Source organism: Streptomyces sp. NPDC058045, assembly GCF_042885635.1.
Classification (GTDB): Bacteria; Actinomycetota; Actinomycetes; order Streptomycetales; family Streptomycetaceae; genus Streptomyces.
The window spans coordinates 1-55,735 of the sequence record NZ_JBHVRR010000032.1 but is presented as its reverse complement, the minus strand read 5'-3'; the positions used below and the strand labels follow the sequence as shown (position 1 = coordinate 55,735).

General features: G+C 69.4%; 53 protein-coding genes and 2 pseudogenes (1 of these 55 cut by a window edge). 29 read left to right on the top strand and 26 right to left on the bottom strand.

What is annotated here, in order from left to right; genetic code table 11:
- Together ACFVST_RS20035 and ACFVST_RS20030 are read right to left on the bottom strand one after the other, a co-directional pair.
- Positions 1 to 1,176, bottom strand: partial view of a M81 family metallopeptidase gene (locus ACFVST_RS20035; RefSeq protein WP_390153507.1) — the 5' portion only. Its footprint begins 324 nt before the window's first position; the window shows 1,176 of its 1,500 coding nt (coding positions 1–1,176); it begins with the start codon at positions 1,174 to 1,176; its stop codon lies beyond the left edge, outside the window.
- Complete coding sequence (locus ACFVST_RS20030) at positions 1,173 to 2,501, bottom strand: aspartate aminotransferase family protein (RefSeq protein ID WP_390153504.1); 1,329 nt, start codon at positions 2,499 to 2,501, stop codon at positions 1,173 to 1,175. Before ACFVST_RS20030 ends, ACFVST_RS20035 begins: the two co-directional genes overlap by 4 nt.
- A 233-nt stretch (positions 2,502 to 2,734) precedes the next feature.
- Between ACFVST_RS20030 and ACFVST_RS20025 the strand changes: the two genes are divergently transcribed.
- Together ACFVST_RS20025 and ACFVST_RS20020 are read left to right on the top strand one after the other, a co-directional pair.
- Positions 2,735 to 3,604 carry an SMP-30/gluconolactonase/LRE family protein gene (locus tag ACFVST_RS20025; protein ID WP_390153501.1) on the top strand — a complete coding sequence of 290 codons (870 nt, stop codon included), beginning with the start codon at positions 2,735 to 2,737 and terminating at the stop codon, positions 3,602 to 3,604.
- Between the two features lie 37 nt (positions 3,605 to 3,641).
- Complete coding sequence (locus ACFVST_RS20020) at positions 3,642 to 4,409, top strand: IclR family transcriptional regulator (RefSeq protein ID WP_390153498.1); 768 nt, start codon at positions 3,642 to 3,644, stop codon at positions 4,407 to 4,409.
- Positions 4,410 to 4,424: 15 nt separating this feature from the next.
- On the opposite strand, the gene ACFVST_RS20015 is transcribed toward ACFVST_RS20020, so the two are convergent.
- Positions 4,425 to 7,472, bottom strand: a complete 3,048-nt coding sequence (locus tag ACFVST_RS20015; RefSeq protein ID WP_390153495.1) for a sialidase family protein — start codon at positions 7,470 to 7,472, stop codon at positions 4,425 to 4,427.
- 228 nt (positions 7,473 to 7,700) lie between these two features.
- On the opposite strand from ACFVST_RS20015, the gene ACFVST_RS20010 reads away from it, so the two are divergent.
- From ACFVST_RS20010 to ACFVST_RS20000, 3 genes are all read left to right on the top strand, one after another.
- Positions 7,701 to 10,541 carry an FG-GAP repeat domain-containing protein gene (locus ACFVST_RS20010; protein WP_390153492.1) on the top strand — a complete coding sequence of 947 codons (2,841 nt, stop codon included), beginning with the start codon at positions 7,701 to 7,703 and terminating at the stop codon, positions 10,539 to 10,541.
- Positions 10,538 to 11,200 carry an SGNH/GDSL hydrolase family protein gene (locus ACFVST_RS20005; protein ID WP_390153489.1) on the top strand — a complete coding sequence of 221 codons (663 nt, stop codon included), beginning with the start codon at positions 10,538 to 10,540 and terminating at the stop codon, positions 11,198 to 11,200. The genes ACFVST_RS20010 and ACFVST_RS20005 overlap by 4 nt, the downstream gene beginning before the upstream one ends.
- 71 nt (positions 11,201 to 11,271) lie before the next feature.
- Entirely contained in the window at positions 11,272 to 12,132 is an 861-nt protein-coding gene (locus ACFVST_RS20000) for a fumarylacetoacetate hydrolase family protein (protein WP_390153486.1), read from the top strand.
- Positions 12,133 to 12,782: 650 nt separating this feature from the next.
- On the opposite strand, the gene ACFVST_RS19995 is transcribed toward ACFVST_RS20000, so the two are convergent.
- Together ACFVST_RS19995 and ACFVST_RS19990 are read right to left on the bottom strand one after the other, a co-directional pair.
- The gene (locus ACFVST_RS19995) at positions 12,783 to 13,235 is read right to left on the bottom strand and encodes a hypothetical protein (RefSeq protein ID WP_390153483.1); all 453 of its coding nucleotides are present in this window, start codon (positions 13,233 to 13,235) and stop codon (positions 12,783 to 12,785) included.
- Between the two features lie 627 nt (positions 13,236 to 13,862).
- Positions 13,863 to 14,351 carry a GNAT family N-acetyltransferase gene (locus ACFVST_RS19990; RefSeq protein ID WP_390153480.1) on the bottom strand — a complete coding sequence of 163 codons (489 nt, stop codon included), beginning with the start codon at positions 14,349 to 14,351 and terminating at the stop codon, positions 13,863 to 13,865.
- A gap of 185 nt (positions 14,352 to 14,536) precedes the next feature.
- Between ACFVST_RS19990 and ACFVST_RS19985 the strand changes: the two genes are divergently transcribed.
- Positions 14,537 to 15,304: a transposase gene (locus ACFVST_RS19985; RefSeq protein WP_390153477.1), complete on the top strand. Its 768-nt coding sequence runs from the start codon at positions 14,537 to 14,539 to the stop codon at positions 15,302 to 15,304.
- A gap of 67 nt (positions 15,305 to 15,371) precedes the next feature.
- Here the strand turns inward: ACFVST_RS19985 and ACFVST_RS19980 are convergent, their stop codons facing one another.
- Complete coding sequence (locus tag ACFVST_RS19980) at positions 15,372 to 15,905, bottom strand: hypothetical protein (protein WP_390153475.1); 534 nt, start codon at positions 15,903 to 15,905, stop codon at positions 15,372 to 15,374.
- A gap of 369 nt (positions 15,906 to 16,274) precedes the next feature.
- Here ACFVST_RS19980 and ACFVST_RS19975 point away from each other — a divergent pair, with 369 nt between their 5' ends.
- On the top strand, positions 16,275 to 16,472 hold the full coding sequence (locus ACFVST_RS19975; protein ID WP_390153471.1) for a hypothetical protein: 198 nt from the start codon (positions 16,275 to 16,277) through the stop codon (positions 16,470 to 16,472).
- A gap of 259 nt (positions 16,473 to 16,731) precedes the next feature.
- Positions 16,732 to 17,349 (top strand): putative immunity protein, encoded by a 618-nt coding sequence (locus ACFVST_RS19970; RefSeq protein WP_390153468.1) that lies wholly within the window; start codon positions 16,732 to 16,734, stop codon positions 17,347 to 17,349.
- A gap of 465 nt (positions 17,350 to 17,814) precedes the next feature.
- Here ACFVST_RS19970 and ACFVST_RS19965 read toward each other — a convergent pair whose 3' ends face one another.
- Complete coding sequence (locus tag ACFVST_RS19965) at positions 17,815 to 17,985, bottom strand: hypothetical protein (RefSeq protein WP_390153465.1); 171 nt, start codon at positions 17,983 to 17,985, stop codon at positions 17,815 to 17,817.
- A gap of 425 nt (positions 17,986 to 18,410) precedes the next feature.
- Here ACFVST_RS19965 and ACFVST_RS19960 point away from each other — a divergent pair, with 425 nt between their 5' ends.
- The 4 genes and pseudogenes from ACFVST_RS19960 (at position 18,411) to ACFVST_RS19945 (ending at position 19,948) form a co-directional block, all read left to right on the top strand.
- The gene (locus ACFVST_RS19960) at positions 18,411 to 18,602 is read left to right on the top strand and encodes a hypothetical protein (RefSeq protein ID WP_390153462.1); all 192 of its coding nucleotides are present in this window, start codon (positions 18,411 to 18,413) and stop codon (positions 18,600 to 18,602) included.
- Positions 18,603 to 18,855: 253 nt separating this feature from the next.
- Positions 18,856 to 19,017, top strand: a complete 162-nt coding sequence (locus ACFVST_RS19955) for a hypothetical protein (RefSeq protein ID WP_390153459.1) — start codon at positions 18,856 to 18,858, stop codon at positions 19,015 to 19,017.
- 36 nt (positions 19,018 to 19,053) lie between these two features.
- Positions 19,054 to 19,158, top strand: a pseudogene (locus ACFVST_RS19950) (hypothetical protein); the annotation flags it as partial.
- A gap of 85 nt (positions 19,159 to 19,243) precedes the next feature.
- Positions 19,244 to 19,948 (top strand): YoaK family protein, encoded by a 705-nt coding sequence (locus ACFVST_RS19945; RefSeq protein ID WP_390153456.1) that lies wholly within the window; start codon positions 19,244 to 19,246, stop codon positions 19,946 to 19,948.
- 63 nt (positions 19,949 to 20,011) lie between these two features.
- Here ACFVST_RS19945 and ACFVST_RS19940 read toward each other — a convergent pair whose 3' ends face one another.
- Complete coding sequence (locus ACFVST_RS19940) at positions 20,012 to 20,869, bottom strand: alpha/beta fold hydrolase (protein WP_390153453.1); 858 nt, start codon at positions 20,867 to 20,869, stop codon at positions 20,012 to 20,014.
- Between the two features lie 141 nt (positions 20,870 to 21,010).
- Here ACFVST_RS19940 and ACFVST_RS19935 point away from each other — a divergent pair, with 141 nt between their 5' ends.
- Positions 21,011 to 21,379 carry a LysR substrate-binding domain-containing protein gene (locus tag ACFVST_RS19935; protein WP_390153450.1) on the top strand — a complete coding sequence of 123 codons (369 nt, stop codon included), beginning with the start codon at positions 21,011 to 21,013 and terminating at the stop codon, positions 21,377 to 21,379.
- A 42-nt stretch (positions 21,380 to 21,421) separates the two neighbouring features.
- Here ACFVST_RS19935 and ACFVST_RS19930 read toward each other — a convergent pair whose 3' ends face one another.
- Positions 21,422 to 22,810, bottom strand: coding sequence for a protein kinase (locus tag ACFVST_RS19930; RefSeq protein WP_390153447.1), 1,389 nt, complete (start codon positions 22,808 to 22,810; stop codon positions 21,422 to 21,424).
- 459 nt (positions 22,811 to 23,269) lie between these two features.
- On the opposite strand from ACFVST_RS19930, the gene ACFVST_RS19925 reads away from it, so the two are divergent.
- Positions 23,270 to 24,169: a hypothetical protein gene (locus ACFVST_RS19925; RefSeq protein ID WP_390153444.1), complete on the top strand. Its 900-nt coding sequence runs from the start codon at positions 23,270 to 23,272 to the stop codon at positions 24,167 to 24,169.
- 342 nt (positions 24,170 to 24,511) lie between these two features.
- Here the strand turns inward: ACFVST_RS19925 and ACFVST_RS19920 are convergent, their stop codons facing one another.
- The 3 genes from ACFVST_RS19920 to ACFVST_RS19910 form a co-directional block, all read right to left on the bottom strand.
- Positions 24,512 to 24,811: an ATP-binding protein gene (locus ACFVST_RS19920; RefSeq protein WP_390153549.1), complete on the bottom strand. Its 300-nt coding sequence runs from the start codon at positions 24,809 to 24,811 to the stop codon at positions 24,512 to 24,514.
- 70 nt (positions 24,812 to 24,881) lie between these two features.
- Positions 24,882 to 26,693 carry a reverse transcriptase domain-containing protein gene (locus ACFVST_RS19915; RefSeq protein ID WP_390153441.1) on the bottom strand — a complete coding sequence of 604 codons (1,812 nt, stop codon included), beginning with the start codon at positions 26,691 to 26,693 and terminating at the stop codon, positions 24,882 to 24,884.
- A 520-nt stretch (positions 26,694 to 27,213) separates the two neighbouring features.
- The gene (locus ACFVST_RS19910; protein WP_390153438.1) at positions 27,214 to 27,420 is read right to left on the bottom strand and encodes an ATP-binding protein; all 207 of its coding nucleotides are present in this window, start codon (positions 27,418 to 27,420) and stop codon (positions 27,214 to 27,216) included.
- A gap of 310 nt (positions 27,421 to 27,730) precedes the next feature.
- Here ACFVST_RS19910 and ACFVST_RS19905 point away from each other — a divergent pair, with 310 nt between their 5' ends.
- From ACFVST_RS19905 to ACFVST_RS19875, 7 genes are all read left to right on the top strand, one after another.
- Positions 27,731 to 28,594, top strand: coding sequence for a helix-turn-helix domain-containing protein (locus ACFVST_RS19905; RefSeq protein ID WP_390153435.1), 864 nt, complete (start codon positions 27,731 to 27,733; stop codon positions 28,592 to 28,594).
- Positions 28,591 to 28,827 (top strand): DUF397 domain-containing protein, encoded by a 237-nt coding sequence (locus ACFVST_RS19900; RefSeq protein WP_390153432.1) that lies wholly within the window; start codon positions 28,591 to 28,593, stop codon positions 28,825 to 28,827. Before ACFVST_RS19905 ends, ACFVST_RS19900 begins: the two co-directional genes overlap by 4 nt.
- Before the next feature lie 55 nt (positions 28,828 to 28,882).
- Positions 28,883 to 29,134 (top strand): DUF397 domain-containing protein, encoded by a 252-nt coding sequence (locus ACFVST_RS19895; protein WP_390153429.1) that lies wholly within the window; start codon positions 28,883 to 28,885, stop codon positions 29,132 to 29,134.
- 123 nt (positions 29,135 to 29,257) lie between these two features.
- The gene (locus ACFVST_RS19890; RefSeq protein ID WP_390153426.1) at positions 29,258 to 29,548 is read left to right on the top strand and encodes a trypco2 family protein; all 291 of its coding nucleotides are present in this window, start codon (positions 29,258 to 29,260) and stop codon (positions 29,546 to 29,548) included.
- A gap of 673 nt (positions 29,549 to 30,221) precedes the next feature.
- Positions 30,222 to 31,607, top strand: a complete 1,386-nt coding sequence (ltrA, locus tag ACFVST_RS19885; protein WP_390153423.1) for a group II intron reverse transcriptase/maturase — start codon at positions 30,222 to 30,224, stop codon at positions 31,605 to 31,607.
- 218 nt (positions 31,608 to 31,825) lie between these two features.
- Complete coding sequence (locus tag ACFVST_RS19880) at positions 31,826 to 32,125, top strand: hypothetical protein (protein ID WP_390153421.1); 300 nt, start codon at positions 31,826 to 31,828, stop codon at positions 32,123 to 32,125.
- Positions 32,126 to 32,412: 287 nt separating this feature from the next.
- Positions 32,413 to 33,027, top strand: coding sequence for a DUF3995 domain-containing protein (locus ACFVST_RS19875; RefSeq protein ID WP_390153418.1), 615 nt, complete (start codon positions 32,413 to 32,415; stop codon positions 33,025 to 33,027).
- Positions 33,028 to 33,211: 184 nt separating this feature from the next.
- Here the strand turns inward: ACFVST_RS19875 and ACFVST_RS19870 are convergent, their stop codons facing one another.
- The gene (locus ACFVST_RS19870) at positions 33,212 to 33,859 is read right to left on the bottom strand and encodes a hypothetical protein (RefSeq protein WP_390153415.1); all 648 of its coding nucleotides are present in this window, start codon (positions 33,857 to 33,859) and stop codon (positions 33,212 to 33,214) included.
- A gap of 132 nt (positions 33,860 to 33,991) precedes the next feature.
- Here ACFVST_RS19870 and ACFVST_RS19865 point away from each other — a divergent pair, with 132 nt between their 5' ends.
- Positions 33,992 to 35,101, top strand: coding sequence for an FUSC family protein (locus ACFVST_RS19865; RefSeq protein WP_390153412.1), 1,110 nt, complete (start codon positions 33,992 to 33,994; stop codon positions 35,099 to 35,101).
- A gap of 45 nt (positions 35,102 to 35,146) precedes the next feature.
- On the opposite strand, the gene ACFVST_RS19860 is transcribed toward ACFVST_RS19865, so the two are convergent.
- From ACFVST_RS19860 to ACFVST_RS19850, 3 genes are all read right to left on the bottom strand, one after another.
- Entirely contained in the window at positions 35,147 to 36,034 is an 888-nt protein-coding gene (locus ACFVST_RS19860) for an ATP-grasp domain-containing protein (protein ID WP_390153409.1), read from the bottom strand.
- 3 nt (positions 36,035 to 36,037) lie between these two features.
- A complete protein-coding gene (locus ACFVST_RS19855) occupies positions 36,038 to 37,102 on the bottom strand; it encodes a hypothetical protein (RefSeq protein WP_390153407.1) in 1,065 nt (354 codons plus the stop codon).
- 62 nt (positions 37,103 to 37,164) lie between these two features.
- Positions 37,165 to 37,482, bottom strand: a complete 318-nt coding sequence (locus ACFVST_RS19850; RefSeq protein WP_390153404.1) for a hypothetical protein — start codon at positions 37,480 to 37,482, stop codon at positions 37,165 to 37,167.
- A gap of 204 nt (positions 37,483 to 37,686) precedes the next feature.
- Here ACFVST_RS19850 and ACFVST_RS19845 point away from each other — a divergent pair, with 204 nt between their 5' ends.
- The 3 genes from ACFVST_RS19845 (at position 37,687) to ACFVST_RS19835 (ending at position 39,144) form a co-directional block, all read left to right on the top strand.
- Positions 37,687 to 38,379 (top strand): DUF4232 domain-containing protein, encoded by a 693-nt coding sequence (locus ACFVST_RS19845; protein ID WP_390153401.1) that lies wholly within the window; start codon positions 37,687 to 37,689, stop codon positions 38,377 to 38,379.
- A 90-nt stretch (positions 38,380 to 38,469) separates the two neighbouring features.
- A complete protein-coding gene (locus tag ACFVST_RS19840) occupies positions 38,470 to 38,763 on the top strand; it encodes a hypothetical protein (RefSeq protein ID WP_390153398.1) in 294 nt (97 codons plus the stop codon).
- 18 nt (positions 38,764 to 38,781) lie between these two features.
- Positions 38,782 to 39,144: a DUF2867 domain-containing protein gene (locus ACFVST_RS19835; protein WP_390153395.1), complete on the top strand. Its 363-nt coding sequence runs from the start codon at positions 38,782 to 38,784 to the stop codon at positions 39,142 to 39,144.
- Between the two features lie 50 nt (positions 39,145 to 39,194).
- On the opposite strand, the gene ACFVST_RS19830 is transcribed toward ACFVST_RS19835, so the two are convergent.
- The 5 genes from ACFVST_RS19830 to ACFVST_RS19810 all read right to left on the bottom strand — a co-directional run bounded on the left by ACFVST_RS19830 (position 39,195) and on the right by ACFVST_RS19810 (position 46,004).
- A complete protein-coding gene (locus ACFVST_RS19830; RefSeq protein WP_390153392.1) occupies positions 39,195 to 40,229 on the bottom strand; it encodes a hypothetical protein in 1,035 nt (344 codons plus the stop codon).
- A gap of 93 nt (positions 40,230 to 40,322) precedes the next feature.
- On the bottom strand, positions 40,323 to 41,594 hold the full coding sequence (locus ACFVST_RS19825) for an NAD(P)/FAD-dependent oxidoreductase (protein ID WP_390153389.1): 1,272 nt from the start codon (positions 41,592 to 41,594) through the stop codon (positions 40,323 to 40,325).
- The gene (locus ACFVST_RS19820) at positions 41,591 to 43,054 is read right to left on the bottom strand and encodes an NAD(P)/FAD-dependent oxidoreductase (protein WP_390153386.1); all 1,464 of its coding nucleotides are present in this window, start codon (positions 43,052 to 43,054) and stop codon (positions 41,591 to 41,593) included. Before ACFVST_RS19820 ends, ACFVST_RS19825 begins: the two co-directional genes overlap by 4 nt.
- Positions 43,051 to 44,484, bottom strand: coding sequence for an FGGY family carbohydrate kinase (locus ACFVST_RS19815; RefSeq protein WP_390153383.1), 1,434 nt, complete (start codon positions 44,482 to 44,484; stop codon positions 43,051 to 43,053). Before ACFVST_RS19815 ends, ACFVST_RS19820 begins: the two co-directional genes overlap by 4 nt.
- The gene (locus ACFVST_RS19810; RefSeq protein ID WP_390153380.1) at positions 44,481 to 46,004 is read right to left on the bottom strand and encodes an APC family permease; all 1,524 of its coding nucleotides are present in this window, start codon (positions 46,002 to 46,004) and stop codon (positions 44,481 to 44,483) included. The genes ACFVST_RS19815 and ACFVST_RS19810 overlap by 4 nt, the downstream gene beginning before the upstream one ends.
- 338 nt (positions 46,005 to 46,342) lie before the next feature.
- Between ACFVST_RS19810 and ACFVST_RS19805 the strand changes: the two genes are divergently transcribed.
- A complete protein-coding gene (locus ACFVST_RS19805; protein WP_390153377.1) occupies positions 46,343 to 47,104 on the top strand; it encodes a DeoR/GlpR family DNA-binding transcription regulator in 762 nt (253 codons plus the stop codon).
- 25 nt (positions 47,105 to 47,129) lie between these two features.
- Here the strand turns inward: ACFVST_RS19805 and ACFVST_RS19800 are convergent, their stop codons facing one another.
- Both ACFVST_RS19800 and ACFVST_RS19795 read right to left on the bottom strand, forming a co-directional pair.
- Positions 47,130 to 47,402, bottom strand: coding sequence for a PstS family phosphate ABC transporter substrate-binding protein (locus ACFVST_RS19800; RefSeq protein WP_390153374.1), 273 nt, complete (start codon positions 47,400 to 47,402; stop codon positions 47,130 to 47,132).
- Positions 47,399 to 48,361, bottom strand: a complete 963-nt coding sequence (locus ACFVST_RS19795; RefSeq protein WP_390153371.1) for a PstS family phosphate ABC transporter substrate-binding protein — start codon at positions 48,359 to 48,361, stop codon at positions 47,399 to 47,401. The genes ACFVST_RS19800 and ACFVST_RS19795 overlap by 4 nt, the downstream gene beginning before the upstream one ends.
- Positions 48,362 to 48,645: 284 nt before the next feature.
- On the opposite strand from ACFVST_RS19795, the gene ACFVST_RS19790 reads away from it, so the two are divergent.
- Complete coding sequence (locus tag ACFVST_RS19790) at positions 48,646 to 49,821, top strand: glycosyltransferase (protein WP_390153368.1); 1,176 nt, start codon at positions 48,646 to 48,648, stop codon at positions 49,819 to 49,821.
- Positions 49,822 to 49,875: 54 nt separating this feature from the next.
- On the opposite strand, the gene ACFVST_RS19785 is transcribed toward ACFVST_RS19790, so the two are convergent.
- From ACFVST_RS19785 to rfbB, 3 genes and pseudogenes are all read right to left on the bottom strand, one after another.
- Positions 49,876 to 51,012, bottom strand: coding sequence for a DegT/DnrJ/EryC1/StrS family aminotransferase (locus ACFVST_RS19785; RefSeq protein WP_390153365.1), 1,137 nt, complete (start codon positions 51,010 to 51,012; stop codon positions 49,876 to 49,878).
- On the bottom strand, positions 51,009 to 51,980 hold the full coding sequence (locus tag ACFVST_RS19780) for an ATP-grasp domain-containing protein (RefSeq protein ID WP_390153362.1): 972 nt from the start codon (positions 51,978 to 51,980) through the stop codon (positions 51,009 to 51,011). The genes ACFVST_RS19785 and ACFVST_RS19780 overlap by 4 nt, the downstream gene beginning before the upstream one ends.
- 5 nt (positions 51,981 to 51,985) lie before the next feature.
- A pseudogene (gene rfbB, locus ACFVST_RS19775) lies at positions 51,986 to 53,022 on the bottom strand (dTDP-glucose 4,6-dehydratase).
- Between the two features lie 240 nt (positions 53,023 to 53,262).
- On the opposite strand from rfbB, the gene ACFVST_RS19770 reads away from it, so the two are divergent.
- Positions 53,263 to 54,630, top strand: a complete 1,368-nt coding sequence (locus tag ACFVST_RS19770; protein ID WP_390153359.1) for a helix-turn-helix domain-containing protein — start codon at positions 53,263 to 53,265, stop codon at positions 54,628 to 54,630.
- Positions 54,631 to 54,667: 37 nt separating this feature from the next.
- Positions 54,668 to 55,512 (top strand): IS5 family transposase gene (locus ACFVST_RS19765; protein WP_390153356.1). Its coding sequence is split into 2 segments (ribosomal slippage): positions 54,668 to 54,998 and positions 54,998 to 55,512, totalling 846 coding nucleotides; the frame shifts between segments, so codons are not numbered across the junction.
- The last annotated feature ends 223 nt before the right edge of the window (positions 55,513 to 55,735 follow it).

The following is a 55,735-nucleotide window of genomic DNA, read 5'->3' as shown; positions in this document are numbered from 1 at the left end:
GGCGACGTGCTCCTCCTCGTACAGCCCGCTGTGCCGTCCTACGAGCACCCCGGTCAGCCGTACCGGCGCACCGTCCTGTTCGACGGACCGCCCGCCGGCCTGCACGTCGACCCTCCCGCCGGCCTCGACACCGGCGAGCCGGGCCACGGCCTCGGGATCGTGGAGCGTGGTCCCGGCCCCGGAGATCCCGCGCCGCAGGGCCTCCGCCAGCATCACCGTGGAGTCGCCCGGGCCGCCCCCGCCGATGTTGTCGCCGACGTCCAGTACCAGCAGCGGCCGGTCGCCCCTGTGGTCCGCGATGGCCTGGACCGCCTCGGCGACCGGAACTCCGCCGCCTTGCAGCGCCTCCCGCCGCGACCACACCGCCTCGGCGAGGCGCCGTGCGGCGTCGCGGGCGCGCGCCCGCTCGGGGTGCATGGCGATGACCGACATCCCCATCTGCGGGGTGTCGGCGTAGGGGAAGCCCTCCAGGATGCTGACCTCCAGCATCCCCGGCTCGGCCTCGATCTCCCGGGCCCCGGCGAGGAGACCGGCCATCGGCTCCTGGCCGGTGTCCTGCCGGACGATGGTCACCACCAGCGGCAACTGCTCGACCACCAGGGCCGGACACACTCCGGCCCGGATGGCGTCGATCACCAACCGCCGGCAGCGCACGGCCTTGATCCGCGCGTCCACATGGGGATTCGTCTGGTACGCCGTCATGACGTCGACCGCGTCGACCAGCCGCTGGTCGACATTGGCGTGCATGTCGAGGACCGTGCCGATCACCGCGTCGGGACCGACGGCCTCGCGGACCCGCTCGGCGATCTCCGCGTCGGCGGCCGTGTGTTGCTCGGCGACCGCGGCACCGTGCAGGACCAGGAGTACGCCGTCCACCTCGCCGGCCGCCGAGAGCTCCTCGCACATCCGGCCGACGAGGACTTCGAACGCCTCCTGCGAGACCGGTCCGCGCGGTGTCACATAGGCCACCGGCAGCGGCAGGAGCTCCACGTCCGGATCCACCGCCGGGTCCAGCGGCTCCAGGAAGCCTCCGGGGACGGCGTGCGAGTCGCGGTAGTGCTCGATCAGCTCGGCGCCCGCGTGGACGCCGCCGTCCTGATACGCGGCCAGGTCCGCCAGCTCCGAGGAGAAGGTGTTCGCCTCGTGCAGCAGTCCGACCACGGCCAGCCGGATCATCCGGCGACACTCCCGTCGCACAGCGCGGCACGCGGTGGGCCGGTGACCGCGACGGTCGCGGCGACCGCCTCGCCGAAGGCCTGGACGGTCGTGTCGACGTCCGCCCGGGTGTGCGCGGTCGACAGGTACCAGCGGCCGCCCGGAAGCGCGAAGACCCCGCGGCGCAGCAACTCCACCGTCAGCGCGTCGTACCACTCCTGGTCCCCGGCGAGGAACTGCGCGAACGTGTCGCACCGGTCCAGGCCCGGCAGCACCTGTACGACCGGGCCGGCCTGGTTGACCGCGGCGGTCACGTCGTACCGGTCGAGCGCACCGCGCAGGCCGTCCGCCAGGCGGCGGCCGTGGTCCTCGAACGCCGGGTAGACGCCGGGTTCGGAGAGCGCCTCGATCGTCGCCTGCACGGCCGCGAGCACCACCGGATTGCCGTTGTACGTGCCGGCGTGGACGACGCCACGCGTGGACTGGTCCAGGACGTCGGCCCGCCCGGCGACGGCGGCCACCGGGTACCCGCCGGCCAGGGCCTTGGCGAGAACCACCAAGTCCGGCCGGACGCCGTAGAGTTCGGCCGCGCCTCCCCGTGCGAGCCGGAACCCGGTGATGACCTCGTCGAAGACCAGGAGGGTGCCGGTCTCGTCGCAGAGCGCCCGAAGGCCGGCGAGGTACCCGTCCGGTGGGGCGATCACCCCGGAGTTGCACAGCACCGGCTCGACGAAGACCGCCGCGATGTCCTGCGCGGGTTCCCGCAGGATCGCGGCGGCCGAGTCCAGGTCGCCCCACGTCGCCATGCTGACGTCGGAGAGCGCGCCGCTGTTCTGCCCCTTGGTGGCCGGCTTGTCCAACCGTCCTTCGGCGTCGGGGCGGTAGCCCAGGAGGAACGCGTCGGACCAGCCGTGGTAGTGGCCGGTCATCTTGACGAACCGGTTCCGTCCGGTGGCCGCCCGGGCCAGCCGCAGCGCGATCTGGTCCGCTTCCGACCCGGTGTTGGACCAGAGCACCCGCTCCGCGCCGGGCACGGCCTCCAGAACGGCTTCGGCCGCCAGGTACTCAAGTTCGTGGCCGGCACCGAAGGTGGCACCGAGCGGCAGCCGCCGGGTGACCGCCTCGGTGAGGCCGGGATGTCCGTGACCGAGGATCACCGGGCCCCAACCCAGCACGTAGTCCAGGTAGTTGTTGCCGTCGACGTCCGTCAGGGTCGAACCGCGGCCGCCGCGGAAGAACAGCGGGTGCGGTCGCATCGACCCGCGCATACCGGTGGAGACGCCGCCTGGCAATGACGCCTTGGTCCGGTGCCACAGGCGGGCGGACGTGGGCCAACTGTCGATCATTCGATGCGTCCTCGTTTCGTCGTCGCCGTCGATGAGCCGCTCGCCAAACCGCCGGAGTTTCGGTGATTGAAATTCAGATTCCGATGACCCGAACGCTAACGCGCCCCCCGCGACGAGGTCAACAGTGAGTTCGCGGCCGGTCCGGCACAGCTCACGGAGTGGGCCGCACGCTGGCCGTGATTCAATGGGCAAAACTGATGATTCGCTGAGCGGAACAGCCTGGGAGGCCGCCGATGAGCACGTCACCGTCGTCCGCGGCCCTTTCGCCCGTCGACGCTCCCCGGTGCCATCTGGCCGAGAGCCCGCGCTGGGACGGTGTGGCGTGGTGGTGGCTGGACGTCACGATCGGCGCTGTGTACCGGATGGCACCCGGCGAGCCGGCCCGTCTGGTTCTCAGGACCGGGCGCCGTGCCTCGTTCCTCGCCCCGCTCGCCCCCGGCCGGCTGGTCCTGGCCGACGGCGCCCGGCTGCGGCGCCTGACGGTCGCCGGCGATCTCGCCGTCCATGCCGCGCCCTGGGTCCGGCTGAGCCTGCCGGAGGGATGGCTGCTCAACGACGGCTGCCTGGCCCCGGACGGATCGGTCTGGGTGGGCTCGGTTCCGCCGGCTAGCGGCGACGGCCGGCGTCCACCGGACGGAGCGCTGATCCGGATCGCCACCGACGGCACGATCACCTCGCCGGTGTCCGGGTTCGCCCTGTCCAACGGCCTGGCCTGGACCGATGCGCGGACCCTGCTGCACGTCGACAGCCAGAGCGGCATCGTCTGGCGGCATCGTTTCGACGACGGTTTCACCCGCGCCGCCTCGACGGAGTACCTGCGGGTACCGGCCGAGGAGGGCCTGCCGGACGGCCTGGCGGTGACGGACTCCGGCGTGGTCTGGCTTGCCGTGTACGGCGCGGGTGAGGCCAGGGCGATCCGCGACGGCCGGACGGTGGCACGTGTTCCGGTGCCGGCCGCGCAGGTCACCGCGGTCGCCGTCGGCGGTGCCGCGGCCGGCCACCTGCTGGTCACCACCGCCCGCGAGGGGTTCGACGCCGCCAGATCCGCGGCCGAGCCCGCCGCCGGAATGGTCTTCAGCGGCCCCGTCAGCGGGATCTGGTGACTACGATGAACCAACTGGGAGAAGGGGTTTGACCGCCATGGCAGCCAGCACCGAGTCCGCTTCGGCCTATCCGATCCGGGGCGTGGACCGGGTCTGCGACATCCTCGACACGCTGGCCAACTCCGACGGCGGGGTGACCCTGACCGAGGTGGCGGCCGCCACCTCGCTGCCGAAGAGTTCGGCCTTCCGGTACCTGACCGCGCTGGAGGCCCGCCACTACGCCGAGCGGGACGCCAGCACCTCGGCCTATCGCCTCGGCCCGGCGTTCCGGCCCCAGTACACCCGCGGTATCGAGCGGCTCACCGAGATCGCCCGCCCGGTCCTGGAGCGGCTGCGCGACGCCACCGGCGAGACCCTCAACCTGGGCCTGCTTGACGGCACCATGATCGTGCACGTGATGGTGGTCGAGAGCCCGAACGCGATGCGGCTTGCCGCCCGCGTCGGTGACCGGGGGCACGTACACGCCACCGCGCTCGGCAAGGCGCTGTGCGCTGAGCTCCCCGAGGACCGCGTACGGGCGATCCTGCACGCGGCCGGGCTGCCCCGGTTCACCGCGTCGACCATCGTCGACGCGGACGACTACGTCGCCGAGGTCGAGCGGGTCCGGGAGCAGGGATTCGCGGTGGACGACCAGGAGAACCAGGACGAGGGCCGGTGCGTCGCGGTCAGCATTCCACGGCTCACCTTCCCGGCCGGTATCAGCCTCAGCGCTCCGGCCAGCCGGTTCGAGCCGGCAGACGTGCCGGCCGTCGCCCGGCGGCTGCGCAAGGCGGCCGCCGGGCTCGGCAAGGCACTCGTGGGCTGAGCGGGCCGCCCGCGCTCAGAGCTTGGTCATCGCACCGATGGTCGCCAGCGCGGGCAGCCCCGCGTGGGTGTCCTGGACGATCAGTTCGTCGATCGCCATGTCCACTGCCGCGGATCCCGACCAGCCGAGCATCAGCAGGTGGGTCACCACCTCGGCCGGTGCGAAGACCGGGAGGGTGCCGCACTCCTTTCCGTCGACCGTGACCTTGACCGTCTTGGCGAGCAGGTCGACGGCGAGGTCGATGGTGGCGTACTGGTTCGCGGCCAGAGTGGTGTTCTCGGGGAGTGGTTTCAGCGCCCTGTCGAACGCCATGATCGCGCGCTTGTCGTTGGCGAAGGTGAAGTCGGCGTCGGCCCTGGTCTGGGCGATCTTGACGTACTTCGTGGTCACGGCCGGCCCGGACGCGGTGAAGGCCCCGCCCGACCCGGTGACCGTCCAGTCGGTCAGCCGGGTCCAGTCGCCCTTGTTGGTGTCGGAGACCCAGACGGACAGGTCGGCGGTGGTGAGCCGGCTCCCGCCGCCGTCGTCGCCGATCCGGACCTCGGTGAGCTGCGCCGGGGTGGTGAACGAGGCGCCGATACTGCGGCGTTGGTAGTCGAGGGCGATCTTCCCCTCGTAGTCGAAGTGGCCGAGATTGCCCTTGGCCGGGTCCACGTCGTCGTCCACGTAGCCGATCGTCGACTCGCCACGCGCCGCCGCGGGGGCGAGCAACTGCCCCGTGGGGGTCACGCGCAGGATCTGCACCGTGCCCGTCGCCTGGGGATCGCTGCCGAATCCCTCCTGGATCGCCAGGTCGAGGTGGGACCCCACCGCCGCCCAGCGAACCCGGAAGCGGATCCGGCCCTCGCGGATCGCCGGGAACAAGCGCGAGGCACCGACCGTCCCCCCTGCGGGAGCCTTCATCTGCAGCGCGCTGGCCGCGCCTCGGGCGCCGCTCGTCAGGGTGAGCGAACCGCCCCCGGACACCCGGTGCCAGCGGTCGTGCGCCAGCTCGGACCCCTGCCCGACCAGCGAGCTGAGTGAGGAGCGGTAGCCGAGGGTGTCCAGTGCCCCGTGGCTGTCCCGGAGGTAGCGCGCTTCGTCCTCGATGTACAGCGTCTGCGGACCGCCATCGGGGAAGGTGAGGGTCCAGGTGCTCCACCCGAAGAGCCGGTCCTTGGTGCCGATCGGGACGGAGTCGGCCTCCATGACGCGCATGTAGTAGTCGCTTGCGTTGCCGCCGGACGGATTGATGCCGGGCACCGACAGCGAGGTGGCGCCGATGAGGTCGTGGTAGCCGTTCCAGGAGGCGCCGCCGTTCTCGCTGTACGCCATGGTCAGGTTGTTGCGCCAGTAGCTGGCCTGCCCCTTCGAGTTGTGGCCGGACCAGCTGAGCTGCATGTCGCCGGTACGGCCCGTCGACAACGCGGGGAAGGTGTTGGTGGACAGGACCCTGCTCTCCGTCAACGGCGTCCAGGTGCGGCCGTCGTCCGTCGACTCGCTCGTCACCATGTAGTAGCGGCCCCTGCCCTGGCCGCGGGCGAGCAGCAGCACGGAGCCGTCGGAGCGCACCGCCAGAGCGGTTTCACTGACGCCCACCTCGAAACCGCCGCCGGGGATGGTGAACTCCACCGGCACCTGCTGCCAGGAGTCGCCGCGGTCGGTGGAGCGGAAGATCGTCACCGCGAAGGTGCCGGCGGAGGTGTAGGGGTAGCTCACCGGGACGAGCCAGGCGCCGGACGGAGTACGCACGGGGTTGGTGTAGGTCAGCGCCCAGGCGGCGTTCCTGCCGGCCGCGGGCGAGTGCGGCAGCAGTTGCTGCACGCTGGTGAAGGCCGGTGAGCCGTCGGCGTCGAAGGTGCTCGCCTTGGCCACCCAGCAGGTGCAGTCCTTGTCCTTGGGGTCGAGCCAATCGGTGCCGGCCGAGGTCCGCAGGCGGTAGAAGAAGTAGTGCAGCGATCCGTCGGCCGGATCCACGTAGTAACTGCCGGTGCTGTAGCCGCACTCGGCGTTCGAGCCGCTTGAGGTGCCCGGCACGAAGTCCTTCACCGCGCCGAACGTCCTGCCGCCGTCGTACGAGTACCGCGCCCCGATGCCGCCCTTGCCCGCGGCGTCGTGCCAGCCCCCGGTGGCCACCACCACACCGGAGGAGAGCACCAGCGGCCGGTGGTCGTTGCCCCAGGTCCTGCCGTCGGCCTGGTGGCTCAGCCGCACCAGGGTCCGCTGGCCGTACTCGACCTGCAGCGCGGCGGCGTCGTGGTGGACGACGTCCCGCGCGGACGGATTGCCGGTGAACGCCTTGATGGTGAGCTGCTGCCCGGCCGCGATGGTCGGGATGCGGACGAACACGCCCCCGGAGTCGGCGTACGCGTGCAGGTAGTTGTTCTGGCTGTCCCCGAAGCGGAGGTCCGCGAGGTCACTGCTCAGTCTGCCGGTGTCGACCAGCGCGTCGGTGCGGATCCGGTCGAGGGGGATGTAGACGGCACGGTCGTTGAGCGTCGTGGTCGTGGGGTTCCGGACCGTCAGCTCCATGCTGGTGGTCCAGGTACCCGCGCCACCGGCGAGCAGTGCGGGCATCGCGAGGTCGTACGCCTTGATCCCGGTCTGCATGTCGGACAGGACGAAGGTGCAGCGGGCCGTGTCGGTGTACTCGCGGTGGCTGTGGACCTTCAGGTAGCGGCGGGTCTGGGCCGGAAACAGCAGCCACACCGCGTCGCCCAGGTCGACCACCTGGACTCCGGCGACCTTCGCCCAGCTCTCGTTGTCGGCGCTGGAGTACACCGACCAGTCACGCTGGTTCAGCGCGTGCGCGCCCCGTGCGTTGGTCAGCGCCAGGGCGTTCACGCTGCTCGAACCGACATCGATACCGATGCTCCGGTAGTCGTAGTCGACGGCGTACGCGACGTGCACGCCCCACTGGGACAGGGCACCGGTCTTCGGGTTCAGGTCGTGATTGCGGTAGCCGACCGGACCGGACACCTCACCTGCGGGCTCCGTGGCCGCGGCGGGGCCCGGAGCGGCCATCAGGGCGGTGACGGCACCGGATCCGGTCACCATCAGGAAGTTGCGGCGGGACAGTGTCATCACGTGCTCCTCGCGAAGGGCGACGGGGAGGTCAGTCACCACAAGATGGTTCAGTGAATGAAACCAAGGTTTCGATACGTCGGACGACGATAGGATGCCGCCAGGTACCCGTCAATGAGTTGCGAGCCTTGACCGGGCCGCCGCGAGCCGATTAGCGTTTCCGCCTGGCAATACCTGAGTTCCAGTGACTGAACCTGGGCGGATGCCCTGGGAAGGAGTCTCCCCTTCATGACCACGTTCTCGGCCGGGCCTGCCATCCAGCTACGGGACCACGGGTTCGCCGACTTCCGGGCGGGTACGCCGGGCGACGCGGGCCAGAACGTCTACGTCTCCGCGGCCGGTGTGCTGCAACGCATCCACTACAGCTGCGTGAGCGGCAGTGGATACGTCGACCTGCCGTTCGCCAACTCGCACGACGACTCCCCCAAGGTCCCGGTGGACCTCTACACCGGACTCCCGAGCACCGGCCCGGCGGCCCACCTGCCCACGTACGGAGCGATGGCCGGGGCCGCCGCCGACCTCACCGGCGACGGGTACGACGACCTGGTCGTGGCCAACCAGTACGACGGATGCGGCAACGAGGTGCCCGGGCAGATCTACTTCGGCGGCCCGTCGGGCCCTTCGACGAAGGCCACGGCCGAACTCTGGGCGCCCGACTCCAGGGACGTCGCCGTCGGGCGGTTCGACGGCGGCCGGCCGGCGGTGGTCTTCGTCAGCCGCGGCACCGTGCGGATCTTCGCGCAGGACGAGCGGGGTTTCGTCGCGGACCGGTTCACCGACCTCCCGTTCGGCGTTGAGGTGCAGGCGATCACCACCGCGGATCTCGACGGCGACGGATGCGACGAGCTCCTCGCCCGCGGCACCGACGGAATCGTCCGGGTGCTCTGGGGCCGCCGTGCCGCGCCGCTGTCATGGGACCGCCACACCGCGCTGCCCACCGAGCTGTCCGGCGTGATCGAAGCCGGAGTCGGCGTCAACGCGGCCGCCTCGGGAGCGTCGCAGACGCCGACCGCCCCGGAGACCGGTCCGGACGGCGAGGTCCTGGACCCGGTGGCCTACAGCCGCTCGGTCGGTTCGGTCCACGCCGAGGACGCCCCCACCGCTCCGCGGCTGAAGACCGTGCCCTGGCACGGCAGGGCCGCGCTGTTCTGCCCGCGGGAGGACCGGACGGTCCTGCTCGGTTTCACCGCCGACCGCCGACCGGTGGACCTGCTGACCGTACGGACCGGTCCGGCCCAGTCGGTGGAGACCGCCGACCTCACCGGCACCGGCACCACCGACCTGATCGTGCTGGACCGGCACCCCGGCGAAGCCGCTCCCGCCGCCCAGCAGTGCACGGTGTACTGGGAGTCCTCGCAGTACCGGCCCGACCACGGCAGCGGCATCGACGTGCACCGCGGCGTCGACGTACTCGCCGTCGACCTCACCGGTCGCGGCCGGCCCGACATCGTGGTCTGCCAGGGCGCGGCCGAACGCACCTACACCCACGAGAGTCCGGTGCTGCGGACCGACGGCGGCGCACTCGCACCCGTGGAGACCTTCACCACCCACTGCGCCACCGACATCCTGGCCCTGCGCGGCCCGCTCGGCCCGGCCCGTCTTGCCGTCGTGAACCACAAGGCGCACAGCCGTTTCGGGGACGTCGCCACGTACATCTACCTGGGCGGACCGGACGGGTACGACCAGACCCGCCGCCTCGAACTCACCGGCTGGGCCGCCACCGAACTCCGGTACGTGGACCTCGACGACTCGGGCCGACCGGACGTCTACCTGTCCAACTCCAACGAGAACGACCTCGACCGTCCGCACGGATCGTTCCTCTACCACGCGACCGACGACGGCATCGACCCGGAGAACCGGACCGAGCTGGGCACCACACGCAACATGTCCACGCTGGTGGCCGACCTGAACCGGAACGGGTACCTGGACCTCGTCACCGCCGGGTTCTCCCGGGACCGGCTCCAGATCTTCCCCGGCGGCCCGGACGGCTTCGGCGATCCGGTCGACGTACCGCTGGTGATCGACGGAGTCACCTACCAGCAGCCGCGCTTCATGTCGATCGGCGATCTGACCGGTGACGGCCATCTCGATCTGGTGATCCCGGAACTCGGCCCGACCGGCGGTGTCATCCTGCTCTGGGGCGGCCCGGAGGGCTTCGACGCGAGCCGGGCGACCGTACTGCGCTGCGGCAAGGCGGTGTCGAGCCGGATCGCCGACCTCACCGGCGACGGCTGGCCCGACCTGGTGATCGGCGGCTACCAGGGCAACGACCCCGGCGACCGGTACCGCGCGTCGGTGTTCGTCTACTGGGGGTCCGAGGACGGCTTCAGCGACTCCCGCCGGACTCAGCTGCCCGCGTCGTTCCCGGCCGACGTCGCGGTCGCCGACCTCAACGGCAACGGCCGCCTCGACATCGCGGTCGCCTGCTACAGCGCGCACCGCACCCGTGACATCGACTCGTACGTCTACTGGGGCGACGAGGACGGCTTCCATCCGGCCCGGCGTACCCGGCTTTTCCAGCACTCGGCCTGCGGGCTGCTGGCCGCCGACTTCACCGAGACCGGCCGGATGGACCTGGCCGTGGCGAACCACAAGACCGACGGGAACCACCCCGGTGACTCGGTGATCTGGCACGGCGGCCCCGACGGGTTCGCCGAACACCGCACCCAGACGCTGCCCACCCGCGGCCCGCACGGCATCTTCCACGCCGACCTGGGCAACGTCAGGGACCGGGGCATGGTCGAGCACTTCACCTCCCGCGTACACCGCGTTCCGGACGGGGGACGACTGGCCGGGCTGGAGTGGGGAGGACTGGTCCCCCCGAAGACCTGGGTCAGCGGGCAGATCAGGTACGCGGACGACGAGAAGGCGCTCGCCGCCGCACCCTGGCTCGGACCGGACGGCACCCCGGACACCCATTTCACCGACGACGCGGGCGGATGCGACCTCCAGGCGGGCCGGTTCCTCCAGTACCGCCTCGCCCTGGGCGCCGTGAACGCGGTGGCGACCCCGCGGATCGAGTCCGTCACGATGAACGTCACCGTCCCGGACCCGCGGAGGAACACATGACGCCCACCGGATGGACGGCCGGGTCACTGCTGGCGCAACCGGACCCGGTCACCTGGGTGTTCACCGGGGACAGCGTGACGCAGGGTGCCCGGCACACCAACGGCTGGCGCGACTACACCGAGTTGTTCGCCGAACGCTGGCGCTGGGAACTCGGGCGCGGCCGGGACACCGTCATCAACACGGGGGTCTCCGGCCGGCGGATCGGCGATCTCCGGGAGGACCTCGACCACAGCGTTCTGCGCCACCGGCCGGACGTGGTGGTGCTGATGCTCGGACTCAACGACGCGGATCTGGGACAGGAAGGGCTGGACGAGTTCACCGACGGCTACGCCTCGGTGCTGCGCCGGCTGACCCAGGAGTCCGACGCCACCCTCGTCGTGCAGACCCCGAACCAGGTCGCCGTGTACGACGAACCCCGCCGGGCGGTTCTTCCCGAATACGCCGAGGCCGTACGGGATCTCGCCGCGCGGTTCGACGCCGTGCTGGTCGACCACTATCGGGCGTGGACCGGGACCCAGCCGGACGACCGGACGGAGTACTGGATCTCGCACGGATGCCACCCCAACGAGTACGGCCACCGGGCGCTGGCGCTGGAGCTGTTCAGCGCTCTGGAGCTGGACGGTCCGGAGGCCACCCTCACCCGAGCTTTCCTGCCCTGATACCGGCCGTGCCGGTCCGCGCCGACCACCCCCGTCGCTGAACTGCCCTTCCGTTCCTGGAGATTGAGCCCGTGTACCTCATGCGCATCGGTGCCCTCGGCGCCGAGAAACCCGTCGTCCGCCTCGACACCGACACCTACGTCGATGTCGGCGACGTCGTCACCGACTTCGACGAGACCTTCTTCGGCACCGGCGGCCTCGACCGCATCCGCCCGCTGGTGGCCGAACGGGCGGCGGCGGGCCGGGTGTCCCGCTTCGCCGGGGAGCGCGTCGGCGCCCCCCTCGCCCGCCCTCACCAGATCCTGTGCGTCGGCCTCAACTACCGTGACCACGCGGCCGAGACGGGGATGCCGGTACCCGATGAGCCGATCCTGTTCACCAAGTCACCCAACACGCTCGTCGGCCCGAACGACGACGTCCGCATCCCCCGCGGCTCCACCAAGCCCGACTGGGAGGTCGAGTTGGGCGTCGTCATCGGCACACGCGCCAGCTACCTCGACTCGGTGCAGGAGGCACGCGACGCCATCGCCGGCTACGTCGTCGTCAACGACGTCAGCGAACGCGCCTTCCAGATGGAGCGCGGCGGGCAGTGGGCCAAGGGCAAGTCCGCCGAGACGTTCAACCCCGCGGGCCCGTGGCTGGCCACGCCCGACGAGATCGACGACGTGCTCGGCCTCGGCATGTGGCTGGACCTCAACGGGGTGCGCCGCCAGAACGGCAACACCAGGACGATGATCTTCGATCCGTACGACATCGTGCACTACCTGAGCCAGTTCATGGTCCTGGAGCCCGGCGACCTGATCAACACCGGTACGCCGCCCGGCGTCGGCATGGGCTTCATCCCGCCGGTGTGGCTCAAGCCGGGTGACGTGATGGAACTGGGCATCGACGGTCTCGGCACCCAACGCCAGCACGTCCTCGCCCCGCGCTGAACAACCGCGCCAGCGCGTACGACCACGAGCCCTCAGCGGCACCAGCGGCGGTTCCGTGGCGGATGGCGCGTCGCCCGGCCCGGCCTCTTCGGTCGTCCTCTTCTCCCCTCAGATGACCCCGCACCTGCTGGACGCCTTCGCCCCGCCGGTCGCGGACACCCTCCGCACGCTCTCCAGGACGCCTGACCACCAACCTGGGAGCAGCGCCGCGGCGGTCTGAGGTTCAGGGACACCTGCCGCGGCGGAGCCAGCCAGCCAGACGTGACCGCCGGTGGGCGCCCGCGGTGGGGGGGGTGCTCTCGCCCGGGTTGTTGGGGTGGATGCTGCTGGTCAGTCCCGGCGGCCGGTTCCGCGGCGCCCAGGGAGCGGGCGGCTGGAGGGAGGTCGTCTCCAGCTCCGGGCTCATGGACAGTACGGGCCTGGTGGTCCCGGGGCCTTCAACCCGGTGCGGTTGTGGGGGTGTTGACGGTTCCAGTGTGCGGCAGGGGTGCGGGTGCCGGGGTTGGGCGGGGAAGGTGGGGTTTCACCTGCTTGTCAGCCCAACTGCCCAGCTCGACCGGCAGGTTGGAAAACGCTCACAGCGCCGCTACGCCGCCACACCCGCTGACGAGCCCACTTCCACCCAGCAGCACAGGATGAAAGAGGCTCACTCAGCAGGATTGCGATTCGACCTCCAGATCTTCGATCGTGCGAACCTTCTGCCAGTAGCCGGCAGGCAGCTCCCAGTCCCATCCCCACCAGAAGCCCGGCGGCACCCACGACCAGCGCGTTCCCTCGGCGTCGCATTCGACGTAGACCCCATCCCAGTCCTGCCTGTCGGGAGTGCGCTCGCCCGGCGCGAGTTCGCGCCACTCCGTGCCGGGCTTGGGGCCGTTCGAATCGAAGTCCTTTATCGCCCAGATCTTGTGGTCGCTGCTGTTGATGACGCCGCCGCAGACATGGCCGGTAGGCAGACATCCCCCCTTGACGCTGACGTCGTTGGCGAACGCGGAGCCTTTCGGAGGCAGCCCCTGACCGCTGGCTGCAGGGCTGGCACCTGGGCGGCTCGTTCCGGAGGGAGTCGCCGATGCAGTGCCAACGGTCATCAAGGAGCCGCTCGCCACACAAAGGGTGAGCACAGATGCGGCAATGACTCCACGCCGCCTCCGGGGCGCTGTCTTGGTATGCGATGTACGCGTGCGCATGGTTTTCCTCCACTCACGCCCAATTTCCAATCGGACGGCGTGATCCCCGTTGCACTCGCCATGGATGCGAGCACACCAAGACGCTAGATCGTGCACGTGTCAACGAGAAGGTGTTTCGGCCTTGCCCGAAACCCGCAGATGAGCACGGAAAGGAGTGAGGGGTTTTCATCCTGGCGCGAGCGAATGCGAGTTGGACAGATCTGCAGAACGCCGAAGCTCCTGCTAAGGCTTGTCCCGTAAAGATCGCCGGGGGTCGGTGGTGGGCTATCTCGTGCCCGCTCGGGCTACGTCCCGTCCGCACGCTCTCGCCGTCGGGCAAGCCGTCCCGCAGAGTCTGGTTGTGCTCTATCGGGTACGCAGGTGCCGCGGCCTGCACGGGCAGGGCGAACTGGGTGCGGATGAGGCTACTCCGCGACCACAGCTTGGCTGGATCTGAGGAAGAAGCCTCCGTCGTGGCCGACAGCCTCGGAGTACGGCGCCCGGATCTGACAGCACCATGACCTGGGATGCCGCGTCCGCTGAGATACCCCGCGAAGGTGACTGAGCCTACGTGAGTTCCTTCCGCATCAACGTGCACATCGTCTCGTAGCGGCGCAACGACCCATCAGGGGCTTGCTCGTCCCAGAAGTCCGGCTGACGGTCGTACGCGACATAACCCAGCCTTTCGTATAGCGCACGTGCCCGAGGGTTGCTTTCCTCCACACCGAGCTCGGCCTGCCGCAGACCGCGGTCCCTGATCCGCAGTTCTGCGGCTTCAACAAGGAACGTGCCGATCCCGCACGACTGCAATGCGGGGTGGACTGCCAGCTGCCACAAAGTGCCGACCCCCTTCTTGACCTGGTAGTCGACGCCGCCTTTCGCCACAGGGATGTCCGTTGCAGGGCAGACCGCAAGGTAGTCGACCTCGCCGGTCCGAACATGTTCCAACTGCTTGGCGACGCCGGCCAGGTGGTGGTCAGACCCTGCCCACCCGCACGACGCCAGGTCCGCATGCACCAAATCACGGGCTGACAGCTTCAACACAACGTTGATCATCTTCAGTACCTCCGGCGAGCCAGCATCCATGCCGATCACACAGGGCGCAAAGCCGTTTCCTCTGCCCACGCTCCTGGCTCACGGGCCACTGCTGCTCAAACAATCAGACGAACGCTGCTACTAAAAGCGAACGGAGCCAGCCGCGAGAGGTCACCACGAATGGCCGGCAGTTGAGATGACTCGCTGTGTCTGGTGTGATCACGGCGTCCGAGCCGTCCTGGATGGCCCCGTTCACCGGGCTGAGCCCGCGGCAGTTCGGCAAGCTGGTCACCGCGCTGCGGCGCGAAGGTGCGGACCCGGTCCGCAAGGGTCGGCCGTGGAGCCTGCCGCTGCATGACCGGGTCCTGCTGGTCACCGCTTACTGGCGAACGAACCTGACGCTGCGGCAACTCGCTCCACTGTTTGGGGTATCCAAGTCGGCTGCGGACCGGATCGTGGATCAGCTCGGGCCGTTACTGGCCCTGCGGCAGCGCAAGCCATTCCGCAAGGAGACCGTGCTGATCGTGGACGGCACCCTGGATCCTACCCGTGATCACACGGTCGCCGAGCAGTCGAAAAACTACCGGTACTCCACCAACCACCAGGTCGTCATCGACGCCGACAGCCGCCTGGTCGTCGTGGTCGGCCGACCGGCGCCCGGCAACCGCAACGACTGCAAGGCATGGGTGGAATCCGGGGCCAAGGCCGCCGTCGGCAACACCATGACGATCGCCGACGGCGGCTACCCGGGCACCGGCCTCGTGATGCCCCATCGGCGCCGCAAAGGCGAAGACCTCCCCGACTGGAAGCAGGCGCACAACAAGTCCCACAAGCAGGTCCGCGCTCGGGTTGAGCACGCCTTCGCCCGCATGAAGACCTGGAAGATCCTGCGCGACTGCCGCCTCAAGGGCGACGGTGTCCAGGACGCCATGAGCGGCATCGCCCGCCTCCACAACCTCGCTCTCACCGGATAGACGAGAGCAAGCAGGACAACGATCGACCTCCCCCGTACCCATCCGAAGACCAGTTACGGGACAAGCCTTAGGCGGTCGACTCTTCGAGTACTCCCCGTGCTTGTACCAGGAACTCAGCGTCCAACGCTGCCACTTTCGTGGCCGACGTCAAGATGCGGCGGGCATTCTCCTGCGACAGCGGGGCTGTAGCGTTTCGCCGCATGGCTGTGTAGAAGAGGGCTACCGCCTGCCAGACCTGAAGCGCCGATTCTACGACCTTCACTGGTCCCGCAAGCTGCACCTTCCGGTAGTGGAACGTGTACGCAGTCTCGGCGGCCTGCAGATGGTCTATCGCATCGTTCAACGCCGCTTGACTGATGCCTGCCGGATCGTCGCCAACGATCATCGGCTCAATCATCCGGAGCGCCTTCTCCACATGGGCGACACCCTCAAGAAAAGACAGGTAGGCCTCACGTCGCTCGTCACGGAGGCGCTGCACGTGAGTCGCCCTTGCTTGGTCTCGCGCCTGTTTGCTCGCAGCACCGTACGTCGCGACAGCCGTCCCCAACGTGCCTAGGACACCAACAGCCGCCCCCAGAACCGCAGCGATCCCCTGATCCACTCCCAAAGCGTCTCAGGTGACACAGCTATCCGGGGCCCAATCGACAAGATCCTGTCTTTTTCCGAAACTGCCGCGGGCGAGCTGGCGCGGAAAGCCGCCGGGTGCTGGAGGTGCTGGAGGTGCCGCCGCTGGCCGGGGGTTGAACAGCTCGTCTCGACGGGCGGGTTGTTGTTCTGGTGCTCGACCTTGCCCGCGTGGCTGAGGTCGGGAGGGGCCAGCGGGCGAGCTCGGGCTGTTAGATCGACCCCAGCCATGGGTGTGCTTGACTGACCAACAAGCCTGCCCATGTGACAACTATCGTGCTTTGGCTCACCGGTGCTGGGCTCGCCAGGTCACACTCCAGCACGTCGAGCGGCGAAGCCTATGTTCATGACGTACTCGTACCTCGCTGACGACGCACTGCTGCCGTTCCAGCCGCCGATGCTCGCCTCGATCGCTACCAGCGTCCGCCATGGGTTCCTCAACAACTCCAGCCCCGACCTCGTAAGGCTGCTTGACCGACCGCTCACCGACGCGCTGGCCGTAGCTGCGGACACCGCAGCCGCGATGCGTCCCGGCGCACGCTGACGCGGACGGTTCGAGGTGTGGCGAAAGTCAACGGTGTGACACTCCACCGAGCGGCATGACCGAGCCATGATCGCCCGACGGGTGCCGCGCACCGGGCGCGCGCCGCGGCCGGGGTCTCCCTTATCACACACCCCCCTGACCGCGACCTGATCGCCAGCCGAAACGCAAGCTTTGTCAAGACATCTCAAGAGGCTAGGAAGTCAAGTTGCCCTCTTGAACTGCTTTGAAGGCGGTCGGCGCAGTGGTCGACGATGGGTTCATGACAGGTGAAGCGAGCGAGATCGTTCTGAGCAAGCAGGATCTTCGTGAGGTCACAGGGTTCGCCGCGGCCTGTGCGGAGATGGCCCTCGAAATATTCGAGGCCGATCAGCCGGACGACTCACGGCCCCGGGACGCTGTCGGTGCCGCATGGGAATTCGCTCGGGGTGGCGAGCGCGGGAAGTCTCTGCGCGCCACAGCGTCGGCGGCCCTCAAGGCAGCCAAAAGTGCGGACACTGCGGCCGCGCGCGACGCAGCGTGGGCAGCGATGTCTGCCGCAGGCGCTGGCTATCTGCATCCGCTGGCCAAGGCCACCCAGGTCAAGCACATCCTCGGAGCCGGTGCGTACGCGGCCAGAGCGGCCGAACTCGTTGCTGGTGACGATCGGGGCGTTGCTGCCGAGCAGCTTGAGCGAGCGGTGCATCACGCGACCCCGGTTGTCGTTGACGTACTCAAACGTTTCCCGGCGGCACCAGGTGGGGGCGGACGGGTTGGTGAGTTGATTCGCCTGCTGGACGCTGGTCTTCGTTCGCTCACGGAGTCGGCCATTCTCTGGCGGCCGAGTGCCGTAGATGCTCGTCTGCCCGTGTTCGTGCAGGTGGGCGGCCTGACGGGTTGAGGATGGCGGTGCGACTGGTGCGGCGCAATCGCTGAGTCGGGCGATGGCGAGGCTCTCCGGCGGCGCCATCGATGCCTTGGCTCATGGGGTGTGGCCGGACGGTAGGTTGCCACCATGCCGCTTGCCCCAGTCGATGAGATCCGTGGTCGCGAGGACTTGGTCGTATTCGTCCGCGCACTGCACCAGGACTTTCTCCGCCATGGCCATGAGTGGGAGAACCAGACCCTTGATGCCTTCCTGGAAGGGCTCGCCGCGTGGATGAACGACTCGGAGGGGTGGTATCGAAACTCCGGTAAGGAGCTCCCTGCTGCTGGTGACTGGACGTTCCTTGCCCGGGCTCTTCAAGCCGCGACGGCTTACGAGTGATCGGCAAAGCCTGACGGTCCGCGAAAGCCGCTGCCCGGCAGCCCGTCCGGGTCCGCGTGGTGCGCAAATGGCAGACCTTGTCCGTGTAGAGCCTCGTGGTCAACTGCCCGCCGCAGACGCCGAGCAGGGGGCCGCACCAGAAGGTGTCGCCCTCGTGGTGGCGGCGGAAGCGTCCCGCTCGATCGCCTCCATCGGCAGCAGCAGCAGCGGCTCGTCCGAGTCCGCGCCGCCCAGCACAGCCGTCTGGATCCGCCGCTTGTCCGTACGCACGAACTCCCCCCTTCTGGTCCTCCAACTCGGGTTGTCATCAGTGGAGTTCATCGGCCAGATCGCTTTTCGGCCCGCTCACGCCGTACACGGCCACCGTTGGGCGCGGGTATGGGCGATCGGAGCCGGCGCATCGTCCGGCACGACGTCGGGCTCCGGGAACGCTCTCTGGCTGAGCACTCGTATCGCCCTGTTCAGGTGGTAATGACGTGGACGGCCCACAGACCCCCGGACGTAGTCGTTACCCGACTCGGCCAGAACAAGCCTTGTCCCCCGGCCACCCGACCGCCAGCATGAACCGGCAGGCCCCCCAACCCGGAGGAGGCAGCGCATGTCGTGCCCTCGATGCGGAGCCTCCACTCAGCAAGGCCAGGACGGATCATGGCAGTGTGCGAATTGCGGCTGGGCCAGCGGGTACCGTCCAGACCATGACGTCCCCGCCACCCCCACCCCGCGCCGGGCACTACGCGATGGACATCACCACCATCGAATGCCGTGACTGCGGCGCCCGGGTCGATGGACTCAACGGTCGTTACGCCTGTGGCCTCTGCGGTTGGGTCAATCCCTGGTACGAGGGAACCACCCCCCTGCCGCCTCCAGTCGATGAGGACGACCTCTAACCGTGCTGGTCGTGCCGGGGTAGGCAGGTGGGGAGCCGGCGTTGAAGCCGAGGCGTCCGAGTGCCTTGGCAGCCGCCGCGGTGGTGCCGGCGCCGCCGAAGTCGTCCAGGACGATTCCGAGGGGCGGGGCGTAGCCGAGGATTAGGCGGCGGGGTCGGCGATGGGCAGGCCGATACCGACGTTTATGAAGGAGACCTCCGAAGGGAAGGGTCGACAAACTGCCGCCCCTCCGGCACCTCAGCGAGGTCGGGTCGTGGCTCTGGCCGGTGTCGGCGGATTGGAGATGCCGCTGGGTGAGTTGCTCACGGTGCGGCAGTTGAAATTGCCGGTGAAGCTCGTTGTGTTTCAGCAACTCGTCTTTGAATTTCGTGGAGTTGGAGACGAAGGCGGCCGGGTTCGTCAACTACGGTACTGAGTTGGATAATCCGGACTTGCTGCGCTCGTTGCGCTCGCCAACTCCATTGGTGTCCACGGCCGGCGGGTGGAGCAGCCGGGCGAGCTGAAGGGGGCGTTGAAGGCGGCGTTGAAGGCGGCGTTCGCGCACGATGGACCGGCCCTGGTCGTCTGCGAAGGGTCTTTGAAAGGTCCGGGAAAGGTCCGGGAAGGGTCCGGGAAGGTTCTGGGAACGGTTTGCGATCGGGATGAGACAGGAATCGGATACTCCTTATCTGGTGGGGCTGTTCGCGCTGACCGTGGCCACCGGTGTCGTGGACGCGGTCAGTTATCTGGCGCTGGACCATGTGTTCACCGGGAACATGACGGGCAATGTGCTCTTTGTTGGCTTCGGGCTGTCCGGTTCCGGGAGTGTGCCGTTGCTGAACAACGCGGTCGCGCTTGGGGCGTTCCTCGCCGGCTCGTTGCTGGCCGGGCGCATGGTGCGCGGCCGTACCCATGCGTCCCGGCTGCCCACGGCGCATCTGCTGCTTCTGGCTGGTACGGCAGCGGTGATCATCGCGCTCGGAGCTGTGTGGCTGGTGCTGGGTGATGTCGGCGGCGGGTGGTTGCTGGGGGTGACGGCGGTGCTCGCCGCGGCGATGGGGACGCAGGCGGTCGCCGCCCGCGGGGCCCGGATCCCCGACGTCACCACGGTGGTGATCACCAGCACGCTGGTGAACTTCGCCCTGGACAGCCCGCTGGCAGGCGGCACCGGGGACAAGTGGGGCCGCCGGGCCGGTGCGGTGCTGTCCATGGGCGGGGGCGGCGCTCTCGGTGCGTTTCTGGTGCGTTCCTGGTCCGGAGCGGGGGCGCTGTTCGCCGGCGGCGGGTGCATGGCTGTCGGCGTCATCGCCCTGGTCTGCGCACGTCGGTATCAGTTGAGGGCGGCGGCGGGTGGTGGCCGTCGGTGATCTTCGACCGGCGCGGCAAGCGGAGGGCGGTAGTGGCGCCGTATCCGCCTTCCGTCCGGCCGGTCAGGAGCCGGGGCGGGCCGGGTCTGCTCCGGTCTGGGTCAGGAAGTCGGTGAGGGATCGGGCGAGTTGGTCGGGCTGGTCCTCGGGGATGAGGGTGGAGGAGTCGGCGATCTCGACCAGGCGGCCCTGCGGGTACAGCTCGGCCAGTCGGGGGCCGTGCTCACGTGGCATCAACCGGTCCTCGGTCGCCCAGACGACCAGGACCGGGCGGTCGAAGTCGCGCAGCCGTTCACTCCAGGCGAGCAAGGTGCCGCGTCCGGGCGCCCCGGTGGCGAATTTGGCGAAGTCCCTGCGGATGGCCTTGCTGCGGGTGGCGGGGGCGAACCAGTCGTCCATGATCTCGTCGGGGACCCCGCGCAGGCTCATCCCGCCGTATCCGCCCCGGCTGTGACGGAAGGCGGGAACGCGCATCAGCCGCGTCAGAAGCCGGACACCGCCGGGAATCCGGCACACCTGCGCCATGGCCTTGGCCGGCCCCGGGGGAAAGTTGTCGAAGGCCTCGCACGCCACCAGCACCAGGCGCGCGAGGCGCTGGTCCCGCCCGTCCGACACCAGGAACTGGCCGCCGCCCCAGTCGTTCAGTACGAGGGTGACCTGGTCCAGGCCGAGCCTCTCGATGAACTCGCCCAGGAGCCGGGCGACACCGCGCTGCGACAGATCGGCATCGGGACGCATCGGCTGACGGTGACCGCCCAGGGGCAGCGTGGGCAGCACACAGCGGTACCCGTCCAGCAGCGGCACCACCTTCCGCCACTGCGTCTCGTTCATCGGCAGGCCATGACCGAACACCAGCACCGGCCCCTCACCACCGGTGTCCTGATAGTCGATCGGCCCGGACGACAACTCGATCCTCGGCATTCCAACCTCCTGCACACCGGTCGCTGAAGCACGCCTTCCTTGGGACAACTACCGTGCTTCGGCCCCGGAGTCGAGGAGGGCGCCCCGCCCGCCCACACCCGGAGCACGCATCAGTCCTCGCCCGCGCGGTTGAGGGCTTCGGTGACCAGGCGGGTGGCGAAGTCGGTGTCGGTGGTCGCCTTCCGTGAATCCGCCGTCGCCACCGCCGCCGAGCGGAGCCTGCGGCTGCAAGGAGTCGAGCTCGACACCACGCTCATCGTCGACAGCTTCCTCGCCCTCCCCCACCTGGTGGCCGACAGCTCCCGCATCGCGCTCATCGAGAGCCGGCTGGCGCGCCGCGCCTGCGCCCAGGGCGACGTCCGCATGGTGGCGCTGCCGCAGGTGACTTCCCCGCTCATCGAGACCTTCTGGTGGCATCCGACGCGTACCGCCGACCCCGAACACGCCTCGCTGCGCAGCCTGATCCAGGACGCCGCCGCCACACTTCCCCCCGTGCCACCCCCGTCCTGAACTGCCCTGCCCCGGCGCCCCGTTGGGGTGTTCCCCGAGCCTTCAGCGGGTCCGTGGGCGCAGGGGGACGAGGGTCGAGACGCGGGCCAGGATGCTGGAGAGTACCGCGGTGACGGCGACCAGGCCGACCACCAGAAAGCCGAGGCCCAGCGCGTGCCTCGCGAGGAGGAGCGCGAGGAAGGCCATGCCGTTGCCGCCCACCGAGATGAACCGGCCGCCGACCGGGACCCGCCTGAGCAGCAGCGCCACACCGGCGGCGAGCAGGGCCGTCTGGAGACCGCACACCGTGATGTGACCCCAGGCCTCGAACACCGAGAGGGAGCGGGCGTTCCGCGCCCGCTCCAGCACGTTCCACCAGACCGGAATCGCCAGCAGGCAGGTCACCGACGCCATCACCATCGCCGCGGTGGTGCCCCCGGACCGCCGGGCCGGGGCCGCGGCCGGGGTTCCAGCATCCCGGTCCTCGGGTTTCCGGTCCTCGGGTTTCCGGTCCTCGGGGCTGCCGGTGGCCGCGGTCGATGGGGGGATCGTCGTGCCGAACTCCCGCTTGGCCGGGGCGAGTTCGGCCTCCGGGCGGGTGGGGCCGGGGGTGAGTCGGCGCAGTGCCCGGGAGAGGCCGGCGGCGTCCGGGGGCCGTTGGGCCGGGTCCTTGTCCAGCAGGGCCAGTAGGAGAGCGTCCCAGGCCGCGGGGATGCCCGGGGACACCGAGCTGGGCGCGGGCGGTTCCTGGGTGAGGTGGGCCGACAGATAGCCCACGGTGTCGGGGGCCCGGAACGGCAGCCGCCCGGTGATCAGCTCGAAGAGCAGGCAGCCGAGCCCGTAGAGGTCGCTGCGCGGCTCCGGAAAACCCCGTGCCTGTTCGGGCGCCATGTACGGGGGTGTGCCGACGATGAAACCGGTCTGGGTGAGCCGGTCCGCGGTCGCACCCGGGTCGGCGGCCCGCGCGACACCGAAGTCGAGGACCTTCACGATGCCGGTCGGTGTGATGAGGACATTGGACGGTTTGATGTCGCGGTGCAGGATTCCGGCGTCGTGGGCCTCGGCGAGCGCGTCGCCGATCTGCGCACCCCAGCGGACCGCGTCGGCCAGGGTGACGGCGCCCCGGCGCAGCATCCGGTCCAGGCCCTCGCCCCGGACCAACTCCATGACCAGGAAAGGGACTTGAGCGTCTCCCGCACCGGTCTCACCAAGGTCGTGGATGGTCACGATGTTGGGGTGCTGGAGTCGGGCGGTGATCCGCGCCTCGCGCAGGAACCGGGCACGTGACTCCTCGCCGCGGCTGCCACCACCGGCGAGCAGCGAGATCTCCTTGAGTGCGACGGGCCGGCCCAGTGTCTCGTCTTGCGCCTCCCACACCTGCCCCATCCCGCCTTCACCGATCTGCCGGACCAATCGGTAGCGCCCCCCGAGGACCTCATCTCGCACTGTCACGTGTCCGTATCCCTCACTTCACGTTCCGGTCCCCGCGGCCGACTGATCCAACTGGCCCGGATCAGCATTCCACGCCCGCCCCGCCCCCGTCTCCGAGACGAGGGTGGGGCAGCAGCCCGGGATGAACTCAACTCAACTCGGCGTGCAGCACAGAGAGTTGACGGACTGATCCAGCCGTTCATGGTCCTCAGCCACTCCGCCCCGCGGCTCCGAAACCACGGACTGGACCGGTCCCCTGAGACGTTGCGGGCCGAGCCTCCCCGCCTGACCCAACCGACCTCTCCGGCCCCCGCGTTGGCGCCCTGTATGTGGTGACGACTCCGGACGAAAACACTCCGTGACGGGTAGGATCACGCCGCGCGCAGAGCGGGTGGTGCGGAGCGGGTGGTGCGGCCCCGCCGCGCGCGGTCCCGGCCGACACATCGGCCGGTCCAGGCCGACACTTCGGGGGCGCACGGCATGAGCAGCAGCGGCAATGGTTACTGGGGTCCCACGGGCGGACCGGGGCAGGGTGGACAGCCGGGGTACCCGCCGGGTTGGCGCCCACCGCAGCCCTACGGCGGTGGCCCGCAGCCGCCGTACCTGCGTCCGCCCCGGCCGCCGCTGAGTCGCAGGCAGCGGATCATCAAGTGCGTCTACAACCCGTTCTACGCCGCCCAGCGGGCCTTCCGCCCCTCGCGCCCGGGCGTCGTGGAGGACCTGACGGTACGCAGGATCCAGATGTGGCGGACCGGGCTCGGTATCGCCGCCTGGCTCGTGCTCGTCATGTCCTACAAGCCGATCGACGACGCCAAGGGGGCCGAGAGCGTCGCGGGGGACAAGTTCGACCAGAGCTGGATCAGCACACTGGTCCTCGTCTGCGCCTTCCCGTTCGTGATCGCGCTGTTCGTGTCCGTCGCGCGGGGTGCGCTGCGCGGGCTCTATCTGCGGCGGTCCCTGAAGTCGTTCGGGGCGGTGGCGGCCCTGATGGGGTCCATGGCCACCTTCCCCCTGGCGCTCGCGCCCGACCCGGAGACCTCCGGTTTCCGTGACGCCATCGGCACCCCCGGCAAGGTCGTCCTGATCGCCCTCTGCGCCTGGTCGCTGGGCTTCGCCCTGTACGGGATCGGGCTGTGCCTGATGCATGTGTTCCGCACCGCCGACATCCACGAGGTACTGCCGCCGATCCTCGCCACCTTGCTGGTGTGGGTGACCGCCGCCCTCGACGTGATCAACAACGAGAACGCCGAGGCCCCCGCACTGGCCCGGCTCGCGTTCCTGCTCGGCGCTCCCGTCTCGGTGACGGTGCTGTCCTGCTGGGAGCTGTACCGCCTGGGGAAGTACCACCGCCTGACCGTACGAGGGGCGCTGGGCCGCTAGGGCGGGGAGTCGCAGGGTCCACGGCTTGGGTGGTGAAGACGTAACGGGTGCCGTCTTCGTCCGTGGCCCGGAAGACGTAGGGCTCTCCGAAGGAGACCTGGTCCAGTGCCCAGGTGTGTTCGGCGGTGTCGGCCGCCCACGCCCGGACCGGGCGGGCGTACGGAGGCGCCAGTTGGTCGGCGACGTCCTGGGCACGTGCGCGCAGCCAACGCAAGGCCAGCCGCGGGGAGTTGACCCGGTGTTCACCGAGCGGGATACGGGCGCCGCCGGGAGCGTGAGCGATGAGCCGGGCACTGTAGGCGCCCCGCACCCGCCCCCACACGGGGACGCCTGGCGCCGGCGTCACCGCGTGGCCGCTTCCGGCAGTGCGAGCCGCGCCCACACGGTCTTGCCCACGCCGATACGGGGTGCGACGCCCCAGGAGTCCGCGAGCGCGCCCACGAGAGCCAGCCCCCTGCCGGACTCGTCGTCAGGCCCCGCCTGCCTCGGCTGAGGCTTCTCGTCACTCGCGTCGGACACTTCGAGGCACAGTTCCGATCCGCTCAGCTCGAAGCGGACCCGGATCTCCCGGCCGGGCGTCGTCCTCGCGGTGAGTACCGGTAGGCCACTGGCGAGGTTTCCGCTGTGCGGTCCCTTTTCCAGTGGCCCCCGGCCCGAACCCGCCGTGCACCCTTTCGATGCAGCGGGCTCTCCAGTGACTGCTGCGTGCGGTTCACCCGGGTCTCACATGGATGCTTTCGTGACAAGGCGGGCAGACCACGAGGGTTCTGCGTCGTTTCTTGAGCATCAGTTGCGCCCATGGGGGCTGTTCACTCTGGCTGCGAAGCTTGGCGAGTGAGCGGACTTGGTGTATTTGCACTTCAGTTCGGCTCTCGCAGAGTTCGCACCGTCCGCGTTTGAGCCGGTCGATTAGTTGGCTGCCGCGCGGGCGGCTGCGGGTGGTGAGCGGGGTGGACGGGAGATCGTCAAGGACGGCCGTCCGTTTCCGGGTGAGGGGAATTCCACCGAACCGTGCGATCAGTGGTTTCCTGCCCTCGCGTTCGGTCCTGGCCTCGAAGCACCTGCGTGGTCCCTGGGGTGTCCTGATGGTCGCTTTGTAGCGGTTGGCCATTGTGGTCACCCTTGACCGGTGCCGGGCAGCCAGGGTCTTGAGCATGGAGGTCAGCATGACCGCCTTGAGCCGGTCGAGTTTCCAGACGTCGCCGGCCAGCAGGTAGTACTGAACGATGCCCCGGTATTGGGCTCCGTAGAGGCTGACGATGTCGAAGGGGGTGCGACTCGTCAGGGGGAGCAGGTGCATGGGTTTGCCACGGCTGAGGAACGGGGCGCATTTGGCCTTGATCACGTCCTTGGGCACGCGGAGCTGGAACTTTCCGTTGATGGAGCGGAGACCGCGATTGATGCGGCCGCCCCGGGAGATCTTTTCGTCTGCGTGCTGGGTAGTGATTTCGTAACCGAGGAAGCGGGCCGCCTGGGTGCGGCCGTGGGTGATCAGCGTCTTGTCCTGGTTGAGTTCCAGCTTGAGGTCGTCACGGAGGAATGCGGCCAGGCGCTGTTTGATCGTCTCGGCTTCGGCCTTGGGTCCGATGAACCCGAGGAGGTGGTCGTCGGCGTAGCGGATGTAGCGTAGGCGCCGGTAGCCGGGGTCGTGTGGATCACCGGCCGGATGGCGGCGTAACTCCTTTCGCCATTGGCGGACTTGAGCGGACTCGGTGTTCTCCTTCCTGTAGGCGAGTCGCTTCCTGGCAGCTCTTATCGCGTTCTCCAGCTCCCTGTAGGCGGGGTTCTTGCGACGGGCTGTTCCTCGGGTGTATTCCGGTATGAGAACTGTCTCGATGAATGCGTCCAGCCGGTCCATGTAGATGTTGGACAGGAGTGGGGAGAGCACACCGCCTTGCGGGGTTCCCGATGGTGTGGCGTGCCATCTCCAGTCCTCCAGGTATCCCGCCTTCAGCATCTGTCGGATGAGGCGAAGGAACCGGTTGTCGTGGATCTTCTCCGACAGGATCGCCAGCAGGACCTCATGGTCCAGTGAGCCGAAGCAGTCGGAGATGTCTCCTTCGATAAACCAGGTTGTCCCGGTCCAGTTGTATGCCACCTCGGACAGTGCCGTGTGGCAGCCCCTGCTGGGACGGAAACCGTGGGAGCGGTCGGAGAAGTGCGGCTCGTAGTACGCTTCCAGAAGAAGTCGGATTACTTCGCCGACGAGTTTGTCCGACCAGGACGGCAGGCCGAGCGGGCGTGTCTTTCCGTTGGATTTCGGAATGTGGACGCGCCGCACGGGGCGCAAGCGGTAGCGCTCGTGGCGCATGGCTTCGATGATGCGTCCGATCTTGGCTTCGGACATGCCGTCCGCGGTTTCCCCGCAGGCTCCGGGTGTCATCGCACCGTGGTTGGCGTAGATGCGCCCGTATGCCAGTAGATACAGGTTGTGGTTGAACAATTGTCGATACAGTTCATTGCACGGCAGGCTCCGCCTGCCGCGTTCACGCAGGACATCAAGCACCGTTTCGGCGTTCTGCATTACGCATACCTCCCAGCGTCGTGATGTCCGGTCACCTGGCTCCCTTCGCCCTGCGGACGGTTTTCCCGTCTTCCTTGGCAGGTCGTTACTCCTGCGACTACTACGGGGCCTCCGTCACCCTGGGGCTCGCGCCCTTTAGGTGATCCCATGTTCGTCTCTGTTGTACGTGTCTAGCGCGACTTAGGCGCCCCACTCATCTCCTTGAATTCCCTCACTGGGAATCAGTCCGCGACCCGAAGGTTGCGGTGGATACGCTATCAATCCACCGCAGGGCGCGGCATCGGTGTCAGGCATGTTTCCGATGAATGCAACCCTTTCATTCCTTGGAGATTGGAGTTCAGGCAGTACAGCTTTCGCCATATCGCGCGGGTCCCTCAACGCATCACTTCCATACCTGAACATGATCGTTGATTTCCTGACATGCTATTGTCCCCTTCGCCTTTCGGACCCGGGTAAGTCATCAGACCCAGGAATCTCCCTTCAATTCCTCCCGGTTGAACCGGGGATACAACAGAGCGCCTCATGGCGCACTGGCGTTGGTGGCGAGCTCGGACAGCAACAGGACCGCGGTGTCGGCGACTTCACCGTCCACGTGCCACAGCGCGAGTTGCCGCCGGAGTGCTTCACGGGCGCGGCCGACGTTCCGGCGGTGGCGGGGGTACTGGTACGCGACCGCCTCCGTGCCGGGGTCGGCCTCGGCCGGTAGCGCTGGAGTGGGCAGGGGCATATCGCGACCTCGCTGTCGGGGAGGAGTGGGGGACCGCGCCTCGTCACCCACGGCACGGGGCACGGGGAAACGGGCGCGGCTGAACAGGCAGGCGACTACGCCCGGTTGAAGACCGGCTGACGTGGAGTCACCGCCAATGGCAGGATGGCCCATTGCGGGTTTGGTGACAAGTCGAGTCACCCAATCCACAAAATCCCGTACCATTGGCCATGTCGACTGGCGCACCCAAGGTGCGGCACACTGCACCCAGAGGGGCCAACACCCCACCCAGTGCGCGTGCTTGGAACCCCGAAGAAGACGGAGACCACCTATGCCGAATGTGCGAGCGAAGCCCACTCTGCGTCGTCGGCGCCTCGGCGGGGCGCTCAAAGGCTTCCGAGGAACACTCACCCTCGAAGCGGCAGCCACAGCGATGGGGTGGGACGCCGGCAAGCTCTCCCGGATCGAGAACGCCAAGGCGGCCATCCCGCCCAAGGAGATCCGGCCACTCCTCACCGTCTACGGCATCACCGATCCTGAGATCATCGGCGCTCTCGAAGAACTCGCCCGCAATGCCGGGAAGCAGGGGTGGTGGCAGAGCTACGGAACAGTCATCGGAGGCGGCTACCAGGACTACATGTTCCTGGAGTCCGACGCCGCAGGCATCCGTGTCTACTGCCCTGGCATTATCCAGGGCCTTCTCCAAACCGCTGCCTACGCACGGGCAGTGAACACAGCGACCACGGTCACTCGCAGCCCGGACGAAGTGGCCGCGCTCGCCGAGGTCCGGCAAGCTCGACAGGCTGTGCTCACTCGACCGGGCAAGGCCCTGAAAGTCTGGGCTGTCATTCACGAAGCCGCGCTGCGCCAGCAGTTCCCCACACAGCCACAGGTCATGCCCAATCAGCTTCAACGTCTCCTGGACCTCAGCGAGATGACCAACATCGACATCCAGGTCATGCCGATTGACGCCAGTCCACACCCTGGCATGGCCGGTCAGTTCGACCTGATCTCCTTCGACGGCCCATGGCCGACCGTCGTGAGCCTGGAGAACCTGCGCGGCGGGTTCTTCATGGAAGGGGACGATGTGGCGGTGTTCGAGGCGGCCTTTGAACGCACGGTCGCCGCCGCTCTTCCCGTGGACGTATCACGGGAGACCATCAAGACGATTATGAAAGAAGGAGCACCCCAGTGACCGCAACCCCCAACCGCAGGACCGTAGTTCACGCTTCTGATCTGACCGATGCGTGGTTCAAGTCTTCGTACTCCAGCGCTGCGGAGCAGTGCATCGAGATTGCCGACCTCCGCCGGTCGTCCCTCGCCGCTGTTGCCGTGCGTGACTCGAAGGACCCGGACGGACCGGCTCTGCTCATTGAGCCCGCCGTGTTCGCCGGATTCACCACATTCGCCGCCGACTTCGAGCTCTGATCAGCAACCATCCGCGATCAAAGCGCGCCCGCCTTTGCTTGAAGGAGAACCGCTCGTGACCAGCCCAACTCAACCTCATACCACGGTCGTTCACGCCGACAAGCTGACCGGCGCCGCATGGTTCAAGTCCTCCTACTCCAGCGGCGGAGAGCAGTGCGTCGAGGTCGCAGACCTGCGTCGGTCGCCTCTGGCCGCGGTGGCTGTCCGTGACTCCAAGGAGGCAAACGGTCCCGCCCTCCTCTTCACCCCGTTCGCCTTCTCGCGCTTCGTCTCAGGTGGTGTTCGGGGCGACGAGTCCGTCGTCTGAGAGAGCAGGTAGGCCGTACGGCGAGGCCCGACTCCCCCGTGTCACACCTGGGGGGTCGGGCCTCGTCATGTATCGGACATGTTAGTGGCGGAACCATGCCAACGGGTCGGAAAGGACGCGGAGTTGATCGACTCAGCCACGGTGATCCGGGAGCTGCGGGACGAGTTGGAGCGTGCGGTCGTCGCTTCCGAGGGTGAGGCGCTGCGCTTTGAGTTGGGGGAGATCGAGCTGGAGGTGTCGGTCGCGCTGGAGCGGGCCGGGCAGGCGGGGGCGAAGGTGCGTTTCTGGGTGGTGGAGACGGGCGCGGAGGCGAGGGCGGGGGCGACCTCCACCCAGCGGTTCAGACTGGCGCTGGCTCAAAGTCGACGAAGTACACAACGGCCATCTGTGGGGATACGTCGTGGCGCGCCGTGAGGCTCTGTGTAACCGAGCGGTGGTGAGAGACCACTGCCTTCGCGTTGTCGCAGCAGCGTGGTGAAGCTGGGGGCAGTCTGATCCGGGAGACGCCGGTGAGGGCGGGAAGCAGCCCCGACAACGACGGGACGCCCTGGTATCGCCAGACGGGGTGGGTCCGGCAAGCGAGACGGGAAGGTGTACGCGAGGAACCAGTGTCTGAAAGCCTCTTAAGATCGAAACACCAGCTCAAATCTGGCGGATATGGGCTGGCCGGCGGTGCGCACCTGCCGTGCTGTGCGCGGTGGGGAACTCTCGGAACGGTTGATGATGCCGGTTCGGGAGGCCATGGAGAAGGTCTGCGGCGTATCCATGGCAAGGCCGCAGGGGCAAAGCTGGGCACCTCACCTGTCGATCGGTTTACAGGGAACACGGGAACCGCCCCGGTGGTCCCGCCCATGCAGGACCCATCTGGATGGGGCGGGAAGGCCCGTCGTCGGCTGATGCTGCCGGGGTGGGGCGGAGGAGCCGTAGTAGTCGCCGGAGTAACGACCGGCCGTGAAGTCCGGGAGAGCCGGAATGAGGGCGAAGGGCTCCAGCGAGTTCGCAGCAAGTACGCAGACTGGGGAGGTCACCTGTGAATACGGGTGCTCCGTGGCCCGACATTGATACGGCGGAGCTACGGGTACACAGAATGCAGCGCAAGTTGCACCATTGGGCGGTCGATGAACCCGGCCGTACCTTCGATGATCTGTTCAACCTCGTCCACGATCCCAGCTTCCTTGTTGTCGCTTGGGAACGTGTGCGGACGAATAAGGGAGCCCGCTCGGCCGGAGTGGATGGGGAACCTCCCCGCGCTCTCGGTCCTGCCGGAGCGATGCGGATGCTCACTGGTCTCCGTGAGGAGATCAAGGAACGCCGTTTCCGGCCGGAACCGGTACGGGAGGTGATGATTCCCAAGGCGAACGGCAAGAAACGTCGCCTGGGTATCGCCACCACGGCCGACCGGGTGGTGCAAGCCTCGCTGAAGCTGGTGTTGGAGCCGATTTTCGAGGCGGATTTCCTTCCGTGCTCATATGGTTTCCGTCCCCGGCGGCGGGCGCAGGATGCGATTGCCGAGATTCACCGTTTCACAACCATGAGGTATCACTGGGTGTTTGAAGCGGACATCACGGCCTGTTTCGATGAGATCGATCATGCGGCTCTGATGGAGAGAGTGCGCGGGCGGATCACCGACCGTCGTGTCCTGGCCCTGGTGAGGGTGTTCCTCAAGGCCGGGATCCTCTCCGAGAATCTGGTCGACCGGGAAGCCCTGACCGGCACTCCGCAAGGCGGCATCCTCTCGCCGCTGCTCAGTAACATCGCCCTGTCAGTACTGGACGAGCACTTTCATGCCAAGTGGCATGGGCAAGGCTCGGCCAAGAGGCGCCAGAGGTATATCGCGGCTGGTGGCGCTGCGATGCGAATCATCCGCTACGCAGATGATTTCGTCATTGTGGTCCATGGAAAACGCGAACATGCCGAGGCGCTGTGGGACGAAGTGGCAGCGGTGCTCGACCTGATGGGCCTGCGCCTGTCGGTCGAGAAGACGAGGGTCTGTCACATTGACGAGGGGTTCGACTTTCTCGGCTTCCGTATCCAGCGGAAGGTGAAGAGAGGGACGAACAAGCGGTACATCTACACCTGGCCGTCGAAGAAGGCGCTTGCGTCGGTCATCGACAAGGTCAGACAGGTGACCCGTAGTCACAGACATCGAGGACTTGCCGATCTGTTGCACCATCTCAATCCGATTCTCCGGGGCTGGTGCAACTACTTTAAGTATGGCGTGTCGAAACGGACCTTCTCCTACGTCAGCCACTTTACGTGGTGGCGTGTGGTGACCTGGCTCCGTAAACGGCACAAGGGCTTGAGTTGGGATGCGTTTCGTCGCCGGATCGTCCCAGACTGGAAGATCCGTGACGGAAAGCTGGAGATGTTCTCCCCGCAGTCGGTGAGCGTGACCCGCTACCGATACCGCGGATCGAAGATCACCACTCCCTGGACGGCAAGGCTGCCGGAGGCAGCCGTCACGACGGCATGAACTCGTGGAGAGCCCGTTGCGTTGAGAGGCGCACGGCGGGTTCGGAGGGCGGGCCCGGGAAACGGACTGGTGGTAATACCAAAACCGCGCCCGGGTCCGACCCTACTGCTGCTCCTGTGGTCGGAAGTTTCGAGTTTCCTGCACGCCTCGCAACGCCGATGACGTTGCCAAGGACATCCGCCGATTCGCACGCCAGCACAAGCACTGAGGAGCGCCCTATGCGCAAGTGGGAGTTCACCGTCGTCATGGACCGCGATATCACCGCGTCGGAAGAGCACACCCTGAACTACTGGCCAAGTGACGACGTCATGTTCGTGGACGGGCGTATGTCTCTCGTGCATGGTCCGGATGATCTACGCAGTCTGGAACTCTGGTGCAATGTCGAAGCTCCGACGCTGCTGGATGCCGTATGCCAGGCCGTGGCCGAGATCCGCAAGGCCGCGGATCTCCACCCTGTGCGTGTCAAGGTGGACGAGGAGCACCGTGCTGACGTTGAAGGAATCGTCCGCGTCGAGTAACCGGCCGGCGCGGTGACTTCCTGAAGTTCCTTGACGGACGGCCGACTTCGGGGAGCCCGTCGAGTCGGAAGTTGCCGCGGCACCGAGGCTGGTGATGCCGAGCGATGTCCCGTTCACCCGCCCCGGGCCGGGCCGAGGTCGCCCCCGAGGGATTCATGACGGTGAGCCAGCCGGAGGAAGTCCCGGAGAGAGAGACCACTGAGGTGGGCTGGAGGTAGCTCTCGTGGGGGAGGCACTTCCTCCGTGCGGATGACGCACGTCGTCGCGGTTCGGATCACGATCGAGTCATGTCGATCAGGCACTCCTCGGGCGACGCGGTGCGCCCCGTCCCGCGCCAGGCAGACCGCCTCCACCTGAGCGAATGGCCTGGATACGCCGCTGCGGCATGGGGGGTCTTGTTCGCGGTACCCAGTTTCGTCTGGGCGACGGGCCATACCTTCGGCGCGCAGTCGACGGTGTCGCCGTCGTTGGTGAAGCTCGCTCGCGATGGAGTGCCATGGTTCCTGACCGTCCTGGTCGTCACCGGCTTCCTGAAGCTCTTCGGGGCACTGGTCGGCATCGGCCTGACGCGACCGCGGGGCTCGCGGATCAGCCGGCTCATGGTGTTCTGCGGCGGTGGCGCGGCGACCCTGCTCACGTGGCATGGCGGCCACTTCGTCGTCCACGGCGTGCTGATCGAGGCCGGGGCCGTCTCTGTTGAGCCGGATCTGGCTGGGCTGACCGGTTGGTACCTCTACTTGTGGGGGCCGTGGTTCATCGCCGGTGGTCTGATCTTCGCGGGGGCCACCGCGCTGTATGTCCGCCCACGCGATGATCGGCGCGAGATGCGCCTCTACGGCGCCGTGGGCGCGCTCGGTGCCCTGGTCCTGTCCTTGGCCTCGACGGCTACCGGTATCGGTTGAGGGCGGGTACGAAGCCGAATCCGTTGGACTCAGAGTTTTCCTGCACGCCTCGCAACGCCGTTGCCGTTGCCGTTGCCGTTGCCGTTGCCGTTGCCAAGTAACCGGCTGGCGCGGTGGCTTCCTCAAGTTCCTCGACGGGCGGCCGATCAGCCGCTGTCGGCGCCGCAGCCGACGCGCCACGAGGTCAGACCTGCCCCCCGGGCCGGCCCAGGTACACCGTCTGCACCCAGTTGATGAGCTGCATCACTTCGCGCTCGTGCAGGGCCTCGACGCCGGGGACGGCGATCCAGCGGTGGCGGCGGTCCCAGATGTTGCCCGAGGGGCCGAGCCGCTCGCGGAGCTCGGCGGGGAGGTGCTGGTTCACGGCGATGAGGCCCGAGTCGCTCAGGCGCAGGATCGCGCGCCGCGTGTAGTTCCCGCTGCTCTTGTTGATCACCAGGTCGTACTGGGCCGGCGCGAAGTCGCCCCAGGGAATGGGCCCCACGCCTCGCAGGGTGAGGCCGGCGGCGTCCAGGCTCACGGGCAGCCGCTCGATCTCGGCGTACCGGCCCTGCCCGCGGCGGGCGAAGACCAGCCGTGCCACGAGAGCGGCCAGCAGGGCGTAGACCGTGATGATGCCGAACACGGAGGCGACCGTGAACCGCACACCCGACGTCAGCGCGATCGGCACGAACACGAGGCCGCCCACGGCGACGGTGAGGACCAGTCCGATGAGCACCGTGGTCAGCACCCGCAGCGCACCGGTATCGGAGGACGGCGCGCCCTTGAGCATCACCCCGCCGGTGGTCTGCACGGAATGCACGGCCTGATCGAAACTCGTCACTGCTGCCATGCGGTTCAACATTACAGATCACGTCTGTTCGCCCTCCCGGCGGCGGGTTGCCCCCCGCCGGTGCCCGGGGGATTCGACAATGCGGAGCGGAGTGAGGTAGCCGGCGACGAGGTGGATGAGGGTGGTCACGGCATGACCAGTGCGTACCGGAGGAAGGTGGCCGGCTGGTTGTCGGAGGTGTTCGCGCTCGATCGGGCCGGGGTCAACTGGCCGCGGGCGGTGGTGTTTCTGGATGTCGCTCTGGTGCCGCTGGTGGTGTTCTGGGCGATCGGGCATGAGGAGTATCTGCTCAGTGCGCTGTTCGGTCTGCTGATCGCGGCCCTGGGTGATCCGGGGGGCGGTTACGGGCATCGCGCGTCGAGTGTCGTCGTGCTGACGTTGATCGGTGCCGGGGTGACCGCGGTGGGGTTCGCCGTGGGGAATCAGGCCTGGGGGTGGCTGACGGGGGTGGCCTTCGGGGTGACGCTGGTGGGGGGTCTGGCGGTCGCGTTCGGGGTGCGCCGGTTCGTCAACGCCCTGTTGCTCAATGTGTGGTTGATCGTCTCGCTCGGGCTCGCGTTCAACCTGCACCGGGCCTCTCCCGTCATCACCAGCCATATCTGGGCGCAAGTGCTGGCCTGGGTGGGCGGGGCGATGCTGTGGATCGTGTTGACGTTCGCGGAGTGGCTGATCCGCAGCCGCCGGGATCTGCCGCAGCCGTTCACGGAGCTTCCGGGCGACATCTCGCGCAGGAAGCTGACGGTGCCGCTGGTGGTGTTCGCGGTGGCGCGGGCGGTGGTCATCGCCGGTGCCGTGGCGCTCGCCTTCGGTCTGGATCTGTCGAACGGGTACTGGATCCCGATCGCGGCCATCGTCACGATGAAGCCGAGCCTTCAGCAGACGACCCTGGTGTCCGTTCAGCGTCTGTGCGGGGCGCTGCTCGGTGCCGGGGTGGCCATGCTGCTGCTTCTGCTTCCGGCCAGCGAGACCGGGCTGACGTTGTTCGTGATGAAGCGGGGTCTCGAAGTCGTGGCGCTGGTGCTGCTGATGCACGCGGTGGGGATTCGGTTTCTCAACTACGCGCTGTACTCGGCGGCCGTCGCCGCCGGTGTGCTCATCCTGATCGACGTTCCGCAGCCCTCGCACTACTCGTCCGAGGGCTACCGCGTCCTGTGGACGTTGTGCGGTGCCGGGATGGGGCTGATCGTCCTGCTGCTGGCCGGCCTGCTCTCCCGGCGGACGGGCGGGACGCGGAGCGCGTAGCGGGGGACGGTCGTCAGGCGCCGGGTCTGTCAGGTGCCGGGTCTGTCAGGTGCCGGGCCGCGGGTCCGGGTGGAGGGTGGTGAGCAGGGTGTGGGGTGGGACGGTGGTGGGGCGGTCGCTGACCTGGGCGTCGCCGAGTTCGATGACGCGCCAGGTGCCGTCCTCCCGTCGGGCGAGGTCGACGGTGACGAACGGCAGGGCCAAGTCGGCGATCAGGGGCGCCAGTTGGGCCAGGTCCGGTTCGGGGTCCGGCAGGTCGTCGGGGGTGTCGGGGTGTGGGCCGAGCAGGGCGCAGCGGCCGTCGACCCACCAGGTGCGGACTTCGGCCGAGGTGAAGTGCTCGAAGCGGCGCAGTACGAAACCGCCGGTGAAGTCGTCGTCGCGTAGTTCGCGGAAGCGGGAGGCCACCGTCCAGGCGGTGTCCGCGTCGTCGAGGTCGGGGATGTAGGCGGCCTCGTGCCAGTAGTGCTTCATGGATTTGGTGTAGTCGCGCAGTACGGCCGGTCCCGGGCCGATTTCGCGGCGGGCGGTGTCGAAGGCGGTGCGGCTGTCGTCGGTGGTCCAGGCGGACCGCGGGGTCGCGGTGGCGAGGGCGTCGTACCAGCCGGGGAGTTCATGGGCCTGGCAGTACTGGGCCGGGCTGGTGCGCAGGGTGACGCCGCGGGTGGAGAGTGCGGAGGCGAAGTCGGCGTACTGCTCGCCGCGCAGCATCCAGCCGCGGTAGACCGCGTGCACGGTGACCGGCTCGGCGTTCTTGGGTACTTTGCGGACTGCTTCCGCGGCTTCGCCGGGGCGGGTGAGGGCGTCGTGGTCGACCAGTGCGACGTTCCAGCCGGCGGCGCGGGCGGCGGCTGCTTCGGGGGCGAAGTGCTCGTCGGCCCGGCGGGGGTTGAGTACGTCGCAGGGGACGAGCAGGGTGGGGTGGGTGGTCATCGGTCAGGCCACCCAGCCGGTGACGAGGGGGGTTCCGGTCGGGCGGTGCACGGCGATGAACCCGCACCGGCTGTCCATCCCGACCTGCAGCATGGTGCCGACCGGTGGCCGGAACTGCGGCATCGATCCGGGTGCCGCCGCCACCGCGGTCGCCGCGGACGCCTCGAATCCGTCGGCGGAGAAGCGCGCCATCACCAACTGCTTCGCCTGGCCCACCGCCAGGGGCACGGGGCTGAGTCGGGGGAAGTGGCCGCGGGTGCCGTCCGTCGCCGTGCGCAGGCCGAACACGTCCGGGTGGTCGAGCAGATTGTGCTCGGCGTCGACCTCGAAGCGTCGCGCCCACAGTGACACCGTCGGTATCGGCCCGGTGGACGAGGCCACCGTCACCCTGGGTGCCGGGCTGGTGTCCACCGCGTTGCCGGCGAGCAGTTCGGTGCCGCTGGTGCCCTCTCCGGTGAGCCGAAGTGCCGCGGACAGTACGGCGTTTCGGGGGCGGTCGGTCTCGCCCGCCACCAGCCGCACATCGATGTCTCCCTCGCCCTTGACGGTGACCACGGTCAGCGGGCCGGCCGGGGACTCGAAGCGCCGTACCGTGTCGAGGTCGGTGTCGGTGCGCGAGAGCGAGGTGCCGATGAAGCTTTCCTTGAAGGGGAGTGCCCACTTGGTGCGTACGGCGAGGGCGGAGGCGAGGACCAGCAGGATGTCCGGGTCGAGGCGGATCGGCATCCGGTCCAGCAGGCCGCCGGTGCGTTCCTTCACCCAGGTGTCCAGTGCGGCCTGGTCGGTGAGGGTGCCGCGCATCTCTGCGGGGAGCGGCAGTCCCGCTCGCAGGGGCACCTCGGGACGGGTCCACAGTCCCAGCGCCGTCCGCAGTTCCGGGGTGTCCGGCAGGTCGAGGGCGCTGCCGGAGGCGACGGCCGACAGTTCGTCGCGGGCGGGCCCGTCGGCGACCTCGGCCAGCAGGGCGAGCAGCGGCCACACCCCGAACCCGGACACGACGGTGCTGTCCTCGCCGGGGAGGGTCTCGATCCAGTGCGCCGTCAACCGGCTGATCTGCTGGGCATCCATGGCCGACAGTCTGCCTTGTGCCGGGCCGCTTCCGGGGCGGCTTCGCGCGGAGAGCACCGTGGTCAGGCATCTTGCGCGGTGGGGGGCGTGCGGCGGCGGATGGTCTGGCCGGTTTTCAGCAGGTCGCGGTCGAGGGTGCCCAGGCAGAGGCTGACGCGGTTGGTGGGGCGTGGTGGGCGGCCGGGTCGGCAGACGAACTCGACGAAGGCCCGGCCGGTGGTGATCACCTGGTCGCCTTCGCGGACCTCCACGGTCTCCCCGTTCTTCAGGACACCGGATGCGACCGGTCCGACGACGACGGTGCCGCGGCCGGTGATGGTGAAGATGTCCTCGATGGTGAGGACGAAGTCCTGTGCGTCCGCGCTGTGTTCGCTCGTCATGGGCCCATCCTGGCAAGACGGGCGCACCGGTGTGCGGTGGTCGTGTGTCACGGGCGGGCTGTGGGTGTAACAGCGGTGTATTAGGCGGGGGTTGGGGACAACGGGCGCTGGGTTCGGTGGCTCTTGGGGGGCAGTTCAGAGCAGATCGCCGGTGCGTGACCAGCGCCGGGCGGTGGAACCTCAACCGATTCGGGGATCAAGACGATGCGCGTGCACAAGCTGACCTTCGCGGCCCTGGCCGTCGCCGCCGGCCTCTCCCTCACCGCCTGCCAGAACGGTGACGACGGTACGGGGCAGGGCACTCCGTCGTCGGCGCCGACCGCTTCTTCCTCGGGCGGGGACTCGGGCTCGGGGTCGGGTTCCGGTTCTGGGTCGGGGTCGGGGGACTCGGCTCAGGGCGGTGGCAAGGGGGCCGGTGGCAAGGGCTCCGGTGGGCAGGGTGACGGTGGGCGTGCGGATGGTTCGCCGGGGGCCAAGTCCGGGCGGTGCCATACCGGTGACCTGAAGTTCCGGACGCTCGACAGCACCATCAGCGGTGACGAAGAGGGCACCGTCGCCGTGGAGATGACGAACCGCAGCGGCCATGACTGCACGATGGCCGGGTACGCGGGGGTGGATGTGAAGACGAACCAGGGTGTGGTGTCCGCCAAGCGGGCCGGGGAGCCCGCGGACATGTTCGTACTGAAGAAGGGGAAGCTGGTCGCGTTCGGGATCAACTACCCGTTCAACCAGAGCGGTGGCTCCGGGGCCCGGGTCACGGGGCTGGTGGTGACGCCGCCCAACGACACCAGGTCGGTCACCCTCCACTGGCCCGGTGCGTCCACCCTCCCCGTCACCGACGGCTCCGGCCCGTCCGTGAAGGTGGGCCCGCTGGGCGGCGTCGGCCAGGGCGGCTGAGCCGAACTCCGCTCGTACGGCGGGGAGTTGAGCGGCCCGCCCCCCCTACGATGGGTGGGTCGGGCAGGCCGGTACCGGGGAGGCGGCACAGTGGCGCTCAGGGTGTTGACGCGCAGGGACATCGAGCTGGAGAGCGCGGAGGCGGTGCGTGCGCTCGGGGGGTGTGACCATGTCGACGCGGTGGCGGTCGATGTGGCGCCGGGGACGACCGCGATCGGTTTCGCCTCCGCGATGCTGGCCTCGCCACCGCGTGCTGCTCGGTCTGCTCGCGGTGCGGAACGCGCCAGGGCCTGTCCGGCGGATCTTCGTGGAGCAGCCCGCGGCGTCTGGTGCGTGCTCTCGGCGTGCGCCCGGATCACCCTCGTACTGGACGTACTTGGGTGATTCGGGCGTGCGGCGAGAGTGCGTGCCAGGCGTCGCGGGCCCACGAAGGTCCGTCGGACAGGCCCTGGTCGCGCCCTTCGGGTTGAAGGGCACCGTGGCGAAGGGGACGCGGATCGAGGAGGGTGCCGACGTCGGCCCGCTGCATATGTTCAGCGTCACCGAGGAGCGGGTGGTGGCGGGCAAGGACGACACGCATCTGAGCTACCGCTCGACGTTCGTGGTGCGCGAGGGCGCGCACGGCCCGAGGGGGTGTGCACCACGGCGGTCCGCTATCACCGTGCTGCCGGCCGGCTCTACTTCACGGCGATCAAGCCGTTCCATCTGGCCGTCATGATCGGACTCGTCCATCGTGCCGCCGCTCCGGCGGCCCGGGGCCGCTGAGCGGCCGCGCGACGGCGGGCGGTCGGCAGGGAGCGGCCGGCAGCGGAACATCACTCGGCCCGAGCCGGCACCTGGCGGACGGGACGGGTCCGCAGCCAGTACGAGCGGGCGGCGACGGCCAGGGCAGCGCCGTACCCGGCAAACGCGATCATGCCGATCCAGGCGACCGACAAGGCGTCGCCCGAGGAGGGGAAGTCGCCCGGCCGCATCGTCACCGCACCGGCCGTGGCCAGAGCGCAATAGCCGATCCCGAGCAGCCCGTACGGGGCGAGGGTGGCGGCGCCGATGAGCGCCGGGGTCAGAGGGAGCCAGCGGGGAACGCGCCGGCCGTGCAGGAGCAGCGTCCAGCGCGGGAAGACCTGTCCCCACGGGCGGACCAGGCCCCACAGGAGGAAGACGCCGAGTGCGGCCAGCAAGACGGTGGCGTCCAGGCCCCAGGACTCAAGAGTGAGCCAGATCCCGGAGGCACCGTTGCGCTGGGAGATCACGAGGATCTCCTCGATGTCCGTCCCGGCGAACGTCCCTCCGAACGCCCAGAACAACTTCATGGCGCTGTAGGGCACAAACGCAGCCGTTCCGGCGGCGGCAGCGGCCCGGACGCGCGCGGGAGCGCAGGACGGTGCCGGCGCGCGGGCCCCGCTGGGCGGGCGGTGGCGGGAGCGGGCGGTTGCCGTGAGCAGCAACACACCGATGGCTGCCAGCGCATGGTTCGTGGCACCAGCCCGACTGTCCACGCCTTGACCGAACATCAGCGTGATCACGTCCATCAGCAAGCTGAACGCGGCGATCCCCGCCAGGCCGCAGACCGTCCAGAGCGACACCCGCAGCCAGGGCCGCAGCCCGTACCGCACCACCGCGGCACCGACCACAGCCGCCAGCGCGCCCATCGCCACAACGAACCAGTCGAGGGTGGCCGGCGCCGGGGTACCCCCGCCATAGAAGAGCGGCGTCCCGCTCAGCGCGCCGGAGAGGCCGAAAGCGGCATACGCCACCGCCCATAAGACGGTCGCCGGGCCCACCCAGCGCCGCCGTTCCCGCCACCACACACGCCACAGGCCCCTCGGCACCTGCCCGACTTCGCTCATGCTCCGACCGTCGCACCACCCGGGACAGCGCGGCATCGACCGCCCGAACGAACTACCTCCCCCTGCCGGGGGAATGCGGCTGGGCCAGGCCGATCAGGCCAGGCCGATGTGGACCGGCCCGCCGTCGGGGGTGATGTGGTCGAGGAGGGTGGCGGGGACGCGGAAGACGCGGCCGGGGGCGGCGGGCCAGGTGAGGCGTTTGCGGGTGGTGCGGCCGTCCTGGCGGGCGGTCACGGTGGGGAAGCGGGTGAAGGTGTCCGTCCAGAGGAGGAGACGGTCGCGGGCGGGTGCCGGGTCGCCGGGACGGAGGATCTGAGGTGAGACCCAGCGGAAGGGCGCGTCGGCGATGAGGCGGACGCCGTCGGTGGGCGGCACCTGGCCGTGGAGGTGGTCGAGGACCTGCTGGGCGACGTGGGTGCCGTCGAGGGCGGCGATGTCGGCGGTGTCGACGGGGTGCAGGACGTTGCCGGCGGCGAAGACCCCGGGGCGGCTGGTGCGCAGGGCGGTGTCGGTGAGGGGGCCGAGGGTGGCTTCGTCGAGGGTGATGCCGCCGGAGCGGAAGAGTTCGTGGTCGGGGATCCAGTCGCCGGTGAAGACGACGGTGTCGCAGTCGACGGTGCGGCGTTTGCCGGTGTCGAGGTGTTCGATCTCCACGGCCTGGAGGCGGCCCTTGCCGATGATGCGGGTGACGCGGGTGCGGGTGGCGACGGGCACCCGCAGCACGGTGCGGCCGACGCTGTTGAACGCGCCGTAGGACTCGGCCTTGGGGTACTGGCTGACCATGAGTGCGGGGGTGCAGTCGGCTTCGCGAAGGGTCAACGCGGCGGACCAGCTCACGAGTTCACCGCCGACGATCACCGCGCGCCGCCCGACGGGCTGGTGGTGGAGGTGGACGAGGTTCTGCAACTGGCCGGTGGTGTAGACGCCGTGGGGGCGGTCGCCGGGGATGCGGCGGGCGCTGCGGGGGCGTTCGCGGGCGCCGGTGGCGAGGACGAGGGCGCGGGGGCGGATGCGGAGGCGGCCTTCGGGGCTGGTGGCGTCCACGGTGAGGTCGGCGGGGTCGCTGCCGGGGTCGCCCGCCCAGCCGGTGATCATGGTGTGGGTGCGGAGGTCGGCGCCGGCTTCGGTGGCCCGGCGTACGAGGTGGCGGGCGTAGGCGGGGCCGGACATCACACGGTGCAGGTCGCGCAGGCCGTAGCCGGGGTGGTCGCTGTGGCGGGGGATGCCGCCGGCGGTGTCCTCGCGGTCGGCGACCAGGACGGTGCCGGCGCCGCGGCGCCTGAGTTCCGCGGCGGCGGTGAGGCCGGCGGGGCCGCCGCCGATGATCAGGACGTCCGGGGTGAGGGTGGGGGGCTGGGGGTTCATCGGGCGTCCTTGTCCTGGCTGCGGCTGTCCTGGCTGCGACTGTCCTGGCTGCGGCTGTCCTGGCTGCGGCTGTCGTGCTTCTGGTGCAGGGCGGCGACGGCGGCGCCGCAGAAGAAGCCCTGGCAGCGGCCGTTCATGGCGCGGGTGCGGCGGCGGAGGCCTTCGAGGTCGCGGGCGGGGACCGGGGTGCGGCAGGCGTCGCGGATCTCGCCCTCGGTGACGCGCTCGCAGTAGCAGACGATGGTGCCGTAGGCGGGGTCCTCGGCGATCAACTCGGCGTTCTGGTAGGGCCGTTGGCCGGCCTCGCCGATGTTGGCCATCCGCGGCGGGGTGGGCAGGTCCGCGCGCGGGGTGAGTGCGAGTCCGGCGTCCGCGAGGAGGGTGCGGCAGTGTTCGGCGATGGCGATGCCCGCGGTGAGGCCGGTGGAGCGGATGCCGCCGACGAGGAGGTAGCGCTGCTCCGGGCTGGCCTCGATGAGGTAGTCGGGGTGGTCGATGGCGGCGCGCAGACCGGCGTAGCTGGCGGTGATCTCCTCGGTGAGCAGGCGCGGCATGAGGCGTTCGCCCTTGGTGAGGAGGAAGTCGTAGCCGTTCTCGGAGGTGGCGGTGTCGGTGCGGTCGGTGAGGTCTTCGGCGGTGGGCCCGAGCATCACGTTGCCGTAGATGGTGGGTGAGATGAGGACGCCCTTGCCGCGGGAGGTGGGGACGGGCAGGACGATCTGGTCGGCGAGGGGGCGGGCCAGTTTGTCGAAGACGAAGAGTTCGCCGCGGCGGGGGGTGACGGTGAACCGGTCGTGGCCGAAGAGGCGGTCGATGTGGTCGGCGCCGAGTCCGGCGGCGTTGACGACCCAGCGGGCGTGGACGTCGCCGGCCGGGGTGCGCAGGGTGGTGGTGTCGGTGTGCTGCTCGACGGCGGTGACGGGGTGTTCCAGGAGGAGGGTGGTGCCGCGGCGGCGGGCGTCGGTGGCGAGGGCGAGGTTGGTGGTCCAGGTGCAGATGATGGACTCGTCGGGGACGGTGAGTCCGCCGAGGGCGCCTTCGCCGAGGTGGGGCAGGCTGCGGTACACCTCGTCCGCGTCGATGAGGCGGCAGTGCCGGTAGCCGTTGGCCTCGGCCTTCTCCTTCAGGCCGGGCAGCGCGGCGAGTTCCTCGTCGTTCCAGGCCACCAGGGTGGCGCCGGTGTGTTCGACGGGGATGCCGGTGGCTTCGGCGTACTCGCTGAGGAGGTGGTAGCCGCGGGCGACGAGGCGGGATTCGAGGGTGCCGGGTTTGGCGTCGAAACCGGTGTGCAGGATCGCGGTGTTGGCCTTGCTGGTGCCGTCGCCGATGTCGCCCCGGGCCTCCACCAGGGCCACGGAGAGCTGGTGGCCGGAGAGTTCGCGGGCGAGGGCGGCGCCGACGATGCCGCCGCCGATGACGGCGACGTCGTAAGTGCCGTGGGTGTGGGGGGCGGGGGTCATGCCTTCTCTCCCTTGGTGGCGGAGGCTTCGGCGGCCCGCGCCCAGGTGGTGCGGAACTCCGCGGCGCGGTCGGCGGACCAGCGGGGTTCGTAGACGGTGGTGGGCTGCCAGTCCCCGATGGCCTCGGCGAGGGTGAGGGCCGGGTCGAGTGCGCAGCGTGCCAGGGCGGCGGCGCCCAGTGGGGTGGCGTGGGCGTGCGGGTAGAGGTCGACGGGGAGTTGGGCGATGTCGGCCTGGGCCTGCATGAGGACGGCGGAGTTGGTGAGACCGCCGTCGACCCGCAGCCGGGTGAGGGGCCGGCCGAGGTCGGCGGCGACCCGGGCGCCGAGTTCCGCGATCTGTGCGGCGATGCCCTGGAGTACGGCGAGGACGAGGTGTTCGCGGCGGGTGGCGAGGGTGAGGCCGGTGAAGCTGGCGGTGGCCTCGGGCGCCCACCAGGGGGCAGCGAGCCCGGCGAACGCCGGTACGCACAGGGCGCCTTCGGTGTCCTCGGCGGCGACGGCGTCGAGGTCGTTGACGGACTGGAGCAGCCCGAGGTCGCGGAGCCAGCGGGCGGCGGAGGCGACGGTGTAGACCTGCCCGTCGACGCAGTAGGGGGTCTCACCGCGGGCCCGCCAGGCGACGGAGGTGGTGAGGCCGGCGGTGGAACGCACCGCGTGGGGGCCGGTGTTGGCGAGGAGGAAGGCTCCGGTGCCGTAGGTGCATTTGGCGGAGCCCTCGTCCAGGCAGCGTTCGGCGAGGAGTGCGGCCTGCTGGTCGACCACGATGCCGGCGACGGGTACTTCGGGGCCGAAGGCGCGGGTGGTGCCGATGATCTCGTCGCAGGCCGCGATGTGCGGGAGTTTCTCGTCCTGGAGCCCGAAGACGCCGAGGAGTTCCTCGTCCCAGGTGACGGTGTCGAGGTCGAGGAGGAGGGAGCGGCTGGCGGTGGTGGCGTCGGTGACGAACTGGCCGGTGAGGTGGTGCAGGAGCCAGGTGTCGGTGGTGGTGACGACGCCGTCGCGGGTGAGGTTCTGCCGCAGCCAGGTCATCTTGGGCGCGGAGAAGTAGGGGTCGAGGACGAGTCCGGTGCGGGTCCTCAACTCGTCGGCGTGGGCGGCGAGTTGAGCGGTGACCTGTTCGGCGCGCCGGTCCTGCCAGACGATGGCGGGGGTGAGGGGGGTGCCGGTGGCCGGGTCCCAGGCGAGGACGGTCTCGCCCTGGTTGGCGAGGGCCACGGCGGCGATGGGGCGGCCGGCTTCGCGGACGGCGCGGCGTCCTGCGTCGAGGACGGAGTCGAGCAGTTCCCGCGGGTCCTGTTCGACGGCGCCGCCCGGGAGGTAGACGGGGCGGAGTTGTTCCTCGGCGATCGCGAGGACCCCGTCCTCGTCGTCGGTGACGATGGCCTTGGTGCCGGAGGTGCCCTGGTCGATGGCGAGGATCGCGGTCATCGGGCGGTCCCTTCGGCGGGCTGGGCGGTGGTCGTTCCGGCGTCGTCGAGGGCGCGGTCCACGTCGGCCATGTCGGGCATGGTGAGTCCGGCACGGCCACGGCGGGCGAGGAGCCCGGCGAAGTAGGCGGCGCCGATCGCGAAGAGGACCAGGACGTAGATCCAGGGCGCGCGGAACGAGGCGTCGCGGAAGATCAGCAGCTCGTACGCCAGCCACACGGTGGCGACGATGAGGACGGGGGTCTCCCAGCGGCCCAGGGAGAAGCCCTGGGAGGCGGGCAGGGAGCGGCGTTTGGCCACGTACATGGCGACGGTGCCGGCGTAGATCAGGGCGGGCAGGAGGGTGCCGGCGGAGAAGAGTTCGAAGAGGGCGTCGGTGGAGCGGGAGAACACGGCGAGGATGATCTGCGCGATCAGCAGCATGAAGACGGAGGCGTTGAGCGGGGTCTGGGTGCGGCCGTGGATGCGGCGCAGCAAGCTCCAGCCGGGGAAGCGCTCGTCGCGGGACATGGCGTAGACGAGGCGGGTGCCGCTGAGGGTGATGACCAGGCCGCAGGAGAAGATCGAGATCACCACGAGGACGAGGAGGATCTTGCCGACGACGGATCCGAGGACTCCGGTGATGACGGTGGCGACGGGGGTGGCCGATTCTCCGACGCCGTGGATGCGGCCGGCCGCGGCGGTGACGGCGATCAGGAAGAGGAAGCCGAGGACGCCGAGGGAGATCACGGCCTGCACCATGGCCTTGGGGATGACGCGGGCCGGGTCCTTGGTCTCCTCGGCGAGGTTGGCGGCGGATTCGAAGCCGACGATGGTGAAGGCGCCGAGGAGGAAGGCGAGGGCGAAGGGGCCCGCGTGGGTGGCGCCGCCGAGGGCGTAGTAGCCGTGCGCGGGGACGGTGGCGGTGTCGAAGAGGTGGCCGAAGTCGAGCTTGCCGGTGGCGGCGCCGACGGCGAACAGCAGCACGGTGAGCGCGATCATGCCGATGAGCTGCACGGTGACGGCGACGTTGTTGACGCGGTGGGTGGTACGGGTGGAGGAGGCGACCAGCAGTGCCTGGAGCAGGACGACGACCGCGGTGATCACCCAGGCGTTCTGCACGGTGCCGACGTACTGGAAGAGCTCGGGGAGGATCGTGGAGGCGATGGTGTAGTCCACGGCGACCAGGACGACGCCGAGGAACGCGAAGGAGATCCAGCCCATGATCCAGCCCCAGACGGGGCCGACGATGCGGGACACCCACTGGTAGGAGTAGCCGCTGATCGGGATGCGGGCGGCGAGGGCGCCGAAGACGAGGGCGATGGAGAGCTGGCCGATGACGGTGATCGGCCAGGCCCAGATGCCGCGGGGTCCGGAGGTGGAGAGGACCGAGCCGTATGCGGTGAAGATGCCGGTGGCGATCGACACGAAACCGAAGGCGACGGAGAACGAGGCGTACCAGCCGAGTTCTCGTGCCATCCGCTGCTGCGGGGCGGCGTCCCCGCCTTCCGGGCTGGTCCCGGTGGGAGCTGCGTCTGCCATGCCTCGTATTCCCTGCATCAGGGGCCCGCTGGGCTGCGGGCCGGACGACGTACTGGAGGTACCGGGGGGGCCGGTGCCGGGGGCGTTGTACGGGGGTGCTCGGGCTGCCGGGGCCGCACCGGGCTTGACCGAAACTGTGGATAGTTGCCCGTGAATGACTGCAAGTGTGGGTCACCGGCTGAAGGCCGTCAAGAGGGGGGCCGGTACACCGGAACCAGGCCGCGGTGGTGCGACCCGAGTGTACGGCGGGGCGGTGCACGGTGGGTGGGCACCGCCGGCTGCCCGTAGGATGCGATCAGAGATCCACAGAAACGGTCATGGCATCACGGAGGTGGGGCGTGCTTGCTGCGGAACGGCATCGCAGGATCGTGGCCGAGATCGGGCGGCGGAAGTTCGTCACGACCGACGCCCTCACCGAACTGCTGGGCGTCTCCCGGGAGACCGTCCGCCGTGACCTCGCGCTGCTGGAACGCCGCGGTGAGCTGGCCCGGGTGCACGGCGGGGCGACCGGATCGCGCGCCCCAGTCGGCGAGGAGGCGCCGTTCAGCGAGCGCACCGGCACGCTGATGGCGCAGAAGGAGGCCATCGGGCGGCTCGCGGCCGGGCTCGTCGCCCCGCACCAGACCGTGGTCATCGATGTCGGCACCACCGCCCTCGAAGTGGCCCGCGCCCTGCCCGCCGACCATGTCGGGGTCGTCGCCACCCCCTCGCTGCTGGTGGCGGCGGAGGTCAGCACCCGGCCCCGGGTCGAAGTCCTGGTCAGCGGCGGCCGGTTGCGCCCCGGCGACCTGGCCTGCTCCAACGCGCAGGCCGTGACGTTCTTCGGCGATCTGCGGGCCGACCTCGCGTTCGTCGGCTCCGGCGGCGTCACCCCGTACGGTCTGACCGACTTCCATCTGGACGAGGTCGCCACCAAACGCGCCATCCTGGCCGGCGCCGCACAGCGCTGTGTCCTCGCCGACTCCAGCAAACTCGGCCGTACCGCCGTCCACCGGGTGTGCGCCCTGGACGGCTTCGACGCGCTGATCACCGAGGGGCCCTGCCCCGAGGACCTGGCCACCGCGATCGAGAAGTCCCGGGGCACCGTCATCGAGCCATGAGCACCGCCCGTACGGGTGCCCCGGGTCAGGGCGCCTGGTCGAGGGTCCGCTCGCTCGGCTCGGCCTGCCGCCCCCTCAACGGCAGGAACACCTGCTGGTCCGACACCACGGACTGCCCCTGCCTGCTGAGGATGAACCGCATCAACTCCTCCATCACCGGGTCGAGTTGCTTACCCGGCTGCTTGTTCACATGGAAGTAGGTGACCCGGCTCAACGGGTACGCCCCGGAGGCCACGTTCTCGTACGTGGGCGCGTACGCCGTCCCCCCGTCGTGCTCGCTGACCGCGATGACCTTCACACCCTGATCGACAAGGCCATACCGGTGTAGCCGATCGCGTACGGGTCGTTCTTGACGTCCTTGGCGTCCTTGGCGATGGGGAAGACCGTCTTCTCCCAGTGCACGTCCGGGTCGGCGGGGGTGGAACCGTCGGCGGCGCCGGGACGCCACTCGCCGCGCTCGCCGCCCGCGTTCAGCACCCGCCGGCGCACGAACTCCTCGAAGCCGTTCCAGGGTCGCAGACCGACCAGGTGCACCGGCTTGTCGGCCCACTCGCCGGTGGCCCCGAGATCGCCCCAGGTGACCGCGGGCGCTCCCCCGCGGTGGCGGGTCTTGGAGAAGGCCGCGTCGAGCTGGTCGAACGACAGCTTGTCGATCGGGTTGTCCTTGCTGACGATGAACCCGACGGAGTCCAGGAACCCGAAGTGGCGATAACTGCCGCCCGAGATCGGCACACTCAACGGGTCGTACCCGAAGGCGTCATGGAAACCGTCGATGTCGGTGGGCTTCAACTCACGCGAGACGAAGACGCAGTCGAGGTTCCCCTTCACCAGCTCCAGAGCACCCAGACTGCCCGCGTACGGCGGGTTCACCGAGATGTGCACCTTCGGGTACTTCTTCTCGAACTCCTTGATCCAGGCCTTCGAGAGCCCGGCCAGCACGTCGGACGCACCGCACTGGTAGTCCCCATGCAAGGAGTTCTTCGGCTTCGCCTGATACGACGTCAGGGACGGGTCGAGGGAGGGCTGAAGCAGTTCCCGCTCCGGCAACGGCCGGCCGTGCGCCTTGTTGTACTCGTCCTGCTCGGGGGTCTGCGGAGTGACCGGCTTCTGCGGCGGCACCGCCCAAGTGCTGAAGTCCCTTGCGTCGTCGTCCGGTTGGGCCTGACTCGTCAGAGTGCCGGCCACCACCAGCGCGGAGGCCAACGCCACCGCCGCGGCCGCTCGTCGTACTCGTCGTGCTCCTGTTATCTGTCTCATGTACGGGATCTCCCGGTGAGGTCAGAACGGAAAGGCAGAGCCGGACAAGAACGATCCAAGAACTCCGCCACCGAGTTGACCGCGACGCTGGATGCACCCCCCACGCAAGACCATAGGGTCCGGAAATAAAGGCCGTTGATCCTCGTTCTGCCCATTTAGCCGACGGCGGGAGGCTGGCGCTCCGTCCAACTCGCCCTGCTCGGCGGCGGGTTGGCGTGAGCAGCGGCAGCCGGGACCATCAACGCAGGTCACGTTCCAGGTCGGTGGGCGAGTACGGTACCCGGGTGAATGATGCAGCCCGACTTCCGCGTTCCTTCCGACTGATCGTCACGGGCGGAGGGACCGGCGGTCACACCTATCCCGCTCTCACCGCGATCCGCACCCTGCAGGCCCGGCTGACGGCCGGCGGCAGCGCCCTGGACGTGCTCTGGATCGGCACGCCCGACGGCCTTGAGGCCAAGGTGGCGCCGGCCGAGGGAATCGCGTTCACCACGGTCGCCACCGGGAAGATCCGTCGCTCGTCGAACCCGATCAAAATGCTCGGCCCGGCCAATGTGCGGGACATGGCGCGGGTGCCCCTCGGCGTCACACAGGCCCGGAAGGCGGTGAGCGGCTTCCGGCCGGACGTCGTCCTCGCCACGGGTGGGTATGTCGCCGTCCCGGCCGGCCTCGCCGCTCGGCTGTGCCGGGTGCCGCTGGTGCTGCACGAGCAGACCGTCCGGCTCGGACTGGCGAACCGGAAGCTCGCCGGCTCCGCCGCACGGATCGCGGTCTCCTCGGAGTCGACGCTGCCGCTCCTCCCGGAGTCCGTACGGTCCGCGGCGGTGGTCACCGGGAACCCGGTCCGCCCGGAAGTCCTCAGCGGGCACGCGGACAAGGCGATCGCCGCGCTCGGCCTGGGCGGCTTCGACCGGCGGCTCCCGACGCTCTACGTCACCGGCGGCGCCCAGGGCGCGCGGCAGATCAACGGCGTCATCGCGGAAGCACTCCCGTGGCTCCTGGAACGCGCCAATGTGGTGCACCAGTGCGGACCGGCGAACGTCGAGGCGCTGCGGGCGGGCGCGGCCGGGCTCCCGCCGGAGCACGCCGGCCGGTACCACCTCACCGGGTTCGTGGGCCCGGAACTCCCCGACGTCCTGGCACTCGCCGACGTCGTGGTCTCCCGCAGCGGCGCCGGCACCCTCGCGGAACTCACCGCCCTCGGCAAGCCGGCGGTGTTCGTGCCGCTCGCCTCCTCGGCGGGCAACGAACAGGCGCACAACGCGCGGCATCTCGCGACGGCCGGCGCAGCCGTGGCGCTGGAGGACGAGGTCACCGGGGGCCGGCTGCAGCACGCTCTCGGGCCCCTCCTCACCGACCCGGCGAAGCGTGCGCAGATGGCGGAGGCGTCCCGGGCACACGGCCGACCGGACGCGGCGGACAGGCTCGTCGACGTACTCCTGACCGCCGCCACCGGCTGACCCGCCGGGGCCCGGGGAGGCGAGGCAAGCGGTGCGGAGTGGGCCGGGTGACGCTCACCGGCTGACTCCCGCCAGGACGCGGCGGACCTCCTGGGCAGCATGGTCGGCGTCCGCAGGCGTGAGGTGCTGGTGGAACGGGAGTGTCATGATCTCCCGGCCCAGGAGCTCGATGACCGGCAGCGACCGGTGCCACTCGGAGAACGCGGGCTGGGTGTGGTTGGGCGGGTAGTGCACGCCGACGCCGATGCCCCGGTCCCGGAGCGCGCGGAACACCCGGTCGCGGTGACCGTGGAGGACCCGAACGGAGAACATCGACGGGACCGTGCGGTCCACGTCGGGGTTGACCAGGCTGAGGCCGTCGATCCCATCGAGGGCGGCGGCGTATGCGCGCCAGAGTTCGCGGCGCCGGGTCTCCGCCTCCGTGAAGTGCTGGAGCTGCACGAGACCGACGGCGGCGTTGAGCGGTGACATCTGCACGCGCATCCCGAACTCGCCGACCGTGTACGTCGTCGCCTCCGCGCGGTGCGCCGCGGACTCCACGATGCCGAGACCGCGCAGCCTCCGGCAGGTGTCGGCCTCAAGCGGCGTGCGGGGCACGACGGCGCCACCGAGTCCGCATGTGAGGTTCTTGATCGGGCCGAAGGAAAAGCACGTCACCACGCCGGTCGCGCCGACACGGCGCTCTCCCTGCAAGGAGCCGAAGGCCTGCGCCGCGTCCTCGACCACGGCCACGCCCCGTTCATCCAGCGCGGGGCGGGCGGAGGTGAGGTCGACGGCCCGGCCGCCGTAGAGGACTGGCACCACGGCGCGGGTGGCTGGGGTGAGGGCGGCAAGGATCTGCGCGGGTTCGGTGCACGCGGTGACGGGGTCGACCTCGATGAACCGCGGCCGGGCTCCCGTCGCAAGGATCGCCTGCACGGTCGCGCAGAACGTGAAGGAGGGAACGAGGACGTCGTGCCCCGGGCCGACGCCGGCGGCGAGAAGCGCGACGTGAAGGGCGGCGGTGCCGGAGGAGACCGCGACGACGTCCGGCACATCGAGGAACGCGGCGACACGCTGCTCGAACTCCTCCGTCACTTCGCTGTGGTTGTACTGGCCGGCGCGCAACGCGGCGGTGAGGGCGCTCTCCTCTCCTCCGTAGAGGTACGGGCGCGCGTTGTGTGCGACGCCCGGCGGCGCGGTGCGGATCATCGTGGCTTCCCTTCGCTGGTGGTCAGCGTCTCGACGTACTTCGTGAGGGTGACGTCCGGCTTGTAGGTGAGCCGGCTGTGGTCGACTTCCTGGCGGAAGAGGCCGCGGAGGTACTGCCCGATGTAGTCGGCGCCGGCCGCGACCGAAGCGGGGAACCCGCCGCCGACCCGTGCGTTCGCCTCGGTCATGACGACCCGGCTCCGGCCATCGGCGTCGTCACGGATGAAGCCCTGGAAGCAGCAGGCGCCGGTGATACCCGTCGCGGCGAGGGCCTCACGGACGCACTCCTCCGCGTCGGGGTCGGTGAAGGTACGAGAGACGACGGCGAGCCCGCCTTTGACGAGGAGCCGGTACCGGAGCATCACGGAGGCCCGGCCGGTGCGGTCGACGAGGCAGTCCGCGGTGAACTCCCGCCCGTCGATGTGCTCCTGCACGAGCGGAGCCGGGGTGAGCTCGCAGAGAACACGGGCCTGCTCCCGGGTGCGGCACACCTGCACGCCCCTCGCGCCCTGCCCGTGGCGCGGCTTGACGACGAGGAGGCCGTCCGGGGCGTGGTCGAGGTCTTCCGGAAGGACGGTCTCAGGGGTCGGCACGCCGTGCTCGGTGAGGACCGCGGCGAACCGTGCCTTGTCGCCGCACGCCGTGACCGCTTCCCGGGCCGGTAGCCAGGTCGTGATGCCGAGGTCCGCGAGTGATCGGCGGAGGTGGAGGAGCCGCGGGAGTTCCGGCTCAACGGCTGAGAGGACGGCGTCCGGCCGGGCCGTTGCGCAGAGGCGAAGCATGTCGGCGTGGTACGCGGGGTCCGACGCCGGTGGGAGGACATGCGGGGCGACTTCCGGGAGGAGGAGCCCGGCAGCGTACGGGTCGGAGTCGGCCGCGAGCACGTCGCAGCCCAGACGCTGGAGGGAGCGGGCGAGGTCGAACCCTGGGGCGCCGCCCACGCCCGTGACGAGGATGCGCTTCGGCACGCTGCTCACCATCCTGCCGAGGCGGCGGGAAAAGCACGCGGCGCGGTGGGGAGGGAGCGCGGCGTCCGGGCGGCCGTAGGGTTCCGCATCAGCGGTGCCCACCGGTCGGGGTTGCGGCGGTACCAGTCGGCGGTCTCGGCAAGACCGTCCTCCAGGTCTCGCCGAGGCCGGTACCCGAGCTCGGCGGAGGCCTTCGTCCAGTCGATCGAGTACCGGAGGTCATTCGCCGCGCGGTCCGGGATGTACGTGACCGCCTCCTCCGTCGCGCCGCAGAGACGGAGGAGGCGGTCGGTCAGTTCACGGCTGGTCAGGTCCGTGCCGCCGCCGAGGTTGTAGATCTCCCCCGGGGCGCCGCCGCGGAGGACCGCCTCGATTCCGGCGCAGTTGTCCTCGACATGCAGCCAGTTGCGGACGTGCTCACCCCGGCCGTGGAGGGTGACCGGTTCACCGCGTTGGAGGCGGGTGAGGAACAGGGGGTGATCTTCTCGGGGTGCTGGTACGGGCCGTAGTTGTTCGAGGAGCGGGTCACGCACACCGGCACGCCGAATGTCTGGTGGTACGAGAGGGCGACGAGGTCACTCGCGGCCTTCGACGCGGCGTAGGGGACGGACGGGCACAGCGGTGCGTCTTCAGTGGCCGTGCCGGTGAGCAGCGGGCCGTAGACCTCGTCTGTCGAGACGTGCACGAACTTCTCGACGCCGTGCCGCATCGCGGCGTCGAGGAGGGTGTGCGTGCCGTGCACGTTCGTTGCGAGGAACGCCCCGGTGGCGAAGAGCGAGCGGTCGACGTGGGACTCGGCGGCGAAGTGCACGACAGCGGTGTGGTGTTGGACCAGCTCGTCGACGAGCTCCGCGTCAAGGACGTTGCCTTGACGGAACGTCAGCTTCTCGCTGAGGAACGCCGTCCCCAAGTTCTCGGTATGGCCGGCGTAGGTGAGGGCGTCGAGGACGGTCACCGTAGCGACATCGTCCGCACGGAGGACGCGCTTCACGAAGTGCGAACCGATGAAGCCGGCCCCGCCGGTCACGAGGATGTTTTCCATGGATGCCTCCATGAGGGGGAAGGAGACGGCGCCGGCGTTGGCCTGCGTCGTCCGGGAGTTGCCCGGCCAAGTGGCGAGGCGTGCACTCACCATGCGGGCCCGGTGGGGGAGGTGGGAGAGGTCAGGCCCGGGTCGGCACAGCGTGTGCGGGGCTCGCACACGGTGTGCATCCGTACGCCCTGCCAGCGCCCCGAAGTTGCGGCTACGGTCGTCCCTCCCGCTGTTCCGCAGGAGGCGCCCATGGACGGCATCAGAACCGCTCAGGAGATCGGGGCCGAGCTCCGCGCGGCCCGGTGCCGTATGCGGCTCACACAGGCCGAAGTCGGGAAAGCGGTCGGCTATTCGGCATCGGCCGTCTCCCGGCTCGAAGCGGGCCGTATGCGGCTGGAGTACGACCGGCTCCTTGCCTTAGCGGCGTCCCTCGGTATCCCGGCCGACAGGCTGACCGCGACTCCTGTGCCCGGCAGGGCCGTGGTCGGTACGGTGGGGCGTCCAGCGGACGAGGAGGATGCGGTGCGTCGTAGGAACCTGCTCACCGGAGCGGTGGCGATCGGGGTGACGGCCACAATCGGTGCACCATCGGCCGCTGCCGCTGCCGCCGGGGGCGACCCGGCCACCGGCCTGGAGGACTATCTCTTTCGCCTCCCCTCGGCCGCGCCCGTGCCATTGGGGCGGCTGGTTCAGGAGACGGCAGGCGCGCGCTCGGATTTCCGCGCCGCCCGATACACCGACCTCGGCCGTGCTCTCCCCGGCCTTCTCGCTGCCGCCTCCGCGACGTGGGAAGAAGCGCGCGGGCATGAGCGGGAGAAGGCGAACGTGGCCCTTGCGCGGGTGTACGTCCTCGCGGCGGAGCTGGCGCTCAAGCAGCACAGTGACGCCGCCTGGGCTGCTGCCGACCGGGCGCTGACCGCGGCACGCGCCTCCGGCCATCCGGTCCCGATCGGGGAGGCCTCCCGGGTGCTCGCGATCACGATGCGCCGCTCGGGGAACTGCCCCACGGCCGTCCGGCACCTCACCCGTGAGGCGCAGGAACTTGACACGGGGCAGGCGCAGACGGCCGCGGTCCGCACCACGCTGATGCTCACCGCGGCGTACAGCGCGGCGACGGGCGGGGACCGTTCAGCCGCCCTGGACCTCCTCGGCGCGGCCGAGGAGGAAACCACGCGCCGTGAGGCAGCGGTTCCGCCGGGGCTGTTCACCGTAGATGCGACGCGGACGCAGGTCGACGTGTACCGCATCGGGGTCCTCAACGCACTCGGCACACCGGACGAGGGCGTGAACGTGGCGCGGCGGATCAACATCGCCAGTATGCCCACGCCGGAGCGCCGGGCCCGGGCCTGGACGGACACGGCGCGCATGTGGCATTCGCTGGGAAACGGCCGGCAGACGTTCGCCGCTCTGCGTCACGTCGAGCAGGAAGCCCCGCAGGAAGTCCGACGGCCCGCGCTCCGTGCCCTCACCTCGGACCTGCTGTACGCGCCGGTCCGGGTGCCCGGGGTCCGGGAGTTCGCGGTGCGCACGGGAGCCTCACCGGCCTGGCGTCGGACGCGGAGGCCGGTGCCGGCGCAGCCCTGGTGTGGGCGGGCGGATACGGCGGGAGGCGGCTAGGCCGTTTCCTTCGGATCACCTGGTCGTTGGTTGTTGTGTGTCGTTGACTGATGCCCAGTGGGCGAGGATCGAGCCGTTGCTGCCGGACCGGACGCCGAAGCGGGGTGGGCGGTGGCGGGATCACCGGCAGGTGATCGACGCGATCGCGTTCAAGTACCGCACCGGGACGCCGTGGATGGACCTGCCCGAGCACTTCGGCTCGTGGAAGGGCGCCCACAACCGGCTGCGGAAGTGGGCCGCTGACGGTACCTGGGAGAAGATCTTCACCGCCCTGCTCGCCCAGGCCGACGCCGAGGGCGACCTGGACTGGGTCGTCGCGGTCGACTCCACCATCGTCCGTGCTCACCAGCACGCCGCCGGGGCCCGTCAAAAGGGGCACCGCACGGCGAGCCCGACGACCATGCCCTCGGCCGCTCCCGCGGCGGACTGACCACGAAGATCCACCTCGCCGCGGACAGCCACTGCCGGCCGCTGGCCTTCGTGCTCACACCTGGCCAGGCAGGTGACGCACCCGCGTTCCCCGAGGTCATGACCCGGTTACGGGTGCCGCGACCGATCGGCCGTCCCAGGACCACGCCGAACGTGGTCCTTGCCGACAAGGCCTACTCGTCCCTTGCGATCCGGGCCCTCCTGCGCCAACGCGGGATCCGGGCGGTGATCCCTCAACCCTCCGACCAGGCCGCCAAACGCAAGAGGAGAGGCCCGTCCGGCGGCCGCCCGCCGGCCTTCGACCGCGAGGCATACCACCAGCGCAACACCGTCGAGCGGAGCATCAACAAGCTCAAGCAGTGGCACGGTCCGGCCACCCGCTACGACAAGACCGCCACCATCTACCCCGCCGCACTCCACATCGCCGCCATCTTCCTCTGGTCGGCAAGATGATCCGAAGAAAACGGCCTAGACGAAGACATCATCCAAGGGCGAAAACCTGGAACACCGGGCACAGCCACAGCAGCATGGACGGGACCAACCACATCCCACGCAAGTAAAGCTGCTCGAACACCCTCCAACTAAGGGCTGTCCCGTAAATGATCTCTGAGTCGCCTCGGACGTGGTTGGCCGTGGTGCGGGCCGTTTGCCTATCCGGCGAGGGCGAGGTTGTGCA

Coding starts and splice junctions, on each gene's coding strand:
- ACFVST_RS20030 (WP_390153504.1), bottom strand. CDS start 2,501: ATGATCGACAGTTGGCCCACGTCCGCCCGCCTGTGGCACCGGACCAAG.
- ACFVST_RS20025 (WP_390153501.1), top strand. CDS start 2,735: ATGAGCACGTCACCGTCGTCCGCGGCCCTTTCGCCCGTCGACGCTCCC.
- ACFVST_RS20020 (WP_390153498.1), top strand. CDS start 3,642: ATGGCAGCCAGCACCGAGTCCGCTTCGGCCTATCCGATCCGGGGCGTG.
- ACFVST_RS20015 (WP_390153495.1), bottom strand. CDS start 7,472: ATGACACTGTCCCGCCGCAACTTCCTGATGGTGACCGGATCCGGTGCC.
- ACFVST_RS20010 (WP_390153492.1), top strand. CDS start 7,701: ATGACCACGTTCTCGGCCGGGCCTGCCATCCAGCTACGGGACCACGGG.
- ACFVST_RS20005 (WP_390153489.1), top strand. CDS start 10,538: ATGACGCCCACCGGATGGACGGCCGGGTCACTGCTGGCGCAACCGGAC.
- ACFVST_RS19990 (WP_390153480.1), bottom strand. CDS start 14,351: ATGATCAACGTTGTGTTGAAGCTGTCAGCCCGTGATTTGGTGCATGCG.
- ACFVST_RS19975 (WP_390153471.1), top strand. CDS start 16,275: ATGACGTACTCGTACCTCGCTGACGACGCACTGCTGCCGTTCCAGCCG.
- ACFVST_RS19970 (WP_390153468.1), top strand. CDS start 16,732: ATGACAGGTGAAGCGAGCGAGATCGTTCTGAGCAAGCAGGATCTTCGT.
- ACFVST_RS19960 (WP_390153462.1), top strand. CDS start 18,411: ATGACGTCCCCGCCACCCCCACCCCGCGCCGGGCACTACGCGATGGAC.
- ACFVST_RS19945 (WP_390153456.1), top strand. CDS start 19,244: ATGAGACAGGAATCGGATACTCCTTATCTGGTGGGGCTGTTCGCGCTG.
- ACFVST_RS19940 (WP_390153453.1), bottom strand. CDS start 20,869: ATGCCGAGGATCGAGTTGTCGTCCGGGCCGATCGACTATCAGGACACC.
- ACFVST_RS19925 (WP_390153444.1), top strand. CDS start 23,270: ATGAGCAGCAGCGGCAATGGTTACTGGGGTCCCACGGGCGGACCGGGG.
- ACFVST_RS19915 (WP_390153441.1), bottom strand. CDS start 26,693: ATGCAGAACGCCGAAACGGTGCTTGATGTCCTGCGTGAACGCGGCAGG.
- ACFVST_RS19910 (WP_390153438.1), bottom strand. CDS start 27,420: ATGCCCCTGCCCACTCCAGCGCTACCGGCCGAGGCCGACCCCGGCACG.
- ACFVST_RS19905 (WP_390153435.1), top strand. CDS start 27,731: ATGCCGAATGTGCGAGCGAAGCCCACTCTGCGTCGTCGGCGCCTCGGC.
- ltrA (WP_390153423.1), top strand. CDS start 30,222: ATGCAGCGCAAGTTGCACCATTGGGCGGTCGATGAACCCGGCCGTACC.
- ACFVST_RS19880 (WP_390153421.1), top strand. CDS start 31,826: ATGCGCAAGTGGGAGTTCACCGTCGTCATGGACCGCGATATCACCGCG.
- ACFVST_RS19875 (WP_390153418.1), top strand. CDS start 32,413: ATGTCGATCAGGCACTCCTCGGGCGACGCGGTGCGCCCCGTCCCGCGC.
- ACFVST_RS19870 (WP_390153415.1), bottom strand. CDS start 33,859: ATGGCAGCAGTGACGAGTTTCGATCAGGCCGTGCATTCCGTGCAGACC.
- ACFVST_RS19865 (WP_390153412.1), top strand. CDS start 33,992: ATGACCAGTGCGTACCGGAGGAAGGTGGCCGGCTGGTTGTCGGAGGTG.
- ACFVST_RS19860 (WP_390153409.1), bottom strand. CDS start 36,034: ATGACCACCCACCCCACCCTGCTCGTCCCCTGCGACGTACTCAACCCC.
- ACFVST_RS19855 (WP_390153407.1), bottom strand. CDS start 37,102: ATGGATGCCCAGCAGATCAGCCGGTTGACGGCGCACTGGATCGAGACC.
- ACFVST_RS19850 (WP_390153404.1), bottom strand. CDS start 37,482: ATGACGAGCGAACACAGCGCGGACGCACAGGACTTCGTCCTCACCATC.
- ACFVST_RS19845 (WP_390153401.1), top strand. CDS start 37,687: ATGCGCGTGCACAAGCTGACCTTCGCGGCCCTGGCCGTCGCCGCCGGC.
- ACFVST_RS19830 (WP_390153392.1), bottom strand. CDS start 40,229: ATGAGCGAAGTCGGGCAGGTGCCGAGGGGCCTGTGGCGTGTGTGGTGG.
- ACFVST_RS19825 (WP_390153389.1), bottom strand. CDS start 41,594: ATGAACCCCCAGCCCCCCACCCTCACCCCGGACGTCCTGATCATCGGC.
- ACFVST_RS19820 (WP_390153386.1), bottom strand. CDS start 43,054: ATGACCCCCGCCCCCCACACCCACGGCACTTACGACGTCGCCGTCATC.
- ACFVST_RS19815 (WP_390153383.1), bottom strand. CDS start 44,484: ATGACCGCGATCCTCGCCATCGACCAGGGCACCTCCGGCACCAAGGCC.
- ACFVST_RS19810 (WP_390153380.1), bottom strand. CDS start 46,004: ATGGCAGACGCAGCTCCCACCGGGACCAGCCCGGAAGGCGGGGACGCC.
- ACFVST_RS19795 (WP_390153371.1), bottom strand. CDS start 48,361: ATGAGACAGATAACAGGAGCACGACGAGTACGACGAGCGGCCGCGGCG.
- ACFVST_RS19785 (WP_390153365.1), bottom strand. CDS start 51,012: ATGATCCGCACCGCGCCGCCGGGCGTCGCACACAACGCGCGCCCGTAC.
- ACFVST_RS19770 (WP_390153359.1), top strand. CDS start 53,263: ATGGACGGCATCAGAACCGCTCAGGAGATCGGGGCCGAGCTCCGCGCG.